The sequence below is a fragment of the Devosia sp. P1_H9 genome (assembly GCF_056405135.1).
The window spans coordinates 54,746-109,078 of the sequence record NZ_JBFUCQ010000005.1 but is presented as its reverse complement, the minus strand read 5'-3'; the positions used below and the strand labels follow the sequence as shown (position 1 = coordinate 109,078).

The 54,333-nt window shown below is 65.2% G+C and carries 59 protein-coding genes and 1 other RNA gene (2 of these 60 only partly in view); 29 read left to right on the top strand and 31 right to left on the bottom strand.

The window, feature by feature from the left end:
• The 11 genes from AC1DYL_RS11250 to tkt all read right to left on the bottom strand — a co-directional run.
• Positions 1 to 898, bottom strand: partial view of a peptidoglycan -binding protein gene (locus tag AC1DYL_RS11250; RefSeq protein ID WP_477157092.1) — the 5' portion only. The gene continues 131 nt to the left of window position 1, outside the view; only the first 898 of its 1,029 coding nucleotides appear in the window; it begins with the start codon at positions 896 to 898; the stop codon falls past the left edge of the window.
• The gene (locus AC1DYL_RS11245) at positions 898 to 1,893 is read right to left on the bottom strand and encodes a flagellar motor protein MotA (protein ID WP_477149856.1); all 996 of its coding nucleotides are present in this window, start codon (positions 1,891 to 1,893) and stop codon (positions 898 to 900) included. The genes AC1DYL_RS11250 and AC1DYL_RS11245 overlap by 1 nt, the downstream gene beginning before the upstream one ends.
• Positions 1,894 to 2,039: 146 nt before the next feature.
• Positions 2,040 to 2,831: an inositol monophosphatase family protein gene (locus AC1DYL_RS11240; protein ID WP_477149855.1), complete on the bottom strand. Its 792-nt coding sequence runs from the start codon at positions 2,829 to 2,831 to the stop codon at positions 2,040 to 2,042.
• Between the two features lie 64 nt (positions 2,832 to 2,895).
• Positions 2,896 to 4,017 carry a tetratricopeptide repeat protein gene (locus AC1DYL_RS11235; RefSeq protein WP_477157091.1) on the bottom strand — a complete coding sequence of 374 codons (1,122 nt, stop codon included), beginning with the start codon at positions 4,015 to 4,017 and terminating at the stop codon, positions 2,896 to 2,898.
• On the bottom strand, positions 4,014 to 4,568 hold the full coding sequence (locus AC1DYL_RS11230; RefSeq protein WP_477173200.1) for a thiamine phosphate synthase: 555 nt from the start codon (positions 4,566 to 4,568) through the stop codon (positions 4,014 to 4,016). Before AC1DYL_RS11230 ends, AC1DYL_RS11235 begins: the two co-directional genes overlap by 4 nt.
• 164 nt (positions 4,569 to 4,732) lie before the next feature.
• Positions 4,733 to 5,758, bottom strand: coding sequence for a class I fructose-bisphosphate aldolase (locus AC1DYL_RS11225; protein WP_477149852.1), 1,026 nt, complete (start codon positions 5,756 to 5,758; stop codon positions 4,733 to 4,735).
• Positions 5,759 to 5,879: 121 nt separating this feature from the next.
• Complete coding sequence (locus AC1DYL_RS11220; RefSeq protein ID WP_477149851.1) at positions 5,880 to 7,079, bottom strand: phosphoglycerate kinase; 1,200 nt, start codon at positions 7,077 to 7,079, stop codon at positions 5,880 to 5,882.
• Between the two features lie 70 nt (positions 7,080 to 7,149).
• Entirely contained in the window at positions 7,150 to 7,437 is a 288-nt protein-coding gene (locus AC1DYL_RS11215; RefSeq protein ID WP_477173199.1) for a hypothetical protein, read from the bottom strand.
• A 100-nt stretch (positions 7,438 to 7,537) separates the two neighbouring features.
• Positions 7,538 to 8,083, bottom strand: coding sequence for a putative glycolipid-binding domain-containing protein (locus tag AC1DYL_RS11210; RefSeq protein WP_477173198.1), 546 nt, complete (start codon positions 8,081 to 8,083; stop codon positions 7,538 to 7,540).
• Positions 8,084 to 8,088: 5 nt separating this feature from the next.
• Entirely contained in the window at positions 8,089 to 9,096 is a 1,008-nt protein-coding gene (gene gap / locus AC1DYL_RS11205) for a type I glyceraldehyde-3-phosphate dehydrogenase (protein ID WP_477173197.1), read from the bottom strand.
• 50 nt (positions 9,097 to 9,146) lie between these two features.
• Entirely contained in the window at positions 9,147 to 11,126 is a 1,980-nt protein-coding gene (gene tkt / locus AC1DYL_RS11200) for a transketolase (protein WP_477173196.1), read from the bottom strand.
• Between the two features lie 196 nt (positions 11,127 to 11,322).
• Here tkt and AC1DYL_RS11195 point away from each other — a divergent pair, with 196 nt between their 5' ends.
• Positions 11,323 to 11,613 (top strand): DUF4164 family protein, encoded by a 291-nt coding sequence (locus AC1DYL_RS11195; protein WP_477173195.1) that lies wholly within the window; start codon positions 11,323 to 11,325, stop codon positions 11,611 to 11,613.
• A gap of 1 nt (position 11,614) precedes the next feature.
• Positions 11,615 to 11,986 carry a cell division protein ZapA gene (locus tag AC1DYL_RS11190; RefSeq protein WP_477149845.1) on the top strand — a complete coding sequence of 124 codons (372 nt, stop codon included), beginning with the start codon at positions 11,615 to 11,617 and terminating at the stop codon, positions 11,984 to 11,986.
• Here the strand turns inward: AC1DYL_RS11190 and AC1DYL_RS11185 are convergent.
• Both AC1DYL_RS11185 and AC1DYL_RS11180 read right to left on the bottom strand, forming a co-directional pair.
• Positions 11,983 to 12,912: a lytic transglycosylase domain-containing protein gene (locus AC1DYL_RS11185; RefSeq protein ID WP_477173194.1), complete on the bottom strand. Its 930-nt coding sequence runs from the start codon at positions 12,910 to 12,912 to the stop codon at positions 11,983 to 11,985. The two genes, AC1DYL_RS11190 and AC1DYL_RS11185, sit on opposite strands and share 4 nt — an antisense overlap.
• Positions 12,913 to 12,957: 45 nt before the next feature.
• The gene (locus AC1DYL_RS11180; RefSeq protein ID WP_477173193.1) at positions 12,958 to 14,655 is read right to left on the bottom strand and encodes a cation:proton antiporter; all 1,698 of its coding nucleotides are present in this window, start codon (positions 14,653 to 14,655) and stop codon (positions 12,958 to 12,960) included.
• A 93-nt stretch (positions 14,656 to 14,748) separates the two neighbouring features.
• Here AC1DYL_RS11180 and ssrS point away from each other — a divergent pair.
• The 3 genes from ssrS (at position 14,749) to AC1DYL_RS11165 (ending at position 16,333) form a co-directional block, all read left to right on the top strand.
• Positions 14,749 to 14,905: non-coding RNA, 6S RNA (gene ssrS / locus AC1DYL_RS11175), on the top strand.
• A 19-nt stretch (positions 14,906 to 14,924) separates the two neighbouring features.
• A complete protein-coding gene (locus tag AC1DYL_RS11170) occupies positions 14,925 to 15,521 on the top strand; it encodes a 5-formyltetrahydrofolate cyclo-ligase (RefSeq protein WP_477173192.1) in 597 nt (198 codons plus the stop codon).
• Positions 15,518 to 16,333: a TIGR00282 family metallophosphoesterase gene (locus AC1DYL_RS11165; RefSeq protein ID WP_477173191.1), complete on the top strand. Its 816-nt coding sequence runs from the start codon at positions 15,518 to 15,520 to the stop codon at positions 16,331 to 16,333. Before AC1DYL_RS11170 ends, AC1DYL_RS11165 begins: the two co-directional genes overlap by 4 nt.
• Here the strand turns inward: AC1DYL_RS11165 and AC1DYL_RS11160 are convergent, their stop codons facing one another.
• Positions 16,334 to 17,416 carry a hypothetical protein gene (locus AC1DYL_RS11160; RefSeq protein ID WP_477173190.1) on the bottom strand — a complete coding sequence of 361 codons (1,083 nt, stop codon included), beginning with the start codon at positions 17,414 to 17,416 and terminating at the stop codon, positions 16,334 to 16,336.
• Positions 17,417 to 17,668: 252 nt separating this feature from the next.
• Here AC1DYL_RS11160 and AC1DYL_RS11155 point away from each other — a divergent pair, with 252 nt between their 5' ends.
• Positions 17,669 to 18,418, top strand: coding sequence for a YebC/PmpR family DNA-binding transcriptional regulator (locus AC1DYL_RS11155; protein WP_477157081.1), 750 nt, complete (start codon positions 17,669 to 17,671; stop codon positions 18,416 to 18,418).
• A gap of 288 nt (positions 18,419 to 18,706) precedes the next feature.
• Positions 18,707 to 19,081 carry a VOC family protein gene (locus tag AC1DYL_RS11150; protein WP_477173189.1) on the top strand — a complete coding sequence of 125 codons (375 nt, stop codon included), beginning with the start codon at positions 18,707 to 18,709 and terminating at the stop codon, positions 19,079 to 19,081.
• Here the strand turns inward: AC1DYL_RS11150 and AC1DYL_RS11145 are convergent.
• On the bottom strand, positions 19,078 to 19,851 hold the full coding sequence (locus AC1DYL_RS11145; RefSeq protein ID WP_477149837.1) for a GGDEF domain-containing protein: 774 nt from the start codon (positions 19,849 to 19,851) through the stop codon (positions 19,078 to 19,080). The two genes, AC1DYL_RS11150 and AC1DYL_RS11145, sit on opposite strands and share 4 nt — an antisense overlap.
• Positions 19,852 to 19,964: 113 nt before the next feature.
• Complete coding sequence (locus AC1DYL_RS11140) at positions 19,965 to 20,741, bottom strand: GGDEF domain-containing protein (RefSeq protein ID WP_477173188.1); 777 nt, start codon at positions 20,739 to 20,741, stop codon at positions 19,965 to 19,967.
• Between the two features lie 154 nt (positions 20,742 to 20,895).
• On the opposite strand from AC1DYL_RS11140, the gene ruvC reads away from it, so the two are divergent.
• Genes ruvC through AC1DYL_RS11115 form a run of 5 tightly spaced genes read left to right on the top strand, consistent with a single transcriptional unit; the run spans position 20,896 to position 23,963 of the window.
• The gene (gene ruvC / locus AC1DYL_RS11135) at positions 20,896 to 21,399 is read left to right on the top strand and encodes a crossover junction endodeoxyribonuclease RuvC (RefSeq protein ID WP_477173187.1); all 504 of its coding nucleotides are present in this window, start codon (positions 20,896 to 20,898) and stop codon (positions 21,397 to 21,399) included.
• The gene (ruvA, locus tag AC1DYL_RS11130; protein WP_477173186.1) at positions 21,396 to 22,013 is read left to right on the top strand and encodes a Holliday junction branch migration protein RuvA; all 618 of its coding nucleotides are present in this window, start codon (positions 21,396 to 21,398) and stop codon (positions 22,011 to 22,013) included. The genes ruvC and ruvA overlap by 4 nt, the downstream gene beginning before the upstream one ends.
• Positions 22,010 to 23,053, top strand: a complete 1,044-nt coding sequence (ruvB, locus tag AC1DYL_RS11125; RefSeq protein ID WP_477173185.1) for a Holliday junction branch migration DNA helicase RuvB — start codon at positions 22,010 to 22,012, stop codon at positions 23,051 to 23,053. Before ruvA ends, ruvB begins: the two co-directional genes overlap by 4 nt.
• Positions 23,053 to 23,571 (top strand): NUDIX hydrolase, encoded by a 519-nt coding sequence (locus tag AC1DYL_RS11120; protein ID WP_477149830.1) that lies wholly within the window; start codon positions 23,053 to 23,055, stop codon positions 23,569 to 23,571. The genes ruvB and AC1DYL_RS11120 overlap by 1 nt, the downstream gene beginning before the upstream one ends.
• A complete protein-coding gene (locus AC1DYL_RS11115) occupies positions 23,568 to 23,963 on the top strand; it encodes a YbgC/FadM family acyl-CoA thioesterase (RefSeq protein ID WP_477173184.1) in 396 nt (131 codons plus the stop codon). Before AC1DYL_RS11120 ends, AC1DYL_RS11115 begins: the two co-directional genes overlap by 4 nt.
• Positions 23,964 to 24,016: 53 nt before the next feature.
• On the opposite strand, the gene AC1DYL_RS11110 is transcribed toward AC1DYL_RS11115, so the two are convergent.
• Complete coding sequence (locus tag AC1DYL_RS11110; RefSeq protein WP_477173183.1) at positions 24,017 to 24,457, bottom strand: CHRD domain-containing protein; 441 nt, start codon at positions 24,455 to 24,457, stop codon at positions 24,017 to 24,019.
• A 304-nt stretch (positions 24,458 to 24,761) separates the two neighbouring features.
• Here AC1DYL_RS11110 and tolQ point away from each other — a divergent pair, with 304 nt between their 5' ends.
• The 13 genes from tolQ (at position 24,762) to AC1DYL_RS11045 (ending at position 37,566) form a co-directional block, all read left to right on the top strand.
• Complete coding sequence (gene tolQ / locus AC1DYL_RS11105; protein ID WP_477157168.1) at positions 24,762 to 25,466, top strand: protein TolQ; 705 nt, start codon at positions 24,762 to 24,764, stop codon at positions 25,464 to 25,466.
• Positions 25,466 to 25,927 (top strand): protein TolR, encoded by a 462-nt coding sequence (gene tolR / locus AC1DYL_RS11100; RefSeq protein WP_477173182.1) that lies wholly within the window; start codon positions 25,466 to 25,468, stop codon positions 25,925 to 25,927. Before tolQ ends, tolR begins: the two co-directional genes overlap by 1 nt.
• A 4-nt stretch (positions 25,928 to 25,931) precedes the next feature.
• Entirely contained in the window at positions 25,932 to 27,014 is a 1,083-nt protein-coding gene (locus AC1DYL_RS11095) for a hypothetical protein (protein ID WP_477173181.1), read from the top strand.
• A gap of 35 nt (positions 27,015 to 27,049) precedes the next feature.
• Positions 27,050 to 28,357 carry a Tol-Pal system beta propeller repeat protein TolB gene (gene tolB, locus AC1DYL_RS11090; protein ID WP_477149825.1) on the top strand — a complete coding sequence of 436 codons (1,308 nt, stop codon included), beginning with the start codon at positions 27,050 to 27,052 and terminating at the stop codon, positions 28,355 to 28,357.
• A gap of 183 nt (positions 28,358 to 28,540) precedes the next feature.
• On the top strand, positions 28,541 to 29,032 hold the full coding sequence (gene pal / locus AC1DYL_RS11085; protein ID WP_477149824.1) for a peptidoglycan-associated lipoprotein Pal: 492 nt from the start codon (positions 28,541 to 28,543) through the stop codon (positions 29,030 to 29,032).
• A gap of 202 nt (positions 29,033 to 29,234) precedes the next feature.
• A complete protein-coding gene (gene ybgF / locus AC1DYL_RS11080; protein ID WP_477173180.1) occupies positions 29,235 to 30,272 on the top strand; it encodes a tol-pal system protein YbgF in 1,038 nt (345 codons plus the stop codon).
• Entirely contained in the window at positions 30,257 to 31,282 is a 1,026-nt protein-coding gene (tilS, locus tag AC1DYL_RS11075; RefSeq protein WP_477173179.1) for a tRNA lysidine(34) synthetase TilS, read from the top strand. The genes ybgF and tilS overlap by 16 nt, the downstream gene beginning before the upstream one ends.
• Before the next feature lie 144 nt (positions 31,283 to 31,426).
• Positions 31,427 to 33,358 (top strand): ATP-dependent zinc metalloprotease FtsH, encoded by a 1,932-nt coding sequence (gene ftsH, locus AC1DYL_RS11070; protein WP_477173178.1) that lies wholly within the window; start codon positions 31,427 to 31,429, stop codon positions 33,356 to 33,358.
• A 182-nt stretch (positions 33,359 to 33,540) separates the two neighbouring features.
• A complete protein-coding gene (gene glmM / locus AC1DYL_RS11065) occupies positions 33,541 to 34,884 on the top strand; it encodes a phosphoglucosamine mutase (RefSeq protein WP_477149820.1) in 1,344 nt (447 codons plus the stop codon).
• A gap of 283 nt (positions 34,885 to 35,167) precedes the next feature.
• A complete protein-coding gene (locus AC1DYL_RS11060) occupies positions 35,168 to 35,917 on the top strand; it encodes an outer membrane protein (protein WP_477173177.1) in 750 nt (249 codons plus the stop codon).
• 102 nt (positions 35,918 to 36,019) lie between these two features.
• Entirely contained in the window at positions 36,020 to 36,292 is a 273-nt protein-coding gene (locus AC1DYL_RS11055) for a hypothetical protein (RefSeq protein ID WP_477149818.1), read from the top strand.
• Between the two features lie 36 nt (positions 36,293 to 36,328).
• Positions 36,329 to 37,021, top strand: coding sequence for a pentapeptide repeat-containing protein (locus tag AC1DYL_RS11050; RefSeq protein WP_477173176.1), 693 nt, complete (start codon positions 36,329 to 36,331; stop codon positions 37,019 to 37,021).
• A gap of 179 nt (positions 37,022 to 37,200) precedes the next feature.
• Positions 37,201 to 37,566 (top strand): hypothetical protein, encoded by a 366-nt coding sequence (locus AC1DYL_RS11045; RefSeq protein ID WP_477173175.1) that lies wholly within the window; start codon positions 37,201 to 37,203, stop codon positions 37,564 to 37,566.
• Positions 37,567 to 37,616: 50 nt separating this feature from the next.
• Here the strand turns inward: AC1DYL_RS11045 and AC1DYL_RS11040 are convergent, their stop codons facing one another.
• From AC1DYL_RS11040 to AC1DYL_RS11020, 5 genes are all read right to left on the bottom strand, one after another.
• The gene (locus tag AC1DYL_RS11040; protein WP_477173174.1) at positions 37,617 to 38,753 is read right to left on the bottom strand and encodes a winged helix-turn-helix domain-containing protein; all 1,137 of its coding nucleotides are present in this window, start codon (positions 38,751 to 38,753) and stop codon (positions 37,617 to 37,619) included.
• Positions 38,754 to 38,804: 51 nt separating this feature from the next.
• Positions 38,805 to 40,865 (bottom strand): ATP-dependent helicase, encoded by a 2,061-nt coding sequence (locus tag AC1DYL_RS11035; protein ID WP_477173173.1) that lies wholly within the window; start codon positions 40,863 to 40,865, stop codon positions 38,805 to 38,807.
• A gap of 38 nt (positions 40,866 to 40,903) precedes the next feature.
• Positions 40,904 to 42,082, bottom strand: coding sequence for an MFS transporter (locus AC1DYL_RS11030; protein WP_477173172.1), 1,179 nt, complete (start codon positions 42,080 to 42,082; stop codon positions 40,904 to 40,906).
• A 126-nt stretch (positions 42,083 to 42,208) separates the two neighbouring features.
• On the bottom strand, positions 42,209 to 42,433 hold the full coding sequence (locus AC1DYL_RS11025; protein WP_477149811.1) for a hypothetical protein: 225 nt from the start codon (positions 42,431 to 42,433) through the stop codon (positions 42,209 to 42,211).
• Positions 42,434 to 42,463: 30 nt separating this feature from the next.
• Positions 42,464 to 42,835, bottom strand: coding sequence for an iron chaperone (locus AC1DYL_RS11020; protein ID WP_477173171.1), 372 nt, complete (start codon positions 42,833 to 42,835; stop codon positions 42,464 to 42,466).
• 169 nt (positions 42,836 to 43,004) lie between these two features.
• Between AC1DYL_RS11020 and AC1DYL_RS11015 the strand changes: the two genes are divergently transcribed.
• Entirely contained in the window at positions 43,005 to 43,274 is a 270-nt protein-coding gene (locus tag AC1DYL_RS11015) for a protein usg (RefSeq protein ID WP_477149809.1), read from the top strand.
• 23 nt (positions 43,275 to 43,297) lie between these two features.
• Here AC1DYL_RS11015 and AC1DYL_RS11010 read toward each other — a convergent pair whose 3' ends face one another.
• The 6 genes from AC1DYL_RS11010 to AC1DYL_RS10985 form a co-directional block, all read right to left on the bottom strand.
• Positions 43,298 to 43,669 carry a hypothetical protein gene (locus AC1DYL_RS11010; protein WP_477173170.1) on the bottom strand — a complete coding sequence of 124 codons (372 nt, stop codon included), beginning with the start codon at positions 43,667 to 43,669 and terminating at the stop codon, positions 43,298 to 43,300.
• Positions 43,670 to 43,755: 86 nt separating this feature from the next.
• Positions 43,756 to 44,892 carry a hypothetical protein gene (locus AC1DYL_RS11005; RefSeq protein ID WP_477173169.1) on the bottom strand — a complete coding sequence of 379 codons (1,137 nt, stop codon included), beginning with the start codon at positions 44,890 to 44,892 and terminating at the stop codon, positions 43,756 to 43,758.
• A gap of 37 nt (positions 44,893 to 44,929) precedes the next feature.
• Positions 44,930 to 45,622, bottom strand: a complete 693-nt coding sequence (locus AC1DYL_RS11000) for a TfuA-like protein (RefSeq protein ID WP_477173168.1) — start codon at positions 45,620 to 45,622, stop codon at positions 44,930 to 44,932.
• Complete coding sequence (locus AC1DYL_RS10995) at positions 45,619 to 46,755, bottom strand: YcaO-like family protein (RefSeq protein ID WP_477173167.1); 1,137 nt, start codon at positions 46,753 to 46,755, stop codon at positions 45,619 to 45,621. The genes AC1DYL_RS11000 and AC1DYL_RS10995 overlap by 4 nt, the downstream gene beginning before the upstream one ends.
• A 72-nt stretch (positions 46,756 to 46,827) precedes the next feature.
• Positions 46,828 to 47,046 carry a hypothetical protein gene (locus AC1DYL_RS10990; protein WP_477149804.1) on the bottom strand — a complete coding sequence of 73 codons (219 nt, stop codon included), beginning with the start codon at positions 47,044 to 47,046 and terminating at the stop codon, positions 46,828 to 46,830.
• A 19-nt stretch (positions 47,047 to 47,065) separates the two neighbouring features.
• The gene (locus AC1DYL_RS10985; protein WP_477173166.1) at positions 47,066 to 48,829 is read right to left on the bottom strand and encodes a BTAD domain-containing putative transcriptional regulator; all 1,764 of its coding nucleotides are present in this window, start codon (positions 48,827 to 48,829) and stop codon (positions 47,066 to 47,068) included.
• Positions 48,830 to 49,231: 402 nt separating this feature from the next.
• On the opposite strand from AC1DYL_RS10985, the gene AC1DYL_RS10980 reads away from it, so the two are divergent.
• Positions 49,232 to 49,699: a Ros/MucR family transcriptional regulator gene (locus AC1DYL_RS10980; RefSeq protein ID WP_477173165.1), complete on the top strand. Its 468-nt coding sequence runs from the start codon at positions 49,232 to 49,234 to the stop codon at positions 49,697 to 49,699.
• 297 nt (positions 49,700 to 49,996) lie between these two features.
• On the opposite strand, the gene AC1DYL_RS10975 is transcribed toward AC1DYL_RS10980, so the two are convergent.
• From AC1DYL_RS10975 to AC1DYL_RS10965, 3 genes are all read right to left on the bottom strand, one after another.
• Positions 49,997 to 50,428 carry a DUF1284 domain-containing protein gene (locus AC1DYL_RS10975; RefSeq protein WP_477173164.1) on the bottom strand — a complete coding sequence of 144 codons (432 nt, stop codon included), beginning with the start codon at positions 50,426 to 50,428 and terminating at the stop codon, positions 49,997 to 49,999.
• Entirely contained in the window at positions 50,425 to 51,009 is a 585-nt protein-coding gene (locus AC1DYL_RS10970; protein ID WP_477149800.1) for a biotin transporter BioY, read from the bottom strand. The genes AC1DYL_RS10975 and AC1DYL_RS10970 overlap by 4 nt, the downstream gene beginning before the upstream one ends.
• An 83-nt stretch (positions 51,010 to 51,092) precedes the next feature.
• Complete coding sequence (locus AC1DYL_RS10965) at positions 51,093 to 51,758, bottom strand: GntR family transcriptional regulator (protein WP_477173163.1); 666 nt, start codon at positions 51,756 to 51,758, stop codon at positions 51,093 to 51,095.
• Positions 51,759 to 51,898: 140 nt separating this feature from the next.
• Between AC1DYL_RS10965 and dld the strand changes: the two genes are divergently transcribed.
• Together dld and AC1DYL_RS10955 are read left to right on the top strand one after the other, a co-directional pair.
• Entirely contained in the window at positions 51,899 to 53,608 is a 1,710-nt protein-coding gene (dld, locus tag AC1DYL_RS10960) for a D-lactate dehydrogenase (RefSeq protein WP_477173162.1), read from the top strand.
• Between the two features lie 137 nt (positions 53,609 to 53,745).
• Positions 53,746 to 54,333 carry the 5' end (the start) of a phosphoserine transaminase gene (locus AC1DYL_RS10955; RefSeq protein ID WP_477173161.1) on the top strand. The gene runs 597 nt beyond the window's last position, so the window shows 588 of its 1,185 coding nt (coding positions 1-588); it begins with the start codon at positions 53,746 to 53,748; its stop codon lies beyond the right edge, outside the window.

The following is a 54,333-nucleotide window of genomic DNA, read 5'->3' as shown; positions in this document are numbered from 1 at the left end:
CGAAATACTTAGTCACGGCAATGGCGCGGGCGGCCGAGAGTTCCCAGTTCGACGGGAATTCCGGGGTGTTGATCGGGCGCTTGTCGGTGTGGCCGTCGATGCGCAGCACCCAGTTCACGTCGGCCGGAATCTGGCTGATGAGTTCCTTGATCACGGCGGCGAGCTTGGCCATTTCAGTTCGGCCGGCATCCGAGATAGTCGCCTCGCCGGCGCCGAACAGCACCTCGGACTGGAACACGAAGCGGTCGCCGACGATGCGCACGTCGGCGCGGCCCTCGAGCACCTCGCGCAGCTTGCCGAAGAAATCCGAGCGGTAGCGGCTGAGATCCTGCACGCGCTGGGCGAGCGCGAGGTTCAGGCGGCGGCCGAGATCGGCGATCTGGGTGCGGTTCTCGGTGTCGGTGGCTTCGGACGCCTGCAACGCCTCTTCGAGAGCGGCGAGCTGGGTGCGGAGCGCCGCGAGCTGCTGGTTGAGTAGGGCCACCTGTGCCGTCGCCTCGCGCGACATGTCCTCCTGGGCTGTAAGATCGGACTCGAGCTTGGCGATCTGCGCGTCCTTGCCGTCGCCGCCGGCACCGATGCCCGCCAGTTGCGCGGCCAGCTGGTCACGTTCGCCGGTTGCCGAGGAGAGCGTCGCGGTCAGCGTGGCGATGGTGGATTCGAGGTCGCTGGAATTGACCTTCTCGAGCTGCAGCAGCTCGGTCAGCTCGGCGATCTGGGCGTTGAGCCGGCTCATCGCCGTGTCCTTGCCGCTGATTTCCTGGCCGAGGAAGAACTGGCTCAGCATGAACAGCGAGAGCAGGAAAATGATGACGAGCAACAGGCTCGAGAGGGCGTCGACGAAGCCCGGCCAGTAGTTGGTAACCTGCGAGCGGCGAGAGCGCGTGGAGCTTGCCATCAGTTCGGCCGCCGGTCGGATTCACCCTCGCGCAGCATGGCTTCCATCAGTTCGCGGAGCTTCTTGTTGGTTTCGCCCTGCTGGATGATGTGGCCGCGCAGGTCCTCCTGCTCGGCCTTGATGTGCTTGACCAGCCCGTCGATGCCACGCGCCAGCTCCGCCATGGCGCGGATGGCGTTCTGCGACGAGCCGGAGTTCTGCAGGGTGGAGCCGAACTGCGCCAGCATTGCCGACATCTCGTCGCCGGAAACGCCGAGCCCGGTGGCCTGCATCTGGGTGACGGGGTGGTCGAGTTCGGTCATCGAGGTCATCCAATCCTCGAGGTCGGTGTAGAAGGCGTTCTGCGCCTGGCTTGCCTGCAGGTCGAGGAAGCCGAGGATCAGCGAGCCCGAAAGCCCGAGCAGCGAGGCGGAGAACGCCGTGCCCATGCCTCCGAGCGGCGCCGCGAGACCGTCCTTGAGATTGGAGAATAGCGTCGCCGTATCGCCCGCCGTGGCGTCCAGTGCCTGGATGGTCGAGGCGACGTGGGTCACGGTTTCGAGCAAGCCATAGAAGGTGCCGAGCAGGCCAAGGAAGACCAGCAGGCCCGTCAGATAGCGCGAGGTGTCCTTGGCTTCATCGAGGCGGTTGCCGACGGAATCGAGGATCGAGCGCATCGAGGACGGCGTGATCACCGCTTCGCCAAGCCGGTCGCGCAAGAGGTTCGCCACGGGGGCAAGAAGCCGAGGCTGGGTCGCCGGCATGCGGCCCTCCTGCAGCGCGTTCACCCAGTTGATCTCGGGGAACAGCCGGATCACCTGGCGGAAGCTCAAGATGATGCCGATGAAAAGCGTCAGCAGGATCAGCGAGTTGATGAACGGGTTGGCCCAGAAGAAGATCAGCAGCTGGTTGGCGAGGATCGCGGCGACCAGCGCCACCAGCACCAGGAAGATGACGATCTTGACCAGGTAAACCGCGGGACTCGCCAAGCGGTACGGGTCGTAGCTCTGCGACATCTCGCTGCCCCCAGTCGGTAAAATCGTCCCGACAATAGTGCGCTTCGGCGAAGCCACGCAACGGTCGGCCACCGGCAATGCCGGTTAACCCCATGAAATCCCGGCAATGCGACTGGAGGGTGACGGGGCCGTGGCCCCGACGCGGCTTAGTTGACGGCTTTGACGATCTTCAGCAGTTGGCCCTGGATCACTTCGTTGCCGGCGATCACCTGGCCATTCCACACCGAACCGGTGGTCCCGGCATAGTCCGACATCGTACCGCCCGCCTCGCGCACCATCAGTTGGCCCGGTGCCACGTCCCAGGGGGCGAGGCCGGCTTCCCAGTAGCCGTCGAAGCGGCCGGCGGCGAGCCAGGCAAGGTCGGTCGAGGCCGAGCCGGTTCGGCGGATGCCGGAGACGGCCGGAACGACCTGCGCCAGTTGCTTCAACTGCAGCAGGTCGAGCGCGCGGCCGCGCGAATTGATGCCGGTGACGACGACGGCGTCGGCGAGGTGCTTGCGGCTGGCGACGCGCAGGCGCTTGCGATCATTCAGCCAGGCGCCGCCGCCCTTTTCGGCGGTGAACAGCTCTTCCATCGCCGGGTTGTAGATCACCGAGGCGACGATCTCGTTGTTGCGCTCGAGCGCAATTGCGCAGGCGAACATCGGGATACCGTGGAGGAAATTTGTGGTGCCATCGAGCGGATCGACGATCCAGCGGTGCTGGCCGTCGGTGCCCTTCACCTCAGTGCCTTCCTCGCCGAGGAAGGAATAGGTCGGGCGGGCCTTCTGCAGCTCGTTGAAGACGATCTCTTCGGCGCGCTTGTCGGCGTTGGAGACGAAATCCGCCGGGCCCTTCACCGAGACCTGCAGGTTCTCGACTTCGCCGAAATCCTTGGCGAGCGAGCGGCCGGCTTTGGTAGCGGCCTGGACCATGACGTTGAGAAGCGCCGAGCGCATTGGGAATACTCCGCGCGAGAAACCGAGGACGTGGGAAGGGCCGCTATGTGCCCGAGAACGCTGTTCAGTTCAAGGGCGTCTCGGGCGGCGTTGCGGTCGCAGGCGCCGGCGCGATGGTGTTGGCGGCCACCTTGGTCGGCGGCACCGACGGCCAGAAGCGGGCGCGCTCCTCGGCACGCGACAGTTCTTCGGGCCGGATCGAGACCAGCAGCTTGTCGAGCATGGGGTCCTTCAACCCCTGCCGGCGGGCGAGGGCACGGTACATGGCGGCATCCTCGAGATTGAGCGTCACGCCCTCGCCAGCGGCGAGCAGCTTGGCATAGCGGTTCTGCGCCACCGGGTTGCCGCCATCGGCCGCGCGAGCGTACCAGCTGGCAGCGGCGGCACGATCCGCCGGCACGCCTTTGCCCAGATAGAGGATGGTGGCGTATTCGACCTGCGCCGCGGCGAGGCCATCCTCGGCAGCGAGGCGGAGCTGTTCGGCGGCGCCTTTGGGGTCGGGGGCGATGCCGGCGCCCTCGGCCAGCATGCCGGCGTAGTCATAGCGGGCTTCGGTGATGCCGGAATTTGCCGCTTCGCCGATCAGTTGCGCCGCCTTGGTAAGGCTGGGCTCGGCGTAGACGCCTTCGACATGCAGCAGCCCGAGATTGTACTTGGCCGCCATGTTGCCGGCGTCGGCGGCGGTCTTGAACAGATCGGCGGCGTGCTTGCGATCTTTTTCGACGCCACGGCCATTCTGATAGAGCATCGCCAGCTCGAACGTCGCCAGTGCATCGCCGTTCTTGCTGGCCATGCCGTACCAACTGGCGGCGGAGGTGAGGTTTTCGGGGACGCCGAGGCCCTTGGCGTAGATCTCGGCGATCAGCGTCTGGGCGTGCGGATCGCCCTTTTCCGCGCGGGGCAGGGCGAGGTCGAGGGCGGTGAGGAAGAAGCCACGCTGGTAGGCGCCATAGGCCGGGTCGACCTTCTCACCGAAGACGGAGTCACTGATGGTCAATGCGTCCGGAGCCGGCTGGTTCAGGAACTCCTCGGGCACTGGCCCGATCGGCAGTTCCTCCATGCCGAGATTGTCGGGGAACTGCATGTCCTTGGGGCGCAGGTCCTCGAAATCGGTGCGACCGGCCTGGGCCAGTGCAGGCAGCGACAGGCCGGCGAGGAGCAGGGCAAACCCGAGCCGGCGCATCATTTCGCCGGCTCCGTTACCGTGAGCGGCAAGCCGATGAACTCACAGTCACCGGCATTGTAGTTCGCCGGGCCGGCTTCGGGATCTGACAACACGCTCGGGATTTCCATGGTCTCGGCCCACCACTGCGCCATTTCGCGCTCGGCCGGCGATATGGGCCCGGAAAGCGGCCCAAATAGGATGTAGTCGACGCCGGCCTCGCCTTTCAGCATCGCATCGTCGCGCGAGTGGATATCGCCGGCGCCCACGATCATCTTGGGCTTCAGTGCGGCGATGGCCTCCTGCACCGCCTTGATGCCGCCCGGGACGTGCAATCCGTCGGCGCCCAACAGGCGGACGAGGCCGGGGTCACCCTCGACCAGCACCGCAGCACCTTTGGCCTGCGCAAGCGGCACGATGCGCTTGGCGAGGTCCTTGTACGCATTCTCGGCTAGGTTACCGCGCGGCAGCAGCAGCGCCGCGACCTCGTCGCGCTCGAGCGTCGTGGTGAGCGCTGTGACGAGCTGGTCGGGTGGGGTGTCGGTGGGTGCGATGAGGAAGATTTCGGCTGACATGGCGGTGTTATAGCGGCCCCATCGCCGATGTGGAGCCGGATTCTGGCCGCAGCTGGGCAAGCGGTTACCGACGCGAAAAGAAAAGGGGCGCGTGAGCGCCCCGGTCCCCGGAAAGAAAAGGGCGCGTCACGACGCGCCCCTAGTCGTCGGGAAGCTCTCAGAAGTCAGGCCGCGAGGTCGAGTTCCGGCTTGTACTGGCCGAGCGAGGCCAGCGCATTCATCCTGGCGCGATGAGTGAAGGCGCTCTGCGCGGCGGCGACGTTTTCGTCTTCGCCGTTCCAGGTCAGCAGCGCCGAGGTCTGCAGGGCGCGGCCGTAGGAGAAGGTCAGCGCCCAGGGCAGGCCGCCGATCTTGTTCATGGCCGAGAGGTGTGCGGTGGCTTCCTCGTCGGACTGGCCGCCCGAGAGGAAGGCGATGCCGGGCACCGCTGCGGGCACGAAGCGGCGGAGCGTCTCGACGGTGCGCTGGGCCACTTCCTCGGTGCTGACACGATCGCGCGAACGCAGACCCGGGGTGACCATGTTAGGCTTCAGCAGCATGCCGCTGAGGTCGACCCCGGCGAGGCGCAGTTCCTTGAATACCGCCTCGAGCGTCTCGCCCGTGACTTCCTCGCAGCGCTGGATCGAGTGATCTCCCGGCTCGCCATCGGCCAGAACTTCCGGCTCGACCACCGGCACGATGCCGGCTTCCTGACAGTACATGGCGTAGCGGGCCAGCGCATGGGCGTTGGCACGGATACCGTTGCGGGAGGGGGCATAGGAGGTGATGGCGATGACGCCGCGCCACTTGGCAAAGCCGGCGCCGAGCTTGGCGTAGTGGGAGAGCCGCTGGCGCAGGCCATCGAGGCCCTCGGTGATCTTTTCATCCTTGCTGCCCGGCATGGCCAGCGCGCCGCGATCGACCTTGATGCCCGGAATGACGTCGGTTTCCTCGAACAGCTGGCGGAACGGCGTGCCGTCCTTGGCCTTCTGCTCCAGCGTCTCCTCGGTGAGGATGACGCCCGAGATGTAGTCGGTCATCGCGCCGGTGGAGCGGAACAGCATCTCGCGATAGTCGCGGCGGGTTTCCAGTGTTACCGGCAGGCCGATCAGCGCGAAGCGCTTGGCGATGGTGCCTTCGGATTCGTCGGCGGCGAGGATGCCCTTGCCGCTGGCGACGAGTTTTTTGGCGATTGCATTGAGCGAGGCCATGGGCGGGAGGGTCTCCGTTTCAACGCCCAAATAATGCCCCGCCCCAGGGCCGCCAGTCGATTGGACGTTCAGGTATCAGACGAAGGGTTGAGCGCGACGTGACCAGCCGCGCCCGGGATCGTCAGCCCTTGAGCGCCTCGACCCCCGGCAGCGGCTTGCCTTCCATCCATTCGAGGAAGGCGCCGCCGGCGGTGGAGACGTAGGTGAACTGGTCCTTCACACCGGCATGGGCGAGGGCGGAGACGGTATCACCGCCACCTGCCACCGACACCACCTTACCGGCCTTGGTGCGGTCGGCGACGTAACGCGCGACCTCAACCGTGCCGTGGTCGAAGGGCTGCATCTCGAAGGCGCCCAGCGGGCCGTTCCAAACGACGGTCTTGGCCTCGTCGATGGCGCCCTTGATGCGCTCGATCGAGCCGGGGCCGACATCAAGGATCATGCCCTCGGGATCCATCGAATCGACGCCGTAGTAGCGGTGCGGGGCGTTGGCTTCGAAGTGCCAGGCGACCGTGGCGTCGATCGGCAGGATGATGGCGCAGTGCGCGGCTTCCGCCTTGTCGCGGATGTCGTTGGCGGTCTCGGCCAGGTCCTTCTCGGCCAGCGACTTGCCGACACCGAGCCCGCCGGCATGGAGGAACGTGTTGGCCATGGCGCCGCCGATGACCAGGGCATCGACCTTGTTGAGGAGGTTGCCGAGCAGGTCGAGCTTGGTCGACACCTTGGCACCGCCAACGATGGCGATCACCGGACGTTCGGGGTTGCCAAGGCCCGCTTCGAGCGCTTTGAGTTCGGCCTCCATGGCGCGGCCGGCGGCCGACGGCAGCAGATGGGCGATGGCCTCGGTCGAGGCGTGGGCGCGGTGGGCCGCCGAGAACGCGTCGTTGACGAATATGTCGCCGAGTTCAGCCATGCGTGCGGCGAGTTCGGGGTCGTTCTCTTCCTCGCCGGGGTGGAAGCGCGTGTTCTCGAGCACGAGGATCGAGCCCGGAGGGGCCTCGTCGATCGCCTGCTTGGCCTTGCTGACATCGGTCCAGTCGGTGGCGATGAAGCCGACCGGGTGGCCTGTTTCGTCGGCCACCGATGGCACGACCATCTCGAGCGAGAACTCGGGATCGACCTTGCCCTTGGGGCGGCCGAAATGGCTGAGGATGATCGCCTTGCCGTCCACCTTGATGATCGAGCGGATCGTCGGCACCAGCCGCTCGATGCGGGTGGCGTCCGTTACCTTGCCATCGGCGACCGGCACGTTGAGATCGGCGCGGACCAGCACGCGCTTACCCGAAAGGTCGAAATCGTCGAGGGTCTTGAAAGCCGGCATGGGACGTATCCGCTGCTAAGGAGAGGTGCCGCTGCTATAGCAAGGATTGCAGCAAGGGCAACAGCGGAGGTCAGAGACCGACGAGGCCTGCCAGGGTGCCCGAGAGGGCAAACAGCAGCGCGCCGATGCCGATATGGCGCACCGCGAAGTAGAGGTTGGTGTTGAAGGTGAAGCGGGCGAAGCCCTCGCTCGGCCAGGCCCGCGGGCCGATGCGCCGGCGCAGCGCCCGGTCGGCCAGCACCACGTAAAGCCCGAAGGCGACAAGCGGTATCAGGAACCAGGTCGCATCGTGCCGGGCGCCGAGCGCGACGCTGCCGACGATGTTGGTGACGACCAGAAGTCGTTCGATATCACGCACCGGCTGATCGCTCCGGTTCAGGGATCAACTGATGCGAACGATAGCACGACGACGTAACGCTTTGGCGACCAAAACGTTAACGGTGGATGACAGTTCCTGCTCACACGCGGCTGAACAGGGTCGGATAGTCCACAACGAAGCCGTTTTCATCCACCGTCAGCACCTGCTCGAAGCTGCCGTCGCCGGACTGGTAGCGGTAGTGGCTAGCATCCAGCCTGGTGTAGATTTGCTCGTCGCGGAACGGCTCCAGGCTGTCGAGCGGTACCCAGGCCATGGCGAACTGCTGCGGCACGCCGTCCGCAAACCTGGCGCGGCGGATCGGCAGGGTGTTGGTGAAGGGCGTGCCGGAAATGTCGATGTCGACGCAGCCTTCGAGGGCGGGGGCGCGCTGGCCATTCACCTTCCAGTCGCCGAGACCATCCGACAGCAGCCGCAGGACGCGGCCATCCTGCAGGCGGAGGGTGAGGGAGCGGAAGGTCCAGTCGGTGGCAAGCAGGATGTCGTACTGGGCGCCGTAGGCAAAGCCGTCGAACTCGCCGATCAGCACGCTGCGTATGTTGATGCCGTCGTCGGTTTCCCAGACGCGGCAGTGCTCGAGCCCGACCTCATCGACTGGTTTCCAGCGGAGGTCGAGCTCGAGAGGCATCGTCGTCAGAGGGTCTTGGCGAACACGGCCGTCATGTCGGCCATGCGGTTCGAGAAGCCCCACTCGTTGTCGTACCAGCCCATGATGTTCACGAAGTTGTCGCCGATCACCTTGGTCTGATCGAGCAGGATGGTGGCGGAGTGCGGATCGTGGTTCATGTCGCTGGAGACGTTCGGGTAGTGCGTCACGGTCATGATGCCGTTGAGCGCGCCGTTCGACGCGGCGATCAGCGCGTCGTTGACTTCCTGCACAGTGGTGTTGCGCTTGGCGACGAACTTCAGGTCGACCAGCGAGACGTTCGGGGTCGGGACGCGCACCGAGATGCCGTCGAGCTTGCCCTTCAGTTCCGGCAGCACGAGGCCGATGGCCTTGGCGGCGCCGGTCGAAGTCGGGATTTGGCTCAGCGCCGCGGCGCGGCCGCGGTAGAGATCCTTGTGCATGGTGTCGAGCGTCGGCTGGTCACCGGTATAGGAATGGATGGTGGTCATCATCCCCTTCTCGATGCCGAGCAGGTCGTTCATCACCTTGGCCATCGGCGCGAGGCAGTTGGTGGTGCACGAGCCGTTCGAGATAACGGTGTGCTCCTTGCCCAGCAGCTGGTGATTGATGCCGTAGACCACGGTCAGGTCGGCGCCTTCGCCTGGAGCCGAGATGATCACCTTCTTGGCGCCGGCCGCGAGGTGCGCCGAGGCCTTTTCCTTCGAGGTGAAGAATCCGGTGCACTCGAGCACGATCTCGACGCCGAGCTCCTTGTGCGGCAGCAGGGCGGGATCCTTGACGGCAGTGACCTTGAACGTCTGGTTGCCGGCGGTGATCACATCGCCCTCGACCTTCACTTCGTGCGGGAAGCGGCCGTGCACGCTGTCGAAGCGCAGCAGGTGGGCGTTGGTTTCGACCGGGCCCAGATCGTTGACGGCGACGACCTGGATGTCGTTGCGACCGCTTTCGACGATGGCGCGCAGGATGTTGCGACCGATGCGGCCAAAGCCATTGATTGCGACGCGTACAGCCATGATGGCTCCTTGAGGACTTCTAAGGGAGGAGAAAAGGAGAGCGCGGTGTCTTACAACTGCGCCATGACAGCTTCAACTATGGCTTTGGATGTAATGCCAAAGTGCTCATAGAGGGCCTCGGCCGGCGCGCTGGCGCCGAACGAGTGCATGCCGATGAAGCGGCCTTTGTCGCCAAGCAGCTTCAGCCAGCTCATCTCGATGCCGGCTTCGATCGCCACCTTGGCCTTGGGCCTGCCGATCACGCTGTCGCGGTATTCCTGCGACTGGGCATAGAACAGCTCCTGGCTCGGGACGGAGACGACCTTGGCCGAGATGCCCTGCGCCTTAAGCAGCTCGAGGCTCGCGACAGCGATCGCGACTTCCGAGCCGGTGGCGAAGATCACCGCATCGGCGTTCTTGTCGCCGGCGATGACGTAGGCGCCCTTGGCGGACGGGTTGCCCTCGACCGTTTCGGTGCGCAGCGCCGGCAGGTTCTGGCGGCTGAGTGCGAGGATCGAGGGCTTCTCGGCCTCGATGGCGAGCTGCCAGCATTCGAGCGTTTCGACCGCATCGGCCGGGCGGAAGACCAGGAGACCCGGGATAGCGCGGAGCGTCGACAGGTGTTCCACCGGCTGGTGGGTCGGGCCGTCTTCACCGAGGCCGATCGAGTCATGGGTCATCACGTAGATGACCTTCTGCTCCATGATGGCCGAGAGGCGGATCGCCGGGCGGGCATAGTCGGTGAACACCAGGAACGTGCCGCCATAGGGGATCAGGCCCTTGTGGAGCGCGATGCCGTTCATCGCCGCAGCCATCTCATGCTCGCGGATGCCGTAGCGCATGTAGCGGCCGGTGTGGTCGGCGGCAGTGAAGGGCAGGGTCTCGGGCGTGTTGGTGAGGTTCGAGCCGGTGAGATCGGCGGAGCCGCCGATGGTCTCGGGCAGCACCTTGTTGATCACCTCCAGCGCCATCTGGCTCGACTTGCGGCTCGCGACCTTCGGCTTGTCGGCAACGAGCTTGGCCTTGAACGTCTCGATGGTCTCGTTCCAGTTCGCCGGCAGTTTGCCGGCGATGCGGCGCTCGAACTCGGCGCGCAGCTCGGGCTTGGCGGCAGCAAGGCGACCTTCCCAGTCGCCACGGGCGTTCTCGGAACGGGTACCGGCCGCGCGCCAGGCGTTGAGCGTGTGGCTCGGGATTTCGAAGGCGGGATAGTCGATGCCGAGCTTCTGTTTGGCGCCGGCGAGTTCTGCCGCGCCGAGCGGCGAGCCGTGCACGCCGTGCGAGTCCGCCTTGGTCGGCGCGCCGAAGCCGATGATGGTCTTGGCGGCAATCAGGGTCGGCTTGTCCGTCGACTTCTTGGCGTCGAGCAGCGCCTTCTCGACCTGGGCCTGGTCGAGGCCGTCGATCTCGATGGTGTTCCAGCCGCTGGCCTTGAAGCGGGCGATCTGGTCGGTCGAGTCGGCGTTGGAAACGCGGCCGTCGATGGTGATGTTGTTGTTGTCCCAGATCACCACGAGCTTGTTGAGCTTGAGGTGCCCGGCGAGCGAGATGGCTTCCTGCGAAATACCTTCCATCAGGCAGCCGTCGCCGGCGATGACCCAGGTATGGTGGTCGACGAGGTCCGAGCCGAACTCGGCGGCAAGCTTGGCTTCGGCGACGGCGAAGCCGACCGAATTGGCGATACCCTGGCCGAGCGGGCCGGTGGTGGTCTCGATGCCGGGGGCGAAATGGTACTCCGGGTGACCGGCAGTCTTCGACCCAAGCTGGCGGAACTGCTTGATCTGGTCGATCGTCATTTCCTCGTAGCCGAGGAGATAGAGCGATGCGTAAAGCAGCATCGAGCCGTGACCTGCCGAGAGGATGAAACGGTCGCGATCCGGCCACCAGGGGTTCTTCGGATCGAACTTCATCACCTTGGTGAACAGCACCGTCGCGATGTCGGCGACGCCCATTGGCAGGCCGGGGTGACCGGAGTTGGCTTTCTCCACCGCATCCATGGCGAGGGAACGGATGGCATTGGCCATCTCATTGGCTTGGGCGGAGTTGGTCATTACGGGGTGCTCTCGGCTAAGGGGACGAAAGCCCGGAAAACCGGGCGCCTCGAACCCTCCTGCCGAGGCGGGTTGACGCTTAGCAGGTTCCTTTGACCTGTCAATGTCGCCTCCCGGAGGGGGGCGTTGCCACGCCGCGCTAGCTTTGCGCTATAGTGCCAAGTGGAATCGCCCTTTTCCGCGATGGGGGGTCGGGATGGCCGAGAATAACTCCGATGAAGGATATGAGGCCGCCGCCAGCCGGCTCGACAAGGCATTCGCGCGGCTCGAAGCGAGCGTGCGCAGCCTCAACGGCCGGATGCGGGCGCATAGCCGGATAGAGTCCGACACCCAGAAGCTGGTGAGCGAACGGCAGCGGCTGGCGCAGGAGCTCGACAAGGTCAGCGCCAAGGCAAAGCGGCTCGATGACAGCTCCGCCGAAGTGGCGCGGCGCCTCGTCGTCGCCATGGAGTCGGTACGCGAAGTGCTGGCGAAAGAGGACAGCTGACATGCCCGAGGTCAATGTCGACATCAACGGCCGCAAGTACCGCATGGCTTGCGAAGAGGGCCAGGAGCAGCACCTGCTCGGGCTCGCCGACCGCTTCAACCAGCATATCGACCAGTTCAAGGGCACCTTCGGCGAGATCGGCGACAACCGCCTGACGGTGATGGCAGGCATCGCCGTGCTCGACGAACTGGCGGAAGCCGAACGCCGTATTGCCGATCTCAAGCAGGACGTCGCCAACCTCACCCAGGTCGGCGAGGCGCTGACACATGAAGCCGAGGGACTGGAGCAGCGTTTCGCCAAGCGGCTCAATGAAGCAGCCCGGAAGATCGAGGCTATCTCTACCGCCATCGACGAGACCGGCGCCGGCGCCTAGTTCTTCCTGACGATGCAGGAGCCGCCGGCTGCCTGCAGCCTGGCGCAGAGTGCATCGGCGTCGGCCCGGTTGTCCCGCCCGATCATGGCATAGTGCCTGAGCCGCGGCCCGAAGTTCGGGTTGCGCGCCATCAGCAACATCAGCTTCTCACTGCCCAGCACCTTGGGATAGTTCGCCTGCACCCGCTCGAAGCGACGGATGACCACGCCCTGCGAGAAGTTCTGCGCCAGCAGCACGCCCCACGGCTTCCATTCGCTCGGCTGCCGGTCGAGCCTCGGCACCCGCTCCGCCTCCGCCATCTTCACGCAGGCATCGACGAATGGCTCATCCTTGCCGATGGCGAAGTCGACCTCGGGCGGAGTTTCCGCGAGCCACGCATCGGGATCGCGGCCGGTGACGATCTCCACATAGAACCGGGTCTCGGCTGGCAGATAGCTACCACCTTTCACATAGCCCGAGGCCCGTCCTTCGCCGCCATTGTAGGCGACAGCGGCCAACCCAAGGTTGCCGAACTTGTCGGTGAGGAAGCGCAGGTAGTTCGCCGATTTGGCCAGCGCCTCGCTCGGATCGAAGGCATTCCGCAGCCCCCGGATGCGCGCTGTTGTGGGAATGAACTGAGCGATCCCCTGCGCGCCGGCGGTGCTCAGCGCAAACGGATCGAACCGGCTCTCCTGCCAGATCAGCCGCGCGAAGTATCCGACCGGCAGCTCCTCGCGCCACGCAAACAGCTGGATCGCCCCGCAGGTGTCGCGAAAGAACTGCTCCTGCCGGATGCACACCGCGGTCCACGCCGGAGCGGCAGGATCGGCGGCGTAGCACGAGCGTGGCTTCGTCGGCCCGGCGTCGCTCTCGACAGCCCAAGCGGTGCAGCTAAACGCCGCGATCACCATCGCTAGTCCGAGGCCGATCAGTCGTCCGCCGCGCATGCTGCAAAGCTAGGGTGCGCTCGGGGCTGGGGCAAGTCCGGCGACTTAGTCGCTGAACCGTCCCGGTTCCCAGTTCGCCAGTACCGCCTGTTGCAGGTCGATCTCTTCCATGATTTCGCGCAGCACTTCGTCGTCGAGCTTGCGCTCGTCACGGGCGGCGACGAGGGCGGCGCGGCGGGCTTCGAGCACCGTCCGGCCCAACTCGAGCACCATGGCGTCATGCGCGGAATGGGATTGGCGCTGCGCTGCGTCCTCGACGCTGGCGCGCTTCAGCATCTGCTCGGCGGCGGCCCGCGCGGCTGGATCGGTCTGGCCGTCGCGGAAGGCGGTGATGGCGGCTTTGCTGGCGGCGTCAGCGATATCTCGCGCGATGACGTGCTGTGCGGCGCGATACTTGTCCTCCTCCGGATCGGAAATGCCGAGGACGCCGATCAGCCAGGGAAGCGTCAGGCCTTGGACCAGCAGCGTGCCGATGGTGACCGCGAAGGCGACGAACTGGATGACATCGCGGCCGGGGAAGGCCTCGCCCGCCAGCGTCGTCAGCGGAATACCGGCGGCGGCTGCGAGGGTGACCACGCCGCGCATACCGGTCCAGGCGATGACCAGGTTCTCGCGCCAGCTGAACGGCTCGGGTACGTCGTACCCGCCCTGCCGCAGCACTTCCCGGCGGCGCTCGAAACGGCCGCCTCGCCTGCCCAACCGCCGCGGCGGCTCCTCGCCGGCCTCCATGCGGGCGATCGATTCCCGCACCCTGCGTGTCTGCCAGCGCGATACGAAGCCAGTGCCGAACACCCAGGCAATACGCACGAGGATCACCGCAACGAGCACGACCAGCGAGAGCCCGAGCAGTTCGGGCAGGCTGAAGCCGGTTGCCGTCGCCTCCTCGATGACGAACTTCATCTGCAAGCCGATATAGGCGAAGACGAAGGCCTCGAGCAGCGCGTCGGCGGTGCGCCAGAACTGGCGTTCCTGGATGCGCGCGGCATAGCCCGCCTCGGTCGAGTTGTGCCCGAGGGAGAAGCCGGCGGCAACCACCGCGAGTACACCGGAAGCCCCGACTTCCTCGGCCACGAGATAGGCGGTGAACGGCACGAGCACGGAGAGCACGGTGACCAGTGAAGCGTTGGTCATATGTAGCCGAGTGCGATGCACGATCGCGCCGATCACCATCCCGATGACGATGCCGACGATCACGGCATAGCCAAAATAGAGGAAGCCGTTTTCGATGAAGAGGTGGCGGCCGGTCACCGTGGCGGTGGCGAAGGCGAAGAGGGTAAGCGCGGCCGCATCATTGATCAGGCTCTCGCCCTTCAGCACGGTCATCATCCGGCTGGGGAGCCCGAGCTTGCGGCCCACCGCGACAGCGGTCACCGCGTCGGGCGGCGACACCACCGCTGCAAGCACCGTCGCCACCGCCAGCGTCATGCCCGGGATGATCGAGGCGGAGACCGCGCCGACGACGGAGGTGGTGACCAGCACCAGCACCACGCCGAGGTTCACGATCGACCCCAGCCGCTTGATGAAGCTGACGAACGAGAATTCCGTCGCGGCCGAATAGAGCAGCGGCGGCAGCACGACGGTGAGGATGATCTCGGGCTCGAGTTCCAGCCGCGGCAGTCCGGGAACGAATGAGGCGGCGAGGCCGACCAGCGCCAGCAGCAGCGGCGCCTGGATGCTGCGTCGCTCGGCGATAATGGTGACGGCTATGGCCGCGATCATCACCAAGAGGATCTGTGAAACCATGCGTCGCCCCTGTGCCCTTGCCCGCCTGATATAGGCGGGGACGTGGAAAAGGAAAGAAGCGCTTGGCGTTGGCGCGCTGTGCGCCCTATATTGAATAGGCTGCCCGGTGCGTGTTGGATCTTATTTCCCTGGGGCCGTACTGATCCTTAAGGGAGCTGTCACCGTTCGGACCCGTGGGTTCGGACACACGGCGCCCACCTACGTAAGTAGGTTCCCAGGATCTGTATCCCACGGCCAGGGCGGCACCTAATTCTTCGCCAGAAAGCCCCATGAGCGACGCAAAGATCGAAGAGGCGAAAGCGGCGCTCCGAGCCGTAGCGCACAAGAATCGAGCGGCCTTCCATCCGTCCCTGCGCAACGAGGCGGCCCATGCGGCCATGCTGCATTTCTTCGATGCCGTGCCCATCGAGAAGGGCGAAGTGGTCGCAGGCTACTGGCCGATCCGTGACGAGATGGACGTGAAATCGGTGGTGGCCCGGCTGATGGATGCCGGCCAGCCAGTGTGCCTGCCGGTGGTGCTGGGCGACGAGCAGCCGCTCGAGCTTCGGCTCTGGGAAGACGGCGCGCCGCTTTACGAAGCCGGTTTCGGAACGCTCGCCCCGGCGGAGGAAGCGCCGCGCGCCGCGCCCGACGTCATCCTCATGCCGCTCCTCGGCTTCGACAAGCACGGCACCCGCCTTGGCTACGGCGGCGGGTATTACGACCGGACACTGGCCGCGCTGCCGAAGCGGCCAAGGCTCATTGGCTTCGCCTTTGCGCTGCAGGAGGTGGATTTGATCCCGCGCGAGGCGCACGATGTGCCGCTCGACGCTATCGTGACTGAACAGGGCGTCCGCAACTTCGACAAAAAGGCGCCGGTTACGTGAGAGTCCTGTTCCTGGGCGACGTGGTCGGCAAGTCCGGCCGGGACGCCGTTTCCGACCGCCTTGCCGGGCTGGTCGACAAGCACAAGTTCGATTTCGTGGTGATCAACGGCGAGAACGCCAGCCATGGGCGCGGGCTGACCGAAGGGCACTTCGCCGAGATTAAGGCTGCCGGCGCCGACGTCGTGACGCTGGGCGACCACGCCTTCGACCAGCGCGACACACTGACATACATCGCCCGCGAGCCGACGCTGCTGCGGCCGGTCAACCTCGCTCCGGGCACGCCCGGACGCGGTGCCAATCTCTATGAAAGCCGCGCCGGGCACCGGGTGCTGGTGATCAACGCGCAGGGCCGGGTGTTCATGGATCCGGTCGACGATCCGTTCCGCGCCGTCGAGGCCGCGGTCGCCGCCTGTCCGCTCGGCGAGCAGGCCGATGCGATCATCCTCGATTTCCACACCGAGGCGACCTCGGAAATCCAGGCGATGGGGCACTTCCTCGACGGCAAGGTCAGCCTTGTCGTCGGCACCCACACCCACATCCCCACCGCCGATCACCGCATCCTCAAGGGCGGCACGGCGCTAATGGCCGATGCCGGCATGTGCGGCGACTACGACTCAGTGATCGGCGTCGAGGTCGACGAACCGCTCAACCGCTTCCTCACCGGCATCGCCACCGGCAGGTTCACCCCGGCGGATGGTGAGGCGACGCTGAGCGGAATAGCGATCGAGACCGATCCAAGGACCGGTCTCGTCGCTAAGCTGTCGCCCGTCCGGGTGGGTGGTTCGCTGGCCCAGGTCGAGCCGGCGTTCTGATCAGGGCAGTACCATGTTGATCTGGCAGGTCCAGTCGTCGGGTAGAAACTGGCCATCCTCTGGCATTCCATTGGGATAGATGACTTCGTCTGGTATTCCCATGTCTCCCCCCGGCACGACCGGAGGCGCTGTGTAGGTGTAGACCGTCCCGTCGGGTAGCGTAACCTCGAAATACGTGCCGGCCGGCCAGGGAACATTGCCGCTGTTGACCAGACTCACTTGTGAATGTGCGACGACCTCGCAACTTGCAGACATCACCACGCCCTCGGGGAAGCCCGGGAGCGGCCCGGTGTCGCCAGTCTCATATTTGTTCTCCGGCCAGACCGGCGGACTATCGGGGAAGATTACCGTGAACTCGCACTGGAAATCATCGGGGAAGCCACCGGGCCATTCGAGACCCCAATTCCCGCCGGGAAGCCAATCGGTGTAGAGTACGAACTCGTGGATACTGCCGTCCGGCATCACGGTCATCACCTTGGTTCCGGCTGGCAGATTGTATTGGCCGATATTTTTGAAGTCGAGCGTGGCCTCGAACGGGGGCGGACCAGTAATCACCTTGCAACCGACTTCACCCACCTGAGACGGCTCTGGCGGATCATCGGGCGTCTCCAGGGGATTGCTCGGCGTCTCCGGCAAGTCGTCCGGCGTTTCGGTCGGTTCGTTGGCAGGCGGGGCCACCTTCACAGCGCAGGTGGAATCGGCAGATACTTGAACACCCTTGAGCGGTACTTCGATCGGCTTTCCGGGCGCCCAGTCCGCCTCAAGCTTGAACAGCTTCTGGATATTGCCAGGCTGCATGTAGAACATGACTATCGTGCCAGCCGGGATCACCTTTCCCGTCCCGTTGACGACGCTGACCGCTAGGCCGCCATGCCCTTCCTTGACGAGGCACCTGATACCCTCCGTGGACTTGGGCAGGCGTCCCTCCTGGGCGCGGGCAGTCTCGGAGTCACCGTGATCGCCATCCTCGACCCTCGGGCGATCCGGTTCCGGGTCGGTGCGTGTCTGCGCGAAGGCAGGCGCGGCGCCGGCCACCAGTATTGCCGCCAGTGCGGCGAGCGAAAATCTCTTAAGGGCGTCCATCTCAAGCTCTCTTCTTGGCGGCGCCATTGCCGCATTGGATGAACGGACCTTGCAGGTTCGTGACTGAACGGGCGGTGATATCCGCATTTATCGCGGGTTCACATTTTGATTTCCGTTGGAATGGCGGGATGTCTTGGCATGGAGCGCCCATTCTAGGCGGGTGCGTTCCGACATCGCGCGCACACTTTATTTTCGCCGCGGCCGCCCCTATAACCGCCCACCACCGACACACATGCCAACAGGGGTGACCGCATGGCCGGCCATTCGCACGCCAAGAACATCATGCACCGCAAGGGCAAGTCCGACGCGGCTCGCTCGAAGGTGTTTTCGAAACTCGCTCGTGAAATCACCGTGGCTGCCAAGCTCGGCGTGCCGGACCCGGCGTTCAATTCGCGCCTGCGCCTCGCAGTCAGCAACGCTCGCGCGCTGTCGATGCCGCGCGACAACATCGAGCGCGCTATCAAGAAGGCGAGCGGCGCCGACACCGAGAACTACGAAGAGATCCGCTACGAAGGCTACGGCCCCGGCGGCGTTGCCGTCATCGTAGAGGCGCTGACCGACAATCGCAACCGCACCGCCTCGAACGTGCGCTCGACCTTCTCCAAGAATGGCGGCGCACTGGGGGAAACCAACTCGGTCGGCTTCATGTTCGATCGCGTCGGCGAAATCTTCTACCCAGCCACCGCCGGCTCGGAAGACAAGGTGATGGAAGCGGCCATCGAGGCCGGCGCCGACGACGTCGAAAGCGATGAAGAAGGCCACTGGATCTACACCTCGTTCGAGGCACTGAACGAGGTCGCGGCAGCACTCGAGAAGGTGTTGGGCGAGGCAGAATCGGCCAAGTTCATTTTCAAGCCGCAGAACGAAGTGCCGGTGGACGCGGAAAAGGGTGCGACGCTGCTCAAGCTGATCGGCATCCTCGAAGAGGACGACGATGTGCAGAACGTCTACGCCAACTTCGACATCAGCGACGAAGACATGGCCAAGATCGACGCCGCCTAAGATTGACGCGTGAGCGTTTGACAAATCCGGGCCTGGGCAATAGTTCAGGCTCGTTACGCCGAAAAAACGTAGGCCGGTTAAGGTGAGTCCGGCCCTCCCGCGAGGGAGATTGTCCCGCCCAAAAGGCGAAGGACCCACGGCAAGCCGACGAGCGCCCGATCCCCGGGTGCCCGCTGCTTGTTGGGATATGGGTCGATGACATTTCACCGCCAGCTTCATGCCCTGAGCCGCGTGCGCCACGAGACCGGTCGTTCGACCGTTTCCTCTCGCAACCATCAGGACATCATCATGCAATTCAATCACGCTAATCTTGCTGTTGCCGACGTCACGGCCGCAGCAGAGTTCTTCCAGCGCCACTTCGATTTCACCGTCGTCGGCGAAGCGCACGACAACTTCATCGTCATGGAGGGTGAGGGCGGCTTCGTCCTCAACTTCATGGCATCAGGCAAGACCGAAGCCACCTACCACAAGAACTTCCATGTCGGCTTTTTCGTCGGCAGCGTCGCCGAGGTGCGGCTGAAGCATGCCGAACTTGTCGATGCCGGCTACGGTCCGGGCGACGTGCAGCAGTTCAATCGTGGCGGCAGCCGGACGACGACGTTCTACTGCCAGGCCCCCGGCGGCTTCCTCGTTGAAGTCGCAACGACGGCTGCGGACGACTAGGCCGCTGCAGCGGGCAGCGTCTCGTAATGCGAGATGGACGCGACTGCGGTGCAGTTGCGTCCGTTCTGCTTTGCCGCATAGAGCTGTTGGTCGGCTAATCGGAACAACTCGGTGAAGGGCAGGGAGCGGTCGTAGACCGCGCCGCCCACGCTCACCGTCAACTGGTAGGGCTTGCCGTCGGGGGCGAACCTGGCTTCGCAGACCGCGAGGCGAAGCCGCTCGGCAACGGCCTCGGCGATCAGCAGCGTGGTGCCGGGCAGGTAGACGGCAAACTCCTCGCCACCGATGCGTCCGACGAGATCGGCAGCGCGCAGCACACTGCGCACCGATTTGGCGATCAGCCGCAGCGCGGCGTCGCCGTGGTCGTGGCCGTAGGTATCGTTGATCGCCTTGAAGTTGTCGGCATCGATAACGAGCAGGGTGCCGCGCATGCCGTCGTCGGCGAAGCGGCCATCGGCCAGCGCTTCCTCCACTTCACGGGTGAAGGCACCACGGTTCAGCAGCTCGGTTAGATTGTCGGTCGCCGCATGGTGGCGCAGCAATTCGTGGGCGATGGCGAGCTCACGCAATTTGCTCAGCAGGAAGAACAGCATGGGGATGGCGAGGCCCATCGGCACGAACACGTCGAGGGCGATCGACCAGCGGAGCGACTCGGGGCTGAGATTGTGGAAATTGAAGGAGTCGACGAACAGCGCGACTGCAATGCAACCGATCGTGCCCAGCGCTGTCCAGAGGAAGACGCGGCCCCAGCCGCTGGGCGAAAAATCCAAAGCTCGCATTCCTTCAGCACTTCTGCGCAGAAGCCGCGGACGTTAGGCCGGGCGAGTTGAGATCGCCTCAAGCCGCTGGATCGGATTTTATCTATCGCCGGAATTTAAGTGCTTCAGCGCACCGCGGCGTTCAGCGCGACGAGGTCTAGATCGACCTGTTTGCCGCCCAGTTCGACGCGATTGCGCCCGGTGTGCTTGGCCTCGTAGAGGCGGCGGTCGGCGATACGGAACAAGTCTGAGAAGCCGGCATCGCCTGCGCATACGGCGCCGCCGATGCTGACTGAGAGGCGCTGCGCGATGCCATCCGAGGTGATGAACAGGGCGTTGACCGCGGCGCGGATGCGTTCCGCGACAAGGTCGGCTACTTCGGGTCCGGCATCTTCCAGGAAAACGCCGAACTCCTCGCCACCAATGCGTCCGACCAGGTCGCCGTCGCGCACGCTGTCGCGGATGGCGCCGGCGATCAGCTGCAGCACCTCGTCGCCGCGCTCGTGGCCGAAACGGTCATTGACCGTCTTGAAGTGGTCGGCGTCGATGATCAGCAGGGCGCCGCTGCTGCTCATCCCGCTCAGGCTCACGCCGACGCGCGAGGTGAAGGCGCGGCGGTTGAGGCAGTCGGTCAGCCAATCGGTTGAGGCGAGCGTCTCCAGCCTGCGGTTGGCCTCGCGCAGCTGTGCCGACCTGATCTGCAGGAACAGCAGGATCGGGCCACCCAATGCGGTCGGCATGCCGAGGGCGAGGACGATGCCGACATCATTCATGCCCTGGTTGAGGGACATCATGACAAGGTTGGAGATCACCCAGGACGCGACCGTGGAAACGGAGAGGATAAGGATGGTCCGCTGCCAGACGGTGCCCCATGCCGATTGTGGCAATACCAAGCCGCTCATTCCCGCGCCCCCGGAGTGAATGCGTATGGGCTTAAGCCGCAATGCTTGAATGCAAATTAATATGGTTGGTTGGATGCGCGGCTATTTCCCCAGCTGTTTCCGTTTCGTTCACAAAGCGCTTGGTAGGATTCAGCTCCTGACCTAAAGCTTCGGAATGGCTGAAACGGTGCGAATCATCGGGATTGATCCGGGGCTGAGGCGCTGCGGCTGGGGCATCATCGAAAGCTCCGGCAACCGTCTGGGCTTTGTCGCCTGCGGCACAATCACGCCCCCGGTGGAGGGCTCGCTGGCCGATCGGCTGGTGGACCTGCATCGCGGCATCATGGCCGTGCTCGACGAGCATGCGCCCGAGGAAGCGGCGGTCGAAGAGACGTTCGTCTCCGCTGGCGCGCGATCGGCGCTGCAACTGGGCCAGGCGCGTGGCGTGGTGCTGATGACCCCGGCGTTGCGCGGGCTGCCGGTGGGCGAGTATGCCGCCAACCTGATCAAGAAATCGGTCGTCGGCACCGGTCACGCCGAGAAAGCCCAGGTACAGATGATGATCAAGATCCTGTTGCCGACGGCGACCTTCAAGGGCGCGGATGCGGCCGATGCGCTGGCCATCGCCATCTGCCACGCGCACCACCGCGCCATCCGCAAGCTGAGTGTTCCTGCATGATCGGCAAGCTCAAGGGCCTCGTCGACGGGTTCGGCGACGACCACGTGCATCTCGACGTCAACGGTGTCGTGTACGAGACGTTCTGCTCGGCCAAGACGCTGGCGGCGCTACCGCAGGTTGGCCACGCTGCGGTGATCCATACCGAGATGATCGTCCGCGAGGACATGATCAGGCTCTACGGCTTCTTCACCGAAGCCGAGAAAGCCTGGTTCGGCACGCTGATGACGGTGCAGGGGGTCGGCAGCCGGGTGGCACTCGCCATCCTATCAGTACTCACCCCATCCGAGCTCGCCAGCGCCATCGCGCTGCAGGACAAGGCGATGATCGGCCGCGCCAACGGCGTCGGTCCTAAGCTCGCCGTCCGCATCGTCACCGAGCTCAAGGGCAAGGCCCCGGTCGCCGGCGTGATCGATGCGGGCGTGCTCGGCCTGCAGGCCGCGTTGGGCGAGGGTGCGGCGGCGACCAACGTCACCGACGCGGTTTCGGCGCTGACAAACCTCGGCTACTCCAGCGCGCAGGCCTCCGCCGCCGTGGCGCGGGTGGTCGGCCGCGACGGCGATGGGATAGCGACCGACAAGCTGATCCGGCTGGGGCTCAGGGAATTGAGTTCGTGACCGACCTGACCTCCGCCCATACCGGCCGGGACGACTCGCTGGATGTCTCGCTGCGGCCATCGGGCTTTTCCGAGTTCATCGGGCAGGCCGAGGCGCGGGCCAATCTCGAGGTGTTCATCCAGGCGGCGAAACACCGAGGCGCGGCGCTGGACCATGTGCTGTTCGTCGGCCCGCCGGGTTTGGGCAAGACCACGCTGGCGCAGATCGTTGCGCGGGAGCTCGGCGTCGGGTTCCGGGCAACCTCGGGTCCGGTGATCGCCAAGGCCGGCGACCTCGCGGCGCTCTTGACCAACCTCGAAGAGCGCGACGTGCTGTTCATCGACGAGATCCACCGGCTCAACCCGGCGATCGAGGAAATCCTCTATCCGGCGATGGAAGACTACCAGCTCGACCTGATCATCGGCGAAGGGCCCGCGGCGCGTTCGGTGCGGATCGATCTGGCGAAGTTCACTCTCGTCGGCGCCACCACCCGCGCCGGACTGCTGACAACGCCGCTGCGCGACCGCTTCGGCATCCCGATCCGGCTCAATTTCTACACCCCGGAAGAGCTGGTGAAGATCGTCGAGCGCGGCGCGCGGCTGCTCGGCATCGGAATGGCGCCGGATGGGGCGATGGAAGTTGCCCGCCGTTCCCGCGGTACGCCCCGCATCGCCGGCCGGCTGCTGCGCCGCGTCACCGATTTCGCGCTGGTCGACGGCGCCAAGGAGATCACCCGCTCGGTGGCCGACAAGGCGCTGCTGCGGCTCGATGTCGATGCGCGCGGCCTCGATCAGCTTGACCGGCGCTACCTCAAGGTGATCGCCGATTTCTACGGCGGCGGGCCGGTGGGTATCGAAACCATCGCGGCGGCCCTCAGCGAGCCGCGCGATGCGCTGGAGGAGATCGTCGAGCCCTACCTGATCCAGCAGGGCTTCATCCAGCGCACGCCGCGCGGCCGCATGCTGACGGCGCTCGCCTTCCAGCATATGGGCATCGGCGTGCCGCAGGGCTTCGTCGGGATGCAGGGCAGCCTGTTCGAGGAACCGGAGGGAGAGAACTGATGGTCGAGCACCGCCCTGTCCTGCGCCATGACAGCATGGTCTGCTTCGATGACGGCGCCGCCCGCTTCCAGATGCGGGCTGCCGGCATCGCCATCCGCAACGGGCGCGTGCTGATCCAGAACATCAAGGGCGGGTACGGCACGTTCCTGCCTGGTGGCCGGATCGAGCAGGCAGAGGCGAGTGTCGAAACCCTGGTGCGCGAGATGCAGGAGGAATTCGGCCATCCCGTCGAGGTCGGCCAGCTCGCCTTCGTGATCGAGTCTTTCTATCCCGAGAAATCGCAGGTCTTCCACGAGGTCGGGCTCTACTACCGGATCGAAGTGTCCGACGATTTCCCCTATCACGACACCGATATCTGCCATCGCTGTTACGAGGGCCCGGTCGAGATGGAATATCGTTGGGTGCCGACGACGGCGGAAGCGCTCGCGACAAGCGTGTTCTATCCCGAGCCGCTCCGCGGGCGGCTTGGTGACATACCCTCGACCACGATCCACCTCCTCGATCGGTCGGCGGCATGAGCGGCGCCAACCACATCGCAGTCCGTGTCTACTACGAAGACACCGATTTCTCCGGCAACGTCTACCACGCGGCGTACCTGCACTTCTTCGAGCGGGCGCGGACCGAGTTCCTGCGCGAGCGCGGCGTGCATCACTCGGAGCTGGTGAAGGATGGCATCGCCTTTGCGGTGCGCACGATGACCATCGACTTCAAGGCGGCGGCGCATATCGACGACCTGCTGGAGGTGACCACCGAGGTCGCTTCGCACAGCCCGGCGCGGCTCCATCTCGTCCAGTCGATCAGCCGCGACGGTGTCGAGATTACCCGGGCCGATGTGCAGGTGGTGGCGATCAAGACCAGCGGCGGCGTGGCGCGGATGCCTCGCCATCTGGTCGAAGCGCTCAAGGCATAGAAAAAGGGCCGCCGGTTTGCCGGCGACCCAAGGTTTTGCCTGCGATCGGCGTCCTACATCGCGGCGGGCTTAACCTGTCCGCGGATCTCGCCGTCAGGGAACTTGGCCGTATGGAGGTTGAAGTACCACTGGCCACCCTGCAACTGGGTGATCTGGTCATCGGTCAGCGTGGCGTTGCCGTTGATCGGGCTCGCGAGCGGATCGGCAAGCGGTACAACCGGATCGGCATTGGCGCCCTCGGCAGCCGGGCCGTGGAAATGGGCGCCGGTCGCGTCGCCGCTCAAGCCTTCATAGGTGACAGTCCAGGTGAAGACCTTGCTGTCGGTGTCGAGTGTCGCTTCCACCTTGCCGGTGGCGGTAGAATCCGTGGGCGGCACCTCCGAGGCGGCCGTCAGGTCGGCGGTGAACTTCACCACTTCTGCAAAGGCCGGCATTGCCGAAAAAGCCAATACGGCGGTGGCGGCCAGCAAGGTGCGAGTCAGATAGAGATACATTGGGATCTCCCTCGTCGTTGACGTGTTGTGGACAACCGCAGGCTCCCACCTGGCGGCAGGCCACGTCCACAACGCGATAGCTTGCGATCAGTTGCGCTGCGCTGATCGGTCGCGCTCACGCGAACGCGAGGAATCGCTTTGTTAACACTTGCTTGACCATAAGTAAGGCAGTGCACCACCAGTGCTGCCAAAGGTCCGGGATTCCGGGCTTTTCTCTTAAATTTGACAAATTTGAACCGCATCGACCCGACGATCAGGTTTCGGTCGTCGGGGCCGGACTGAGAAGGACCCTTACATGGAAGCCATGGACGCCGTCGGCACGGTCGCTCCGCATGCCGACCTTTCGATCTGGGCGCTGTTCTGGCAGGCCGACCTTGTCGTCAAGACGGTGATGATCGGGCTGCTCGCGGCCTCGGTCTGGTGCTGGGCGATCATCGTCGACAAGTCGATGCTCTATGGCCGCGCCAAGCGCGAGATGAACCGTTTCGAGCGGGTGTTCTGGTCGGGCCAGTCGCTCGAGGAACTCTACCAGCAGATGAGCGAGAAGCCGGCGATGGGGCTCGGCGCCATCTTCGTCGCCGCGATGAAGGAGTGGAAGCGCAGCCACGAGCAGAACGCTTCCTCGTTCGTCGGCGTGCAGGGGCGCCTCGACAAGGTGCTCGACGTCGCCATCAGCCGCGAGAGCGAGAATCTCGAGAAGCGCCTCGGCTTCCTCGCCACCGTCGGTTCGGCGTCGCCCTTCATTGGCCTCTTTGGCACGGTATGGGGGATCATGAACGCATTTACGGCCATCTCGGCCGCGTCGAGCACCAATCTGTCCGTAGTCGCCGGGCCGATCGCCGAGGCGCTGTTTGCGACGGCGCTGGGCCTGCTCGCCGCTATCCCGGCGGTCATCGCCTACAACAAGCTGTCGGGCGACGCCAACAAGCTGATTGGGCGGCTCGAGGGCTTCGCCGACGAATTCTCGACCATCCTCTCGAGGCAGCTCGAAGCGCGGGGTGCCCGCTGATGGCAATGGCAGTATCGGGCGGTGGCGGGAGCGGCCGCCGGCGTGGCCGCCGCCGCGGCGGCGGCTCCAAGCCGATGAGCGATATCAACGTCACGCCGATGGTCGACGTGATGCTGGTGCTGCTGATCGTGTTCATGGTGGCGGCGCCGCTGATGACGGTGGGCGTCCCCATCGACCTGCCGAAGACGCAGGCGACGCAGCTCAATACCGAACAGAAGCCGATCACTATCTCGGTCACCAACGAGGGCGCCATTTTCCTCGCCGACCAGCCGGTGAGCCTCGACGATCTCGTCACCCAGGTGGCTGCCGTGGCCGCCAATGGCACCGAGGATCGCATCTACGTGCGTGGCGACCTCGCAGCCAATTACGGCTCGGTGATGCAGGTGATGGGCGCGCTGTCGGGCGCCGGCTACGCCAAGATCGGTCTGATCACGGAACAGGCCCAGCAACAGGACCAGTGAGCTGATGCGCACCGGGTTCACGGTTTCCACCATTGCACATGCCGGACTGATCGCCATCGCGATCATCGGCATCGGCATGGGGCGACCGATGGACGCGGTTCCGGTCGAGTCGATCGCCGTCGACCTCGTGCCGATCTCGGAATTCGCCAACATCCGCATGGGCTCGATGGACAGCACGGTCGTCGAGACCGAGGCGCCGTCGGTGGTCGATGACGTGAAGCCGGCCGAACTGGCGCAGCCGACCGGCAATACCCAGGAAGACCAGCCGACCCCCGAGGACAATCCCGACCCGACGCCCGCGCCGACCGAGCAGACCGCTCCGGCGCCCGAGGCATCGACCGAGCCGGTGGTCGAGCCCGAGCCGGAAGTTGCGCCGACACCCGCCGAGCGTCCCGCGGTCGAGCCGCAGCCCGAGCCAGTGGTCGAGCCGGTTGCCGAACCCACACCTGAGCCCACCCCGGTGGCGACGCCGGACCTGACGCCCGATCCGACCGATGCGGCACCCAAGCCGACGGTGCACACGGCCTCGCTCGACCAGAAGCGCGCCGAGTTCAAGAAGCAGCAGGAAGCGCAGAAGCAGCAGAAGGCCGATGAAAAGGCAAAGGCGGAAGCGGACAAGAAGAAGGCCGAGGAAGAGAAAAAGAAGAAAGCGGCCGAGGAGAAGGAGCGCGTCGAGCAGGCGAAGGCCGACGACGCAAAGAAGGTCGCCGACGAAGTCGCCAACCTGATCAACAACGAAGAGTCGCGCGGCGCTACTACCGGGGCCGGCGGCGAAGCGACGCTCGGTCGCGAGGATGGTCGGGCCGCTACGCTCAGCAATTCGGAGATCGGTGCGCTGGTGGCGCAGATCCAGGCCTGCATCACGCTGCCGGCCGGCGCCGAGGATGTCGACGCCCGGGCCGAGTTCACTTTCTCGATCGGGGCCGACGGTATGGTGGCGGGCCAGCCGCAGATGATGAGTTCGCCGGCCAATACCATCGAGGATGCCTACGCACGGGCAGTTCAGCGCGCACTGATGCGCTGCGGTCCGTTCACAATGGCCATGGGCCAGGATGTTAGAGCACAGTTTGCGGCGCGGTCGTTCTAGCGAGCCCGAGGCCAGACAAGACATGGAGACGTAAGATGACCCTGATCACCCGGCGCAACGCGCTGAAACTCGGCCTCGCCGGCGGCGCTTTCGCGCTCGCTACCCCGTCCCAGGCTCTGGTCGAGATCGTCGTGACCGGCGGCAATTTCACGCCGCTGCCGATCGCCATTCCGGATTTCGCCTCGTCCGACCCGGCCTTCGGCGCCGAGATCGCCGAGATCGTGCGCAATAACCTGAAGCGCTCCGGGCTGTTCGTGCCGCTCGACCCAGCGTCGCTCCCGATCCGCGTCGGCGACGTGACCAACGAGCCGGATTTCGCCGCCTGGCGTGGCGCAAGCGTCGATGCGCTGGTCATGGGCTCGGTGGAGCGCGGGGCTGAGGTCTCGTCGCAGGTCCGCGTCTGGGATACGCAGGCGGCGGCGCAGGTGGTCGGCAAGTCCTACAAGACCGACGCGCAGAACTATCGCCGCATCGCGCACATCGTCTCGGACGCCATTTACGCCTCGCTGTCGGGCGGCACCGGCTATTTCGATACCCGCATCGTCTATGTGGCCGAGAGCGGCCCCAAGGCGAACCGCGTGAAGCGCCTCGCGATCATGGATCAGGACGGCGCCAATGTGCAGTACCTGACCTCCGGCAAGTCGCTGACCTTCGGGCCGAAGCTCTCGCCGAAGGGCGACAGCCTGGTGTTCACCTCCTATGAGGACGGCAACCCGCAGGTCTACTATTCCGGCCTCGGCGGCGCTTCCAAGAAGCTGATCGAGGGCGCGCCGATGTCGTTTGCCCCGCAGTTCTCGCCCGATGGCGGCACTGTGGTATTCTCGGTGTCGAACGGCGGCACCACCAATATCTACGCGGCCGGTGTCGGCAGCGGGAACCCGACGCAGCTGACCAGCGGTGCGGCAATCGACACGTCGCCGAGCTATTCGCCGGATGGCTCGCGCATCTGCTTCGAAAGCGACCGCGGCGGCAGCCCGCAGATCTACATCATGGGTGCCGGCGGCGGCGGGGCGCAGCGCATCTCCTATGGCGAGGGCAGTTATTCGACGCCGGTCTGGTCGCCCACTGGCGATCTCATCGCCTATACCCGCCAGTCGGGTGGACAGTTCCATATCGGCATCATGAAGCCCGATGGTTCGGGCGAGCGTATCCTGTCCTCGTCCGGGCAGGTGCAGGAGGGTCCGACCTGGGCTCCGAACGGTCGCGTCATCGGCTTCTTCCGCGATCCGGGCGGCGATGCCGGTCCGGGGCTGTGGTCGATCGATATCTGGGGACGGAACGAACTCAACCTCGCGACGGAGTCGTTCGCGTCCGACCCGAGCTGGTCCCCGCTGCGCGCCTAGTCGCTAACCAATTGCGGGGAGAGCACAGATCCGTGTCTTCCCCGCAACATCACGGAAAAGCCCGGATTCCGGCCACATTCGCGCCAGAATGACCAACAATTAACCAAGCGCGACAACACCACCTTAAGATTACCGGCGGTAAAACTTCGCCAATCAAATCCTTCCGTTCAGGAGATCAACCGGATGCGTTCCGTAACGCCCCTAATCGCCGTGCTGCGCGCTGCCGCGCTGGTAGTCCTCGTGGTCGCTGTGGCGGCCTGTTCGCGCAATGGCGCTGGCGGTACCGGCGTCGGTAACCTCGGGCCCGGTGGCGGTGCTCCCGGCAGCCAGCAGGAATTCCTGGTGAGCGTCGGCGACCGCGTGTTCTTCGAGACCGACTCCTCGAACCTGACGCCGACCGCCCTGGCGACCCTCGACAAGCAGGCGCAGTGGCTCAACCAGTACCGCAACTACCGCATCATGATCGAAGGCCACGCCGACGAGCGCGGTACCCGTGAGTACAACATCGCGCTGGGCGCCCGCCGCGCCTCGATCGTGGTCAACTACCTGACCTCGAAGGGCGTCGACGCTCGCCGCATCACTTCGAAGTCGTTCGGCAAGGAACGTCCTGTGGCCATCTGCAACGATATCTCGTGCTGGTCACAAAACCGCCGTGCTGTGACGGTCGTACAATAAGCTCGAGCGAACTTCGGGGCGGAGGTCGCGGCCACGCGATGTCTCGCGCGTAATCCCCGAAGCTTGTTCGTACTGGAGGCATAAGCGCCGGGCGCCAGCGTATTTGGGCCCGGCGCTTTCTTTTTGTCGAAATCCTGCGCTAATCCAAGCACGTGCAGCGCCCGCTGCGAGCGACCTCCTTGGACCCGACGGAGCTTTGATGGTGAAACTCCCCCGAATTCGCGGATCGGCCTACCGACCCGCGATCTATGCCACCTTGTTTGCCGCAGCGCTGGCGGTTCCGGCCTTCGCCGCGACCAGCCCGTTGCAGGTCGGCCAGGCGAGCCTCGTGCCGCCGCGGGCGATCGCGGAAACGCGAATCCATGTGGCACAGAACCAGCAGTCGAGCGCCGAGTTGCTGGTCCGCATCCAGGACCTCGAGGAGCAGATCCGCTCGCTCACCGGCCGCGTCGAAGGGCTGGAGTTCCAGCTGACCCAGATGCAGACCCAGCTCCAGAAGCAGGCTGAGGACAACGAGTTCCGCTTCCAGCAGCTGGAAGGCGGTGCTGGGGGAAAACCGCAGGCGGCAGCGCCAACTGACGGCGCGACGCCGTCCAATACGCTGCCGCAGACCCCGGCCCAGCAAGCTCCCGCAACCGCCGCAACACCGGAAGCGCCGGCCACGGCCGCGCCGATGGACGATCTGCCGCTCGCCGATCTCAACGGCGAGCCGATGGACAGCGTCGGCGATTCCGCCGATCCGCTGCTCAAGGGCGGCGTCGACCAGCTCGGCACCATGACAGGGGAGGATCCCCTTGGCGGGCGTCCGCTCGATCTATCGCTCGGCGGCGGTGGCGAAATCTCCAATGGCGATGCCACGGCGCAGTACGACGCCGGCTACGACGCCATGACCCGCGGCGACTATGCCTTTGCGGCCGACCAGTTCCAGCAGTTCGTCGCGCTCTATCCCGACGATCCGAAGGCGCCCGATGCCATCAACTGGCTGGGCGAAGCGCTGATCCAGCGGGGCCAGTTCACCGATGCGGCGCAGGTGCTGGCCGATGGCTACACCAAGCACAAGGACTCGAACCGCGCTCCGGACATGATGCTGAAGCTCGGGGTGGCGCTGGTTGGTGCCGACCAGGTGGATGTGGGCTGCCGCACCTTCTACACGCTGAAGCAGCGCTATACGCAGCTCACGCCCGCCTTCACGCAGCGGCTGGCAGAGGAAGCCCAGAAGGCCAAATGCCCGGTGAGCTGATCGACAGCGAGGCGGTCTTCGCCCCGCTGGCCGAATTCCGGCGGATCGGGCTCGCCGTCTCAGGCGGGCCCGACAGCCTGGCGCTCATGCTGCTGGCGGCAGAGTTCGCCAAGCGGCACACGGCGCATCAGCGTTTTGTCGTCTACTCGGTCGATCATGGCCTCAGGCCCGAGGCGGCAGGGGAGGTGGCCTATGTCACCGAGGCCGCCGGGAAGCTCGGGTTTACCGCACGCGGCTTGCGGTGGGAGGGGCCGAAGCCGGCGACCGGCATCCAGCAGGCCGCCCGCGCCGCCCGCTACGGCTTGATCGCCGAGGCGATGGCGACCGACGAGGCCGAGATCCTCCTCACCGCGCATCACCTAGTCGACCAGGCCGAGACTGTGCTCATGCGGTTGGCCCATGGCAGCGGCGTCGAGGGTTTGCGCGGCATGGACTACCTGGGCGAGATCGCCGGCCTCGTCGTCGTGCGGCCGCTGCTCGGCGTCGATCCGGCGGATCTCGCAGCCCTGGTCGCGGCTTCCGACCTCACACCCGTTGCCGATCCCAGCAATTCAGACACCGATTACGAGCGGGTCCGCTGGCGCCAGATGCTGCCGCAACTGGCTGCCCTTGGGCTCGATGCGAGCCGGCTATCGCGCTTCGCCAACCGGATGCGCGATGCCGACCAGGCGTTGGCGGCTATTGCGGCTACCCTCGCGACCGCCGTCGACCCCCGCACCGGCAGCGGCGGCGTCGCGCGCGCCGTCCTGCTCAAATCCCCGCGCGCCATCGCGATCCGGGTCATGGCGAACCTGCTCAATGTCGTCAGCGGCAGGCAAAAGCCGCATGATCTCGCACCCATCGAAGCGCTGACCGATCGCTTGCGGATGGAGCCAGCCCTGAAGCGGACAAGTTTGCATGGTTGTCTCATCGAGAGCGACGGGGTGACGATCGTCGTCGCGCGGGAGCCGGGCCGGCAGGCGGCACGTCAATCTCGCGTGAGGTCCGAGCCACCCGTGACACGGAATTAACCGGAAAAGCGCAAGCTCTCTCGACTTTTCGGCCAAACCGCCGCACGAGTTTCGGCCCGCCGCTACCTTGTAAGGCCCAGGAGCGAGGCCTACATTCGCTCCAACTCTCCGGCCTCTCCCGTGCCGGACTTCAGGACAGGATTGATGAACGTCAATTTCCGGAACTTCGCCATCTGGCTGGTGATTCTGTTCATGCTGATGGGCCTGTTCCAGGTCTTCCAGTCGTCGACCAAGTCGATCTCGATGACAGACAAAAGCTATAGCCAGTTTGTTTCCGACGTGGACGCGGGCAGCGTGAAGTCGGTGACCATTACCAACGACATCGTCTCGGGGGTGTTGAACAACGACACCAAGTTCGAGACCGTGCTCCCGCAGGGTGCCGATATCATTTCGCGCCTCGAGGATCGCGGCGTGCAGATCACGGCACAGCAGCCGGAATCGAGCCCGTTCTGGGGCATGCTGCTGACTTCGTGGCTGCCGTTCCTCGTCATCATTGGCGTGTGGTTCTTCTTCATCCGGCAGATGCAGGGTGGGGGCCGTGGCGGCGCCATGGGCTTCGGCAAGTCGCGCGCCAAGCTGCTGACCGAGACGCAGGGCAAGATCACCTTCGAGGACGTCGCCGGTGTCGACGAGGCCAAGCAGGACCTCGAAGAGATCGTGGAGTTCCTCCGCGATCCGGGCAAGTTCCAGCGCCTGGGCGGCAAGATCCCGCGCGGCGTGCTGCTGGTCGGCCCGCCGGGTACCGGTAAGACGCTCATCGCGCGCGCCGTCGCCGGCGAGGCGAACGTGCCGTTCTTCACCATCTCGGGTTCGGACTTCGTGGAAATGTTCGTCGGCGTGGGCGCTTCGCGTGTCCGCGACATGTTCGAGCAGGCCAAGAAGAACGCGCCCTGTATCATCTTCATCGACGAAATCGACGCCGTCGGCCGTCACCGTGGCGCAGGCCTCGGCGGTGGTAACGACGAGCGCGAGCAGACCCTGAACCAGCTGCTGGTCGAGATGGACGGCTTCGAGGCGAACGAGGGCATCATCCTCATCGCCGCGACCAACCGCCCCGACGTGCTGGATCCGGCGCTGCTGCGTCCGGGCCGCTTCGACCGCCAGGTCGTGGTTCCGAACCCGGATGTGCAGGGTCGCGAGAAGATCCTCAAGGTGCACGTCCGCAAGGTGCCGCTGGCTCCCGATGTGGACCTCAAGGTGCTGGCTCGCGGGACGCCCGGTTTCTCCGGCGCGGACCTGATGAACCTCGTCAACGAGGGTGCTCTGCTTGCGGCTCGCCGCAACAAGCGCTTCGTCACGATGAGCGAATTCGAGGATGCCAAGGACAAGCTGATGATGGGCGCCGAGCGCCGCACCCTCAGCCTGACCGAGGAAGACAAGAAGCTCACCGCCTATCACGAAGCCGGGCACGCGCTGCTCGCGATCAAGATGGACGCGTCCGATCCGATCCATAAGGCCACCATCATTCCGCGCGGGCGTGCGCTGGGCATGGTGATGCGCCTGCCGGAGCGCGATCAGGTGTCGCTGACCCGCCGCAAGGCCTATGCCGACCTCGCGGTCGCCATGGGTGGCCGCGTCGCCGAAGAGGAAATCTTCGGCTACGAGAAGGTGACCTCGGGCGCCTCAGCGGACATCAAGATGGCAACCGGTCTCGCTCGCGCGATGGCCACCGAATGGGGCATGTCCGACAAGCTTGGCCCGCTGCTCTACGGCGACAACCAGGATGAAGTGTTCCTCGGCCGCTCGATGATGCAGCGCCAGGTGCACATGTCGGACGAGACCCAGCAGGTGGTCGATGCCGAGGTGAAGCGCTTCGTCGAGGAAGGCTACCAGACGGCGCAGAAGGTGATCCGCGAGTACATCGACGATCTCCACACCATCGCCAAGGCGCTGCTCGAGTTCGAGACGCTGACCGGCGACGAGATTCGCGGCCTGATGGAGGGCAAGACCCCGCTCCGTCCGTCCGACACCGATACTCCGATCAAGGGCACCAGCGTGCCGACCGCCGGCAAGACGGGCAAGAAGCGCCCCGACGCCGACCCGGGCACCGCTGCCGAGCCGCAGCCGGGCAATTAAAGCCCGTCGCTCGCAAGATCAGGGCCGCCCTCCGGGGCGGCCCTTTTGCTTTGTGGTGCACAGACCGGTATGAGCCCCACATCCGCCCGGATTTCCGGGTTAACGAAACGGCACCAATCTATTTCGTATGCTTGGGGCTTGGCGCTAAAGTTGCGCCATCCCAATCGAGGGGGGCTTACCCAATGGCGCGCAGGTATTTCGGCACGGACGGCATTCGCGGGCTGGCGAACGGCGACAAGCTGACGCCGGAGCTGGCGATGAAGGTCGGCATGGCGGCGGGCCTCAAGTTCGTCAACGGCGACCACCGCAACCGCGTCGTCATCGGCAAGGATACCCGCCGCTCCGGCTATATGATCGAGAGCGCGCTCACCGCCGGCTTCACCGCCGTGGGGATGGATGTCTACCTGCTCGGCCCGATGCCGACGCCGGCCGTTGCAATGCTCACGCGGTCGCTGCGTGCCGACCTGGGCGTGATGATCTCGGCGTCGCACAATCCGTTCGACGACAACGGCATCAAGCTGTTCCGCCACGACGGCTACAAGCTCTCCGACGCGCTCGAGGACGATATCGAGCAGCTGATGGATTCCAACATGCTGGGTGCGCTGTCGCAGGGCCGCGACATCGGCCGGGCGCATCGCGACGAGGCGGCGCAAACCCGCTACATCGAATATGCCAAGCGCACCATGCCCAAGGGCGTGGACCTCAGCGGCCTGCGCGTGGTGCTCGATTGCGCCAATGGCGCGGCTTACAAGGTGGCGCCCACGGCGCTGTGGGAACTGGGCGCCGAGGTGTTCGTCATCGGCAACGAGCCGGATGGCTTCAACATCAACGACAAGGTCGGCTCGACAGCGCCGGAAGCGTTGATCGCCAAGGTCAAGGAACTGCGCGCCGATATCGGCATCGCGCTCGATGGCGACGCTGATCGGGTGATCATCGTCGACGAAAAGGGCGAGATCGTCGATGGCGACCAGTTCATGGCAGTGATTGCCCAGTCCTGGCATGCGCGCGGCGAGCTGCGCGGCGGCGGGTTGGTCGCGACGATCATGAGCAATCTCGGGCTCGAGCGTTATCTCGGTGGCATCGGGCTCAACCTCGAGCGCACCCAGGTGGGCGACCGCTACGTGCTCGAAGCGATGCGTGCCAAGGGCTTCAATGTCGGTGGCGAGCAGTCGGGCCACATCATCCTCACCGATTTCACCACTACCGGGGATGGGCTCATCGCCGCCTTGCAACTGCTGGCCGTGGCCAAGCAGGCGAACCGACCGGTGTCCGAGATCTGCAAGCGCTTCGACAAGGTGCCGCAACTGCTGCAGTCGGTCCGCTACAAGGAGGGCAAGCCCCTCGAGCACAAGCTGGTGCTGCAGGCGATCAAGGAGAGCCAGGCCCGCCTCGGCACCACCGGGCGCCTCGTCATCCGCCCCTCCGGCACCGAGCCGGTAATCCGGGTCATGGCCGAGAGCGACGACGAGGGGCTGGTTGCCGCCATCGTCAGCGAGATCGCCGCAACCATCAAGAAGGTGGCTTAGGCTTCAATCCTCATGCTCTGCGCCTTCACGGCCTCGCCACAGGGGCAGTTGATGGCGCTCGCCGAACCCATCGTCGCGCGTCCCCGACTGGAGGGCATAAGGGCGGAGCAGGGGGCCCGGATAGGATGCCGCCAAGTAACGACTCAGTCCCAGTAAGATTTCGTTTACGTATCTCCTTCACCTACAATTAGGGTTACCCGTTAGGGTTAAGCCGCTTTTAAGAAAATCCGGGCAGGATGCGTCCACTCGACTGGTGTCGTCGTGGCAACAAGGACCCTGCATAATGCGTAGATATTTTGCTTCAGCGGCTGCGGTAGGAACCGCCCTGCTGCTCGCCGGCCCCGTGGTGGCGGCCGATATGCCCGAATATCCGATCGAAGTCCCCGAGGTCGATTACGACATCGGCGGCTCGTTCTACCTGCGCGGCTCGGCCGCGCTGAACTGGCACTGGGCCCCCGAGGTGGTGCACCCGTGGCTGGCCACCGACATCGATCCAATCGTCGAGTACGGCTACGGCTACAGCTGGGGCGCCGGCTTCGGCTATGAAACCGGCACCGGCCTCCGTTTCGACGGCACGATCGACTCGGTCGAGACGTCCGGCCTGAAGATCACCAAGGACGACGGTGATCCCGACGACGGCGACTACACACTGATGCTGCGCTCCACCGTCGCGCTGGCGAACGTCTACTACGACTTCGGCCTGGGCGGCGACTTCTCCTATTCTTCGGGTGCCGGCGGTGCCTTCGGCTATGTCGGCGCCGGCGCCGGTATCGCGTGGAACCATGCGGAGGTCAATTCGCCTCTGTTGGCGCCAATCCCGGTCCCGACCGGCGACAATGTCAGCGCTGCCGCGGCCGTGATGGTCGGCGTTGGCTACGACATGGGCAGCTGGGTGGCGGATGTGGGCTACCGTGGCCTCTACATCAACCAGATCAACAATTCCCCGACCGACGAGACGACCTCGAGCTACTACGAGATCAACAACAACTGGATCCACGAGCTGCGCGGCACCGTCCGCTACCGCTTCAACTAAGCAGCCGGACGACACCAGTCCGACCCGGAGCGGCGCCCAGAAGGGCGCCGCTTTTGGTTTGTTGTCAGCGAACTGTCAGGTTCGCTCGCGTAGCTTTTCGCTATGCAAATCAATGGTATCGGCAAACTCTACGCGAATGGCGAAACGCTCGCCGACGTCGAATTCACACTCGTGATGACTCCGGGTTTCCCGGCTGGGCGAGGCGAGCTGCGCTGCGAGACTCCGGCGCTCCACGAGGCCTATGGGGCCGATGTGGCGGCGCTGTTCTTCGCCGATTGGGGCGACCCCATCGAGATCATGATCGTGGGCGCGCCGGACGGTCCGGTGGCGGATTTCGTCACGGTAGGCGAATCGCCGCGCTACTGGGACGAATGAGCCCAAGCCCGCTTCGACTCGGATACAAGCGGGTGCATGAATCCTCCCAGCATCACCATCGAAGATCGCACCCTGTCGCGCGCCGATGTCACCGCCCTTGTCGGTGATGATCCCGTTCGTCTCGTCGGCTGCAATCTCGACGAAACCAAACTCGCGGACCTCGACCTTACCGGCTGGGTGTTCGAGCGGTGCAGCCTCGCGCGCACCGATCTCGGCAACGCGACGCTGGAGCTGACCCAGTGGCTCAACTGCCGCGGCGCCTTCGCCATCTTCCGCGGCGCCAATCTCGAGGATGCGGCGTTCCGGTCGTCCGACTTCAACAATGCCAGCTTTCGCGGCGCCATGCTGGCGTCGACGTCGTTCGAGGACTGCAAGCTTACCGGCTGCGACATGGCCGAGGCCAAGGCGCTGGGCGTACGCTTCGCCAACACACTGATGGTGTCGGCGAAATTGCCCGGTTTCAACTTCCGCAAGGATCGGTTCGTTGGCGTCGATTTCAGTTCGGCTGATCTCGCCAGTTGCGATTTCCGGGAAGCGGTGTTCGAGAATTCGAGCCTCCGCGAGGCCAATATCGAGCAGGCGCGGTTTCAGGATGCGGACCTGCGCGGCGCCGATCTCGGTGGCCTGCCGATCCTCGCCCAGGCTGGACGCTTCAAGGGTGCGGTGGTCTCTGCGGCACAGGCCGAGCTGATCCTCAGCCAGACGGGTATCAAGGTGCGGGCGCGCTGAACCGACAGCGTGAGCCGTCGCGGCACTGCCTAAGCAGTTATGGCTGTAGGAGGACTAGGGTTTCCTTAGGGCTGTCGCCTTATCGTCGCGGCGCTTGGGGGCGCTGTTCACGCCGAGAGACGAGCGTCTGTGCCGAGAACGGTTCCCACCTCCCGATCAGTACACCCGGAGCTCTTTTCATGATCAAGATACTTGCTGTCATTCTGGCCGCCGCGACTTTGCCGGCGCTGCCGCTTTCTGCCGTAGCAGCCACCCAGTTCGCCGACTCCTCCGCCAGTTCGCTGTGTGGAGAGGCGGGCGCCGAAGGCTACAAGCGGCCTGGCGGCTTCTGCGAGCAGCTCGACGATCTGAAGTCGCTGGTCGATGACGTGGATGACGATGCTTGCGCCACGGTGGGCGATGCCGGCTTCCGCTACGACGAAATCCAGGACCGGCTGCTCGTCGCGATGCCGGTCGACCCCTGCTGCAATTTCGCGGAAATCGTCCCGGCCGGCCATCTGCCGCCGGAAGGGATCCTCGTTGCCACCAGCGGCTGCCCGATCTGATCGAGCGAACCATTGATCCAATGGGCCCGGCGTCGTTCGGGCCCATTGTCCTATTCCCCCAACTGAAACCGCTCGAACCGCCCCAGCTCTTCCTCGAGCATCGCCTTATGTTCGGCGGCACTGCCCTTGCCCACCCAATGCCACGCCTGGATCAGCACCTTGCCGGCCGCCCGATCAGTCTTCAGGTCCATGGCTGCGACGATCTCGTCGCCGGCCAGCACCGGCAGGGTGAAGTAGCCGAATTTGCGCTTGGCCTTGGGCACATAAGCCTCGAACACGTGGTCGTAGCCGAAGAACAGGCTGGTGCGGCGGCGCTGGATGGCCATCGGGTCAAACGGCGAGAGAATGTGCACCAGCGGTGGGCCTGACGGCTCCGGCGTCGCCAACGCCTCGGGCGTCGCGTAGTGCAGCGTCGGATCGTCCCCGATGGTCACCGGCAGCAGCACCTTCTTCCGCAGCCGGGTTTCGATCTGCTTGGCCAGTTCCGGCGAAAAACGCAGTTTCGGATGCATGACCGAGGGGCCGCTGATCAGCCCCTGCGCGGTCAGCGCCCGATTGAGCAGATAGCTATCGATCTGCTTCGGTGTCGCGGGCTTCGGCAACTTGCCGAAGTGCCGGCTCATCAGCTCGTAGGTCTTCACCATGCCGTTGCGTTCGGAGATGGTCAGCTCGCCGCTATAGAAGCCGTATTGCAGCACGCGCTTACTTGGCTTGCGGCTGCCCCACGGGTGATCCTTCTCCACCAGCTCGTCGTTATCGATATCGCGGATGGAGATCGCACCGTCCTTCTTGATCTGGCGCAGCAGCTTCTTCAGGTCGTTCGGATCGGCATCGGCATACCAGCGCATCGGCTCGCTGCGGTGCTGGCGCATCTCGCTGAGGTAGAACGCCAGGTCGCGCACCGGCACATAGGCCAGCGCGTGGGTCCAGTACTCGAACACCGACTTGTCGACCGATTGCGCATGCGCCAGGTCGCTGCGCCGATAGTTCGGGATGCGGGTGAAGAGGATGTGGTGGTGGGCGCGCTCGATGACATTGATGGTGTCGATCTGCACATAGCCCAGGTGCTCGACCGCCTTGCGCGTCGCCTCCGGCCCATCACCGAACGGCGCGCGCTCATCGAGCCGCTGGGCGTGCAGCCAGATGCGGCGGGCGTGGGGCAGGGTGATGTTGAGCGGCTTCTTCATACTGACAAACCTAACGCACCATCCTGCCAAGGCGTGTCAGGCTTTCGCGCATCATTTCTTCCACATCGCCAGCAGCCCGGCACCGACGTCGACACGGGGCGCAGCCGGGGCGATGCCGCTGATCGCCGCCGCCTTCACCGCCGGCCAGAACATGTCGTCGAACAGCGGCAGCATGGCCTTGGTGATGAAGCGGCTGCGCTGCGCGTAGACGTGCTTGTCGCCATAGGGCGTCTGCTGGTGCACGTAGAAGCGCTGCGGGATCATCAGATGCAGCTCGTCCTTGGCGCGGGTCATCGCGACGTAAAGCAGCCGCCGCTCCTCTTCCAGCTCGTGCGTCGAGCCGGTCCCGAGGTCAGACGGAATGGCGCCATCGACGACGTTCAGCACATGCACGTTTTTCCACTCCTGCCCCTTGGCCGAGTGGATGGTCGACAGGATCAGGAAGTCCTCATCGAGTAGCGGCACGCCGGCCTGGTCCGAGGTCGCATCGGGCGGATCGAGCGTCAGCTCGGTGATGAAGCGCTCGCGGCTGGGATAGCCGGCGGCGATCTGTTCGAGCTGGTAGAGGTCTTCCTTCCGGACCTCGGCATCCTCGTACACCGCCTCCATCAGCGGCTCGTACCACATGCGGGCCCGCAGCAGTTCGGCCGGCCAGCCGCCCCCGCCCTTGCCCAGATGCTCCACCACCTCGAGCAGCCCCGGCCAGCCCTCCGAGCCTCGCGGCGGGGGAGGGGCGTTCAGCAACTCGGCCAGTGGGTCGGCGCTGTCCGCCATCAGGTCCAACACCTTGCCCGCCGCACCCGGCCCGATCCCCGGCAGCAGCTGCAGCACGCGAAAACCAGCGACCCGGTCGCGCGGATTGTCGACGAAGCGCAGCAGCGCCAGCATGTCCTTGACGTGCGCGCTGTCGAGGAACTTCAGCCCGCCATACTTCACGAACGGGATGTTGCGCCGCGTCAGCTCGATTTCTAGCTCGGCCGAATGCGACGAGGTGCGGAACAGCACCGCCTGCTGCTTCAGCACCGTGCCACCCTCGCGACAGGCCAGCACGCTCTCGACCACATAGCGGGCCTGGCTCGGCTCGTCCTTCACAGTCACCAGCCGTGGCTTCTCGGTCGCCGCCCGCTCGGTCCAGAGGTTCTTGGTAAAGCGCTCGGCGCTCTCCGAGATCACCGCATTGGCGGCCTCGAGGATCGGCTGGGTCGAGCGGTAGTTCCGGTCGAGCGTCACGATCCGCGCTGGCGGGGTGAACGCGGCCGGGAAATCGAGGATGTTGCGCACCGTCGCGGCGCGGAACGAGTAGATCGACTGCGCGTCGTCGCCGACCACGGTCAGCCCATCTCCAGCAGGCTTCAGCGCCAACAGGATCGAGGCCTGCAGCCGGTTAGTGTCCTGGTACTCATCGACCAGCACATGGTCGAAGCGACCAGCGATGTCCTCGGCAATGACCGGTTCCCGCATCATCGCGGCCCAGTAGAGCAGCAGGTCGTCGTAATCGAGTACCTGCTGACGTTGCTTGGCTTCCACATAGGCGCCGAACAGCTCGCGCAGCTGCGGCCCCCACATGGCGACCCACGGGAACGCCTGCTTCAGCACCACGTCGAGGTCGTCCTGCGCATTCACCACGCGCGAATAGATGGCGAGGCAGGTGCCCTTGGTCGGAAAGCGCTTCTTCGCTTCCGAGAACCCCATCTCGTGCCGGATGATGTTGATCAGGTCGCCGGAATCCTCGCGATCGTGGATCGAGAACCCCGGGGTCAGCCCGATCTGCTCGGCATGCTCGCGCAGCAACCGCGCGCCGATGCCGTGGAACGTCCCGGCCCAGCTCAAGGCATCGGTGATCACGCCGGACTTGGCGCCCATCACCTGCGCCACCAGCCGTTCCACCCGGCGCTGCATCTCGCTCGAAGCGCGGCGCGAAAACGTCATCAGCAGGATGCGGCGCGGATCGGCGCCCTTGACGATCAGATGCGCCACCCGGTGCGCCAGCGTGTTGGTCTTGCCCGACCCAGCCCCGGCGATCACCAGCAGCGGCCCGCCCAGATGCTCCGCCGCCTGCCGCTGCTCGGGGTTCAGCTTGTCGAGATAGTGGGGGGCAAGGGCAGTCTGCACGCGAATCGATCCGGAAGAGAGTTCCGGATCAGGAAGCACTATTCGCGGTTTGTTCGCAATTCACGCTCTCGCTCACCCTCGGGCACCCGGCGCCAGATCAGCAACGCCAGGGCCACCAACGGTGCCCCAATCAGCGGCAGTGCCATGGCGCCAAGGCTGTCCACGACGATGCCACCGACGGCGGCGGCCACGGCCATGCCAATCATGAACGCCGACATGTTGAGCGAGATGGCGACCGGCACCGCTCCCGGGGCGATCTGCGCCATGTGGCTCGCCACCGCGATCGAATAGGTGCGGACCACGAAGCCCTGCGCGCCGACCGTCAGCATCAGCGCTGGCAGCGCCAGGCCCGCCGGCAGATGCGGCAGCGCCACGAAGATCGCCATCACGGCGATCACGGCCAGCCCGGCAATCGTGGCCGTTCGCCGGCTGCCGAAGCGGTCGGACATCCGTCCCGCGGTGGCGCTGCAGGCAATCGCCCCAATCCCGCCGCTGAGCAGCACCAGCGGCAGCGCGTCGTAGCCGACACCGGCCGCCGTCAGTAGCGCGCTGATATAGACGATCAGCGGCGACGACCCGATCATGAACACCAGCGTCGATAGCAGCGCCGTGCCGATAGCGGGGTTGCGGAGCACCCTCAATCGATCGCCGATGCTCATCGTGTCGCCGAGCATGCCGCGCGGCAGCTTCACGTAGAGCGCCAGTGCCGCCAACCCAGCCATGATTGCCAGGGCGACGTATACGGACCGCCAGCCCAGATGTGCCGCCAGCAGCGCGCCCAGCGGCACACCGGCCAGCGCCGCAATGGCCTGCCCCATGCTGATCACCTGCATGTAGCGCCCGCGCTGGCCCGTTGGAGCCAGCATCGCTGCGGTCGCCATCGCCGCCCCCGTGTAGGTCCCGGCCACCACCGCAAGGACGGTGCGGACCACGACCAGACCCTCGAAGAACGTCACCAGCACCATCAGCAGCGCGCAGACGGCGAGCCCGAACTCCGACCAGGCAAGGATGCGCCGCCGGCCAACCCCACCGAGCAGCAGCGCGAGGAGGGGCGGACCAAACGCGTAAGCCAGCGAATAGAACAGCACCAAGAGGCCCGCCTGCCCGAGGCTGACCCCCAGGTCGGCGCCGATCAGTGGCAGGATGCCGGAAATCAACCCGCCTTCGATGGCGCCGACAAAGGCTGCCACCGCCAGCCAGAATAACCGCGTATCCATAAAACCCCCCGCCACTTCATGTACCGGGTCGGGTGGCAAATGGGGAGCAGGAGTTGCCGCTTTCCGCTTCGGCCATGCCCCCCAAATAGTAGGGGGCAGTCATCCCTTGGCTTCCGGGGTCGGACTTCAGCCCGAGCTGTCCTCCGACCTGCCCAGCTCCCGCTGCCTCAGCAGGAACGCCACGCCGGTGGTGTAGCGGTCGTGCAGCCTCGCGAACCGGCCGAGCGTGTCCTTGGGAACGCCGATCTCGATCAGCTCCTCATGCATGTCCTTGAGCCGCTTCTCCATCTCGTCCATCTCGAGGATCAGCCGCTCGATCTGGTCTTGGGTCAGTCGAACCATCGTTGCCATTAGCTGCCTCCTTCAAGGCTTGCTGCACAACTACCTACCGGCCTTCCGCGCTGCGTTCTCGTCGAGACGCGCCTGCACCAACCGGGTCACCAGTGCATCCGGGATCGGCTTGTCCGGGGTAAAGCGCACCGTGCCCTTCGAGGTATCCAGCCCCTCCAGCTCGGTGGCCAGCGCTTCCATCACCGCCGGGCTCTGCACGTAGAGTGCGCAGTGGTTCTTGGCGGCTCCGAACGACACCAGCGCACCGTTCTGGCGAAACGCCGGGATGCCGTAGCCGACATACTCCTCAGCTTCCGGTGCGGCGGCGATGATCACCCGGCGCAGGTGCTCCAGCGCCTGCCGTTGCGATGCGGGCAGCGCATCGAGGAAGCGGCGGGTGGTCTCGGGCGTCGGTTTGGCCATGACGATCTCCACTCCGACCATAACCTCGCACGACCGCCGCTGCGTTGTCAGCACTCCCCGGTGGCTGCTGCTATGCAATTGAAATCGTTAAACTATTCATGTTACAGTCTTGTCATGCGGGCGAAGTCGCCTGATGCTCATCCGGTCGCCCGCCCATCGGAGGTGCCTGATGTCGCCGCTGACTACCCCCCATGCCGATACGGAAGGTTTCGGCCTCACCACTGCGCAGATCATCTACCGCGTGCCGGACCACCTGGACCTGCTGCAGGATTTCGTCTGGCAGCAATACGACGTGTTCCCGCAATTCCCGAACCTCAAGAAGTTCCTCGCCTTCTGGGAGGAAAAGATCGAGGGCCCGCTGCATTCGATCACCGTTGCGCATGCACGGCTGATCCACCCAGTGGAGTTGAGGGCCCTCAGGGGCGCCCGGCTCCACTAGGATCGGGATCCAGTCCCGCCGGATCAGGTTTCGGTGTTGTCGGACGTATCGTCCCGGGGCTCACAATCGCTGTCTGCCAGTACCTGCACCCCGTCCGGGATGACGTCGTCTTCGAAGCAGTGGTGGTCGTCGCCGCCGCCCGGTGTACTCGCCAGTGAGTTGGTCTCGGGGCCGATATTGCTCGGCAGGCAGTTCGCTGCGTGCACATCCGGCGCCGAGATCAGCACGCCGGCGCAATCGATGAAGTGCTGCATCGGATCGACGCTTTGCGGCGTCACAGTTTGAGAACTCGCCGCCCCCGCAAGAATGAGCAGGCTGCCGGCGGTGACGCCGGCGACGGTGCCGATCATACGAAGGTATTTAGCGAGGCCAGTTCCAGTCGAGAACGCAGTCATGCGAAATCTCCCTTAAGCCCTCCCGCGCATCGGGAAGTAAAGCACTGGTCCCGTAAGGCGCATAGCCAAAAAACAGCTAAAGCTGTTCACTTTTCCCAGAGCGTGTCGCCGGTCGTCATTTCGCGATAAAGCAACATGGCGGATAGGCAATGCTGGGTAGAGTCAATACGGGTTCGCAAAACATAGGCGCCGTTGAGAAAGGCGCCCACAAAGTTCTTGAGCTTGGGGTCCTCGTAGTAGTGACCGGGGCCGAATTCGAGGCGGGTGGCGTCGGGTAACTGCAGAGCGAGCGCCAATGGCAGTTCGCTCTCCACCTTGCCCCGCAGTTCCGCCGCCAACGCGGCGTCCCCCGCCTGATCGAGCGCGAACGAGGCTGCTGCAAGCCCTTCGAGCGCTGCGCAATTGTTCATCCGATTGTCGTTGGCCGGCATCAGCTTGCGCACGTAGTTGGCGCCGAAGCTTACGATGAAGTCGCGATAGCGGTTGTCGCCCGTAGTGCGGAGGCGTCGGGCGGCCGCCATCAGCCCCCAATGGGCGAACATCGTGTCGGGCGTCTCGAGGTACTTCGACATGGCGCCAGCCTCGAGCCGATCGAGCATCTCCGTCACCCCGGTCGCATCGGGGGCGAGTTCAGCGTAGTGCGCCAGCGCCAACCAGGTCTCGCCGGTCGAATAGGAATCCGCCTTGGTGTCATCAGGACGCTGCGCGATGCGACCGTCCGCCAGTTGCTGGGCGGCGAGACCTTTCAGCCAGAGCACGCGAAGGTCCGGTCGGAAGTCACGGCCGATGGCACGGCTATGGAACAGCTCGGCGAGCAGCGCCAGGGCGGTGCCGCCGGCCCGGCCACCCTCAAGTGTCAGGTCCTCCGAGATCAGCGTGCCGTCGTCGCGCTTGACCGAGCGAGCCTCATAGTAGCCGATGGCACGGGCCGCCGGCTCCTCAAAGCCGGCCTTGCCGCTGAGGAAATAGAACTGGTTGAGCACGAACCCGGCGCCAGCCTGCCGCACGACGTTATCGGCGGTAAGGAAGCGGGAGCGGAGAAAATCGAACTCGTAGAGGAAACGCCCATCGGCCGCCTCGACGGCGACGAGATAGCGGGCGGCGGCTTCGGCGCGCTGTTCGATGACGGCCCGGCTCAGGTCCGTTTCCGCACCCGCAGTGGCGGTGCAGATGGCGAGCGCTGCAAGAAGAACGAGAACGGCACGGCGGATGGTCGCATGCATGAGCAGCCTCCGGTTCCGAAAGCAGCATAGCGCCCGGTCAAGCCCCGGCGGCAAGCCCCTTCAGGTAGTAGCGCCAGGGTTCGGACTCGACGAAGGCCCAGTCCGGTATCTGCCGACGGCCGGCCGGCAGCGCCTTAAGCCGCTCGACCAGCAGTAGTGCGTCGGCGGTTTTGGCGCGAACCCGCTTGGCTCGGTAGCGGTCGGCGAACTCAGCAGGCAATCCGGCACCGGCGATGATTGCCTCGACCGTGCGGTCGGCGAAATAGATCGATTGCGCCGACAAGCGCAGCGCAATGGCTTCAACTCCGGTTACGCCCATCGCCGCTACCGTTGCCTCGACATCGACCAGCGGTTCGCTCAGCGGCATGAAGTCGAGCTCGGCCGGCGCATGGGCTAGGCAGACATCGGCGTCCTCGATGCGCGCGCCGCTGACATAGCTCTCGGCGATCGGCCCGACCGCCTCCATGCCATAGGGGGCGCATTCGCCTGCTCGCAGCGCACCGATCGACGCCGCGCCGAGCACCCGGATACCGTGCTTCAGCGCGAACAGGATTTCCTTGTGCCAGACCGAGGGCACGAAACCGAACACCCCATCGACGAGGCCGATGGCATCGGCGCCATCGAGCACGGCACGGTGCAGGTCGCCCTGCCGCGCCGGCGGCCGGACATCGAGCCCGGTGCTGTCATAGCTCTGCCCCGCGAGCGACGGGCCGGCGAACAGGACTTTCACAGGAACCCCAGCATGGCAGCAGTGGCGCGCGAGCCTGGACGCCAGTTGCGGTTGGTGAGCCGATCCTCGAGGCCCGGCACGTAGAGCTTCACCACGCTGATGCCGATGCTCTCGCCGCCCAGCGGAATGGCGACGATGCGCTTCAGCCCGGCGCTGGCGAGGCCGTCCTGCAGCGCGGCAATCAATTCGTCCTCGCCGGTGCCAGCCGGCAGGCCGATCGGGGCGGGCCGTGTGGCCGGAGCCTCCTCGGTCAGCACGGCTATGCTGCGCTCCAGTTCGAGCTCGTATTCGCCCTCGGCGATGTCATCGCGCGCCCCGGCAATGTTGGTGATCCGGGTCTGCGCTGCCTCGACGATGGCGCGACGCGCGGCAACCGCCGCTACCGGGTGGCAGCTGGCGCCGGTCGCGACGTCGAAGTGCTTGTCGGCGCCGTCGTGGGGGGAGAGCACGGCATAGATCACCGGCACGCCGATATTGCTGGTCTGCTCGAACAGCCGCAGCCGGTAGCCGGCGCGGGCGATCTGCTTGGTCAGCGCATCGACCCCGGCATCGCCGAACGCCGCAGGCGATACGGCCGTCGCCTTGGCCGCCGTATCCGACTTGTAGCCCCAGAGGCACACCGCGTCGCGCTCCACCACTTCGCAGAGCGCGTGCAGCAACGCGCCCGACAGCCTTGCGCCGGCCGCGATGCCGTTGGTCGATTGCGACAGGCCGGGCAGGTCGCGCGGCGGCGTGCCTAGCACCACGGCGTCATAGGGAACCAGCACCAGTGCCCCGGTATCGAGCGCGAAGCCCTCTACCCAGCTGATCGGTTGCTTCTCGTCGACCGCCGCGTCGCGCGGCAGCAGGTGCGAGACGTCGAGTGTCTCGTGCCCGGCAGCGCGTGCCTCGGCGATGCTCATCGTGCGCCGCGCCGTCTCCGGCGCTTCGGCAATTGCGTATTCCGCGGCTTCCATCACCGCCGAGATCTGCGCCGAGATGTCGTCGATGCCCTTGCCCTGGTGGCTGGCGATGGTCGCCGAGTTGGGGCGGATGGCGGCGTAGCAGGGGATGCCGATCCGATCGAGGCCGGTCTGGCGGGCGACGCGGGTGATGCCGAGCTTGTCGAAATGGAAAGACAAATCCCGCAGCAAGGCCGCGGGATTTCTAGCGCCGTCCGATGCCCTGACGGCAGCCGGGCGGAGTTTGGCTCCGAAGTTCAAGACTTATTTGGAGTGGTAGTGCCAGACGGCGCTGCCGTCCTCGCGCTGGCCCGCGGCCACAGCGATATCGATGCCATCGACGATGGTGTTGCCCGCAGCGAGCGCCGAGCGAACGTTCGAGGGGACGACCGTCGACTGGTCGACCGAGGTAACGGTCATCAGCTGAGTATCCACCACCAGCAGCTGCGACGCGTCTTTCTGTCCGATAATCACGTAACGCATATGTACTCTCCTTACAGGCCTATTTGAATCCGGCCTTACGCAACGCTTCAATATACAGATCAACATCAGCAGGATCGCGCTGCGGCATACGTGATACCCAACGAGCGGTAGTGAAATCCGGCTGCAATTTAAGCGCTTGCAACCGATAGCGCCGGGCCAGGTCCATGCGGCCGGCCATGGCCGCCGCCGCTGCCATCAGGCGCAGCGCCGGATCCGGATTTCGCATCTGGTTCAGATGGCCAAGCGCCTCCTCCCAGCGGCCGCGGAAGAAGTTGATGCCGCCCAAAGTCCATAGGTATTCGTCCGGAGGCACCGGGTTGAGCCGCACCGCCGCTTCCATCTTTTCCTGCGCTGCGGCGAAGTCGGAGTTGTGGACAAGTGTGTCGGCAAAGTCGGCCAGCACGTCGGCATGATTGGGCGCCAGTTGGGCGGCCCTGGTCATGTGCTCGAGGCTCTGGTCGAGGTCGCGGTCGAACAGCGCCACCCGGCCGAGTTCGCGATAGGCCGTGCCGTCATTGGGGTCGATCGACACGGCGCGTTCGGCATGGAGCTTGGCCTTGTCGAGCAAGGTCTTGTCCGAGCCCGAACGCAGCACCCACTCGACCACATAGGAGCGGGCGAGCGCGCTCTCGATCGAGGCCTGCTCCGGCTCGATATCGCGGGCGATGCGCAGCGACTTGCGCCCCCGCCGGATCTTGGGCAGGTCGAACGACCTGAGATTGTGCCGCCCCGCGAGGTAGTGGGAATAGGCGTTGGCGTCGCGCTGGGTGCGCTCGCGCTGCAGTTCGGCAGTCTCGATGCTGTCGGCGAGCGCGCGGGCCACCCCATTGGTGAAGTCCCAGTAGTGCTCCGGAGCCTTCAGCGCGGTGAAGGCAAATTTGTCGGCCCAGACGATCTCGCGTCCGGCGGCGCGCACCAGGCGGATCGCCAGCGACAGCCCGTCACTGGCGAAATGCGGGGCTATGCGGCTTTCGACCGCATAATCGATCTGGTGGGCGCGCACTTCGTCGAGCGCGGTGAACGGGTCGAGTTGCCAGGCGGTGTGCGGAGCGATCACCGACACCGATTTCAGCCGCGACAGGCCGATGGTCACATCCTCAACCAAAGCCGGGGCAAGGTGCTTGGGGATGCTCGCCTGCTTGAAGTCCTGCAGCGGCGGCAGCAGCACCACGCGCGGCACGAAGCTCAGTCGTGCCGTATCATCGGCCGGCAGCGGGCGCCGCTCGATGCTGCGCGGCTGGGCCGGCACCGGGCCGTCACCATCCTCATCGTGATCGAACAGCTCGGCGGTTTCCGCCGCGGGTTCCAGCCCGAGGCCGTGGCGCAACCGGTTGCGGAACGCGGCGAACGCTGCACGGGCACCGCTCTCGTTGTTTTCGGCCCGGAACAACTCGATGGTGCCGCGGCAAACCACTTCCGAATAGGGCAGCCGCTCGGCCAGCCGGAACAGCGCCGAATGCGCGCCACGGCCACCGATGCGAAGCGCCGCTTCGGTCGCCTGGCCCGCGAACTGGTTTTCGATGCGGGTGCGCTCGAGCGCCAGCCACTGGTCGAACTCGCTGCCCAGTCCGCTGACGCCGGCGAGCAACTCGCCACGATAGAGTGCGATCAGCCGCTCCAGCTCCGGTCCGTCCTCGGCGGCGCGGGCGCGACCGATTTCGCGCAGATCCAGCACTACATCCCGGTTGAGCTCGATTTCGGTGGCATCGGCGTCGAAGAGCTCAAACCCGTAGCGACCTTCGAGTTCGCGCGTATGCAACAGGGTCTGGCGGAGATTGGTCATCGCCTGTTCGGCGGTACTGCTCTCCCAAGCTCGTTCAGCTAAAGCCGAGCGTCGCGCGCGGCTGGAAAAGTCCAGATAAAGCAGAGCTGCCAAGGCAAAGGCCTTCTGACGCAGCTTTACAGCCGAGCCGTCCGCAAGACGGAGGACCGGTGTTCCCAAAAGCTGCAGGGTGACCGTTTCCCGCATAGAAGTGATCGGCATTGCTCAGTTGTTCCGTCGAATGTGGTGGAAGTTTACTTGACGAAGTAAAGGCCAAAGCGTAGCCACGTAACGGCTAGATAACGCATTGAAGTAAGCTACCCATGCGTAAGGCGCTAGCACAATAACTGCGAGAAGCGCGGCGGGTGGGCCGCAGTTCCCGCATATAGGACCCGAAACCTAGGCAACAATAACGAGGGACGAATGGAATCAGGAACATCGAACTTGGCTGCGGCAGATGCGAGGAGTTCCCAACTGGTCGAACTGAGCGCCGATATCGTCAGCGCTTATGTGAGTCACAATGCTCTCAGCGCCAGCGATATTCCCAAGCTGATCGCCAGCGTGCATGCAACGCTGTCGGGACTCGGTGGTGTCGTGGAAGCTGAGGCAGCAGTCGAACTTCGGCCGGCGGTATCGATCAAGAAATCGATCACGCCGGAATACTTGATCTGCCTCGAAGACGGAAAGAAGTTCAAGTCGTTGAAGCGTCATCTCAGGACCGAATACGACATGTCGCCCGAGGAATACCGGGCGAAATGGGGTCTTCCGTTGGACTATCCTATGGTGGCGCCAACCTACTCGGAAGCGCGGTCGCGCCTGGCCAAGACGATTGGCCTCGGCCGCAAGCCCAAAACGCCGGCCACTCGTGGCCGTGCGAAGGTCGTTTCCTGACGTCATCGACGAGCGAACACCCAAACCGACGCGCCTGGCGCCGGTTTATTATCCTAGCAGATCGCGTGCCGCGGCGGGTGGGCCGCGGCATCGCGGGCGCCACCGGGATGGCGCCTCAAAAAACTGCCCCCTCCATTTGGTGGGGGAGGGAGCAGTAGGACATAGGACCCGAATTTCCTATGCTTAACCATACTAGGCCCCCGGCCGTGATGTGGCCGTTATGCCTGTTCTCAGCAGCAAGTCAGTGAAACTCGAGTAGTCGCGCGCGCGATCGATCACCGGCGGGTGGGCGGGGCGTTAGCCGGCGGCGTTCGGCAGCGCTGTTCCGGCGTAGCCGCCGGCCGAGATGGTGGTGCAGAGCCCGTGCCACTCGCAACCGGCGCAGGCCTGACGGGTTCGGCCCGCCGAAAAGGCGTCGCGCATCTGGAGCAGCAGGGCGGGGTTCAGTTCCAGGCGATGGCCGAGATCGAGCGGTGTGGCCAGCAGGTCGCCGACATCGCGGAGCGCCAACCGGTCGCGTTCGGTCACGCTGTCGCGATGGCAGTGCGGATCGGCATCGGCCAGTAGCGGGGCGCAGATGTCGTCCGGCCCCGCGACGATCGTGATGTCTTCGCCATCGCCGATCCGAGCGGCGATGGCGTCGTAATTGGCGGTGAACGCTGCGCTGTAGCCTTTGCCTGCGTAGGTCAGCAGGCAAAGCAGGTGATGCGGGCGCAGCCGGACCGTCATTGTGCGGCGCGAACCTTGCCGCGGGCGAGAAGCGCAAGCACTGCGGCGCCGAGCACCGACTTCAGCACGCCACCGATGATGAACGGCGCCACGCCGCTGGTGAAGGCCGCCTCGACGCCGATGATGGTGGCAAGCCAGGCCGCGCCGAGCACGAGGCAAAGCAGGTTGCCCAGCAGCATGCTGACAAAGGCCAGCACCGGCCGGTGGCCGTTCCAGCCGCGTTCGGCGAGCCAGCCGACCAGTGCGCCAACGACCGGGAAGGCGAAGAGATAGCCGCCGGTGGGGCCGACGAAGTGCAGCGCGCCGGACGCTCCGCCCGCGAGAACCGGCAGTCCGAGGGCGCCTTCGGCGAGCCAGGCGATGATGGTGATCGCTCCCAGCCGCCAGCCGTAGAGCGCGCCGACCATGGCCACGGCGAAAGTCTGCATCGTGACGGGCACCGGCACCATCGGCACCTCGATATAGGAGGAGAGCGCCAGGAACAGCGTGCCGAGAACAACAGCACCCGCCTGCCAGGCGAGTGGGCGGCTTCGCAGATCGAGGGGGCTGAAGGCGGGGGTGAGGGCGGCGGCGTTCGACACGAATGAGCTCCTTGCGCGAGTTATAGATAATTTTTCATATCTATCGCTAAAGAAGTCCACAGAAGCGGGAGCTTTGCAAGAGGCTATCGCCCGGTGGCCGCTTTTGCGGGCCGTTGGCCCGGCTTCCTCGGCTCCTGGCCGCTCCACCGGATGTGCCTGGCGAGCACCGAGGCCGCGGTGTCGATATCGCCCGCCCGCAACGCCGCGAGGATCGCCATGTGGTCCCGATCGGTCGGCGCCTCCCACTCTGCCCGCCAGCCCGAGAACAGGAAGCGGGCACTGGCGCTGTGCAGATCATCGATACTCTTGAGCAGGCGCGGCATACCGCAAGGCGCGATGATCAGCCGATGAAAGGCGCGATTCGCCTCCTCCCAGGCCTGTACATCGCTCGCCCTGTCGCCGGCCTTGGTGACGCTCTCGGCCTCGTCGAGGATGGCTTTGGTCAAGTGCGGACTAGCATAGCGCAGCGCCAGCACTTCGAGCGCGGCGCGCATTTCGGCCACCTCGCGCACTTCGTCGAGGCTGAAGCCGGCAACCCGCACACCGCGGCGCGGCTCGCTCACCGCCAGCCCTTGCGCCTCGAGCAGCCGGAACGCCTCGCGCACCGGCACATGGCTGGCGCCAAACTCCTCGGCAATGTGGTCCTGTCGCAAGCGCGTGCCGGACGGGATGTCCCCGGCGATGATCCGCTCGGCGAGAATTTTGCTGATCCGCACCGAAACGGTGTCGTCTTTGACTGTGCTGGTCATTTTATAGATAATTCATCGCCTGCGTCGGTCGATTAGTCAATCGTATCCGACAGTTACGAACCGCGACGAAAGCTGGCGTCGACGCTGGCGCAGTTCCGGCCTATGCAAGTGCCCGGCCGACGAATAGCGACAGACCTGCAATGATCACCTCTCCGACCCAGATTTCCGGCGACGCCCTGCTGGCGCAGTTGCGCGGCTTTGTCGGCGACAGCTACGTGCTGACCGACGCGCGACGCACCCGCCGCTTTCGCAAGGGCTATCGGTACGGCGAAGGCAAGGTGCTGGCAGTAGTGCGGCCCGGCACGCTGCTCGAGCAGTGGCGGGTGTTCAAGGCCACCATCGAGGCTGGCCGCATCGTCATCATGCAGGCGGCCAATACCGGCCTCAACGGCGGCTCGACGCCGTTCGGCGACGACCACGACCGCGAGGTCGTGCTGATCAACACCATGCGAATCGGCCGCATCGACCTGCTCAAGGGCGGCGAGCAGGTGCTCGCCCTCGCCGGCGCGACGCTGCATCGGCTGGAAAAGCTGATCCGGCCGCTCGGGCGCGAGCCGCATTCGGTAATCGGCTCCACCACCATCGGCGCCTCAGTAGTCGGCGGGGTCAGCAACAATTCCGGCGGCGCGCTGCTGCGGCGCGGCCCCGCCTTCACCCAGCTGGCGCTCTATGCCCGGGTCGGCGAAGACGGCAACGTGTCGCTGATCAATCATCTCGGCATTGAGCTCGGCAACGATCCCGAGGAGATCCTGTCGCGGCTGGATAGCGGCAAGTACTCCGAAGCCGACGTCTGGCACGACACCGGCAAGCTGGCCTCCGACCCCGATTATTCGACGTTGGTGCGCGATATCACGGCGCCGGGTCCCGCCCGCTTCAACAACGATCCACGGCTGCTCTACGAGGCCGCCGGCAGCGCCGGCAAGCTCTGCATCTTCGCCGTCCGGCTCGACACCTTCCCGAGCTCCGGCCCGTCGAAGGTGTTCTACGTCGGCTCCAACGACTTCATGGAGCTGACCAATATCCGCCGCCACATCCTCAGCCAGTTCAAGGCGCTGCCTGTGGCTGGCGAATACCTGCACCAGGACGCCTACGCGCTGGCTGAGAAATACGGCAAGGACCTCTACCTGCTGATCAAATATGCCGGTACCGAGCGCATCCCGACCGCCTTCGCGCTGAAGAGCCGGTTCGACGCGATCACCGGCCGGCTGGGCCTGGGCACCAACCTGTCGGACCGCCTGCTGCAGGTGATCACCGGCTTGCTGCCCAACCATCTGCCGGTGCGGATGAACGCCTTCCGCGACCGCTACCAGCACCACCTGCTGCTGCGCATGGACGGCGAGGGGATCGAGGAGGCGCGCGCCTATCTCACGTCGATATTCCCCACTGCGGATGGCGACTTTTTCGAGTGCGACGACGAGGAGGCGGCCGCAGCCTTCCGCAACCGCTATGCGGTCGGCGGCGGCTCGGTCCGCTTCCGCGCCGTCAATCCCAAAACGGTCGAGAACATCGTTGCGCTCGACCTGGCCCTGCCGCGCAACACCATCGATTGGCGCGAGACGCTGCCCGAGGGCATCGAGGACAGCATCGTGCGCCGCATCCCCTGCGGCCACTTCTTCTGCCAGGTGTTCCACTACGACTACGCAGTGAAAAAGGGCACCGACTGGCTGGCGCTCGAGCACAAGATTATCGCCCACCTCAACGGCCGCGGCATCGAGTTCCCCTCCGAGCACAATGTCGGCCACCTCTACACCGCCAAGCCCGTGCTGGCCGATTTCTACCGCTCGCTCGACCCGACGAACTCGATGAACCCGGGTATCGGGCAGACCTCGAAGCTCAAGGATTGGGCGTAGCGCGAGGTCAGGCCGTCTGCATTGCTCGGTATCACCACCAGACTTTTGGACGCTTGACGCGCTCCCGTCATGAGGAGTATCTGCCCGTCCCAGGACACCTCACCCTAACGTGAGGCTTTCGACCTGGGAGGGTCGCCATGGCTGATTTGCCCCTGACTGCGCCGGCAGTGAAACCGGCTAACCCCAATTTTTCGTCGGGCCCCTGTGCCAAACGTCCTGGCTGGACGGTGAACGTGCTTGCCGACGCGCTCGTCGGCCGCTCGCACCGGGCCAAGCCCGCCAAGGCGCGCATCGAGAAGGCTATCGCCTTGACCCGCGAGCTGCTCGAAGTGCCCGCCGACTACCTGATCGGCATCGTCCCCGCTTCCGACACCGGCGCCGTCGAAATGGCGTTGTGGTCGATGCTCGGCGCTCGCGGTGTCGACATGCTGGCCTGGGAGTCGTTCGGCGAAGGCTGGGTCACCGACGTCCAGAAGCAGCTGAAGCTCGATAATGTCCGTGTCCTCAAGGCGCCGTATGGCGAGCTGCCGGACCTCAAGACCGTCAACTTCGACAACGACGTGGTCTTCACCTGGAACGGCACCACCTCGGGTGTCCGCGTCCCGAACGCCGACTGGATCCCGGCCGACCGCAAGGGCCTCACCATCTGCGACGCAACCTCGGCCGCCTTCGCGCAGAATCTCGACTTCGCAAAGCTCGATGTCGTCACCTTCTCCTGGCAGAAG

Bases quoted from the DNA above. Each gene is read 5' to 3' on its own strand.
- AC1DYL_RS11245 (WP_477149856.1), bottom strand. From the start codon at position 1,893: ATGTCGCAGAGCTACGACCCGTACCGCTTGGCGAGTCCCGCGGTTTAC.
- AC1DYL_RS11240 (WP_477149855.1), bottom strand. From the start codon at position 2,831: ATGCGCTCGGCGCTTCTCAACGTCATGGTCCAGGCCGCTACCAAAGCC.
- AC1DYL_RS11235 (WP_477157091.1), bottom strand. From the start codon at position 4,017: ATGATGCGCCGGCTCGGGTTTGCCCTGCTCCTCGCCGGCCTGTCGCTG.
- AC1DYL_RS11230 (WP_477173200.1), bottom strand. From the start codon at position 4,568: ATGTCAGCCGAAATCTTCCTCATCGCACCCACCGACACCCCACCCGAC.
- AC1DYL_RS11225 (WP_477149852.1), bottom strand. From the start codon at position 5,758: ATGGCCTCGCTCAATGCAATCGCCAAAAAACTCGTCGCCAGCGGCAAG.
- AC1DYL_RS11220 (WP_477149851.1), bottom strand. From the start codon at position 7,079: ATGCCGGCTTTCAAGACCCTCGACGATTTCGACCTTTCGGGTAAGCGC.
- AC1DYL_RS11210 (WP_477173198.1), bottom strand. From the start codon at position 8,083: ATGCCTCTCGAGCTCGACCTCCGCTGGAAACCAGTCGATGAGGTCGGG.
- gap (WP_477173197.1), bottom strand. From the start codon at position 9,096: ATGGCTGTACGCGTCGCAATCAATGGCTTTGGCCGCATCGGTCGCAAC.
- tkt (WP_477173196.1), bottom strand. From the start codon at position 11,126: ATGACCAACTCCGCCCAAGCCAATGAGATGGCCAATGCCATCCGTTCC.
- AC1DYL_RS11195 (WP_477173195.1), top strand. From the start codon at position 11,323: ATGGCCGAGAATAACTCCGATGAAGGATATGAGGCCGCCGCCAGCCGG.
- AC1DYL_RS11190 (WP_477149845.1), top strand. From the start codon at position 11,615: ATGCCCGAGGTCAATGTCGACATCAACGGCCGCAAGTACCGCATGGCT.
- AC1DYL_RS11185 (WP_477173194.1), bottom strand. From the start codon at position 12,912: ATGCGCGGCGGACGACTGATCGGCCTCGGACTAGCGATGGTGATCGCG.
- AC1DYL_RS11180 (WP_477173193.1), bottom strand. From the start codon at position 14,655: ATGGTTTCACAGATCCTCTTGGTGATGATCGCGGCCATAGCCGTCACC.
- AC1DYL_RS11170 (WP_477173192.1), top strand. From the start codon at position 14,925: ATGAGCGACGCAAAGATCGAAGAGGCGAAAGCGGCGCTCCGAGCCGTA.
- AC1DYL_RS11160 (WP_477173190.1), bottom strand. From the start codon at position 17,416: ATGGACGCCCTTAAGAGATTTTCGCTCGCCGCACTGGCGGCAATACTG.
- AC1DYL_RS11155 (WP_477157081.1), top strand. From the start codon at position 17,669: ATGGCCGGCCATTCGCACGCCAAGAACATCATGCACCGCAAGGGCAAG.
- AC1DYL_RS11150 (WP_477173189.1), top strand. From the start codon at position 18,707: ATGCAATTCAATCACGCTAATCTTGCTGTTGCCGACGTCACGGCCGCA.
- AC1DYL_RS11140 (WP_477173188.1), bottom strand. From the start codon at position 20,741: ATGAGCGGCTTGGTATTGCCACAATCGGCATGGGGCACCGTCTGGCAG.
- ruvC (WP_477173187.1), top strand. From the start codon at position 20,896: ATGGCTGAAACGGTGCGAATCATCGGGATTGATCCGGGGCTGAGGCGC.
- ruvA (WP_477173186.1), top strand. From the start codon at position 21,396: ATGATCGGCAAGCTCAAGGGCCTCGTCGACGGGTTCGGCGACGACCAC.
- AC1DYL_RS11120 (WP_477149830.1), top strand. From the start codon at position 23,053: ATGGTCGAGCACCGCCCTGTCCTGCGCCATGACAGCATGGTCTGCTTC.
- AC1DYL_RS11115 (WP_477173184.1), top strand. From the start codon at position 23,568: ATGAGCGGCGCCAACCACATCGCAGTCCGTGTCTACTACGAAGACACC.
- AC1DYL_RS11110 (WP_477173183.1), bottom strand. From the start codon at position 24,457: ATGTATCTCTATCTGACTCGCACCTTGCTGGCCGCCACCGCCGTATTG.
- tolQ (WP_477157168.1), top strand. From the start codon at position 24,762: ATGGACGCCGTCGGCACGGTCGCTCCGCATGCCGACCTTTCGATCTGG.
- tolR (WP_477173182.1), top strand. From the start codon at position 25,466: ATGGCAATGGCAGTATCGGGCGGTGGCGGGAGCGGCCGCCGGCGTGGC.
- AC1DYL_RS11095 (WP_477173181.1), top strand. From the start codon at position 25,932: ATGCGCACCGGGTTCACGGTTTCCACCATTGCACATGCCGGACTGATC.
- tolB (WP_477149825.1), top strand. From the start codon at position 27,050: ATGACCCTGATCACCCGGCGCAACGCGCTGAAACTCGGCCTCGCCGGC.
- pal (WP_477149824.1), top strand. From the start codon at position 28,541: ATGCGTTCCGTAACGCCCCTAATCGCCGTGCTGCGCGCTGCCGCGCTG.
- tilS (WP_477173179.1), top strand. From the start codon at position 30,257: ATGCCCGGTGAGCTGATCGACAGCGAGGCGGTCTTCGCCCCGCTGGCC.
- ftsH (WP_477173178.1), top strand. From the start codon at position 31,427: ATGAACGTCAATTTCCGGAACTTCGCCATCTGGCTGGTGATTCTGTTC.
- glmM (WP_477149820.1), top strand. From the start codon at position 33,541: ATGGCGCGCAGGTATTTCGGCACGGACGGCATTCGCGGGCTGGCGAAC.
- AC1DYL_RS11060 (WP_477173177.1), top strand. From the start codon at position 35,168: ATGCGTAGATATTTTGCTTCAGCGGCTGCGGTAGGAACCGCCCTGCTG.
- AC1DYL_RS11055 (WP_477149818.1), top strand. From the start codon at position 36,020: ATGCAAATCAATGGTATCGGCAAACTCTACGCGAATGGCGAAACGCTC.
- AC1DYL_RS11050 (WP_477173176.1), top strand. From the start codon at position 36,329: ATGAATCCTCCCAGCATCACCATCGAAGATCGCACCCTGTCGCGCGCC.
- AC1DYL_RS11045 (WP_477173175.1), top strand. From the start codon at position 37,201: ATGATCAAGATACTTGCTGTCATTCTGGCCGCCGCGACTTTGCCGGCG.
- AC1DYL_RS11040 (WP_477173174.1), bottom strand. From the start codon at position 38,753: ATGAAGAAGCCGCTCAACATCACCCTGCCCCACGCCCGCCGCATCTGG.
- AC1DYL_RS11030 (WP_477173172.1), bottom strand. From the start codon at position 42,082: ATGGATACGCGGTTATTCTGGCTGGCGGTGGCAGCCTTTGTCGGCGCC.
- AC1DYL_RS11025 (WP_477149811.1), bottom strand. From the start codon at position 42,433: ATGGCAACGATGGTTCGACTGACCCAAGACCAGATCGAGCGGCTGATC.
- AC1DYL_RS11020 (WP_477173171.1), bottom strand. From the start codon at position 42,835: ATGGCCAAACCGACGCCCGAGACCACCCGCCGCTTCCTCGATGCGCTG.
- AC1DYL_RS11015 (WP_477149809.1), top strand. From the start codon at position 43,005: ATGTCGCCGCTGACTACCCCCCATGCCGATACGGAAGGTTTCGGCCTC.
- AC1DYL_RS11010 (WP_477173170.1), bottom strand. From the start codon at position 43,669: ATGACTGCGTTCTCGACTGGAACTGGCCTCGCTAAATACCTTCGTATG.
- AC1DYL_RS11005 (WP_477173169.1), bottom strand. From the start codon at position 44,892: ATGCATGCGACCATCCGCCGTGCCGTTCTCGTTCTTCTTGCAGCGCTC.
- AC1DYL_RS10990 (WP_477149804.1), bottom strand. From the start codon at position 47,046: ATGCGTTACGTGATTATCGGACAGAAAGACGCGTCGCAGCTGCTGGTG.
- AC1DYL_RS10985 (WP_477173166.1), bottom strand. From the start codon at position 48,829: ATGACCAATCTCCGCCAGACCCTGTTGCATACGCGCGAACTCGAAGGT.
- AC1DYL_RS10980 (WP_477173165.1), top strand. From the start codon at position 49,232: ATGGAATCAGGAACATCGAACTTGGCTGCGGCAGATGCGAGGAGTTCC.
- AC1DYL_RS10975 (WP_477173164.1), bottom strand. From the start codon at position 50,428: ATGACGGTCCGGCTGCGCCCGCATCACCTGCTTTGCCTGCTGACCTAC.
- AC1DYL_RS10965 (WP_477173163.1), bottom strand. From the start codon at position 51,758: ATGACCAGCACAGTCAAAGACGACACCGTTTCGGTGCGGATCAGCAAA.
- dld (WP_477173162.1), top strand. From the start codon at position 51,899: ATGATCACCTCTCCGACCCAGATTTCCGGCGACGCCCTGCTGGCGCAG.